Below are 57,671 nucleotides of genomic sequence, written 5' to 3'. Positions count from 1 at the left end.
GTTCGACGGTTGGGTAACGGAACTGGAAGACGAAGCTAAGCGCAAACAGTTGAGCCACGCTGTAGGAATCGATAATTTGCTATATTCAGCAGATGCAGATTTTTCCTGTTTTGCAGATTTGGCACTGACAAGTCCCAAAGATTATTATCAAGAAGGAAAAGGTTCGCTGTTGCAGTTGGTGCTGACACCGGGCGATCCGTTTATTAAACAAAGCAATGAGGCGATCGCCCAACACGTACTTAAGCAAGTTCAGGATTTATTCCCGTCAGCGCGGGAATTAAACATGACTTGGTACAGTGTAGTTAAGCTCGCTCAATCTTTGTATCGCGAAGCACCGGGAATGGATGTTTTCCGCCCTGCTCAAAAAACGCCGATCGCCAATTTCTTTCTAGCAGGAAGTTACACTCAGCAAGACTACATTGATAGCATGGAAGGAGCGACACTTTCAGGCCATCAAGCGGCTAAGGCAATTCTCGAAGCTTACAGTCATTAGTCATTAGTCCTCTCTCGTTTTCTCTCGTTCCCAGGCTCGCCCTGGGAATGCCGATCAGGAGGCTCTGCCTCCAGTATTCTAGAGGAAAAGCGAGGCGGAGCCTCTGGATCTGCGTTACCAGGCAGAGCCTGGTAACAAGAAACAAACAATTCTTCAATCTAAAATCTAAAATCTAAAATCTAAAATCCCATGACTGATTGGTTAGAACACAGCGTCCAAGTAGAAGTGGCAATTCCCATCGAATTAGCGTGGCAACTCTGGTCAGATTTAGAGCAAATGCCGCGCTGGATGAAGTGGATAGAATCTGTTCATGTTCTCGAAGAAGATCCAGAGTTGTCTCGCTGGAAACTCGCAACTGGCGGGTTAGAATTTAGCTGGCTTTCTCGGATTCTCAAATTAGTGCCGAATCAGATAATTCAGTGGGAATCGGTAGACGGTTTGCCAAATCGAGGTGCGGTAAGATTTTACGATCGCAAAGACAGCAGTATCGTCAAGCTGACAGTGGCTTACGGAATTCCCGGCTGGCTGGGAAAATTGATGGATAACCTATTTCTGGGCCGCGTGGTTGAATCGACAATTCAGGCTGATTTGGAAAGGTTTAAAGAGTATGCTCTGAAAGTAAAAGCCACATCTTAAATTCTGAGGACTAAAGTCCTGTGGTTTTTAATTGTAACGCGAGAGTCGATCGCCCCCCGGCCTCAGTATCATAGAGAGGTGCTGCTGATTCCTTCTCGGTTCAGTTATGAGTTACTGCCTAAACCCCGCTTGTCAAAACCCGCAAAATGCCGATCGTACCCAATTCTGCCTGAATTGCGGCTCCAAACTGTTGCTGAGAGAGCGTTACCGCGCCATCAAACCCCTGGGGCGCGGCGGTTTTGGTCGCACTTTTTTAGCAATAGACCAAGACAAACCCTCAAAACCCCGCTGTGCAATTAAACAGTTTTTCCCGCTATCTCAAGGTACCAGCAGCAGCGAAAAAGCAGCAGAATTATTCAACCGAGAAGCGGTGCGGCTGGACGAATTGGGGAAACACCCGCAAATTCCCGAACTGCTAGCGCACTTTCAGCAGGAACGTTATCAGTATTTGGTACAGGAATTTATAGAAGGTCAGAATTTACAGGAAGAGTTGGCGCGGACTGGACCTTTCAGCGAAAGTAAAATTCTCAGTCTGCTGAAGGATTTATTGCCAGTATTGCAGTTCGTGCACGATCGCAGTGTAATTCACCGAGATATTAAACCGCCCAATATTATCCGCCGCCGCATTTCTCAACCTCCCATCATTTATACTTACCCCACATTAACGGGCGAATTAGTTTTAGTTGATTTTGGCGCTGCAAAACTTGTGGAGGGTTTGAGACAAACCGGTACAGTCATCGGTTCTCCCGAATTCGTGGCGCCGGAACAAATTAGAGGTCAAGCGGTTTATGCCAGTGATTTGTACAGTTTGGGAGTAACTTGCATTTATTTGCTAACTCAAATATCTCCTTTTGATTTGTTTGATATTAATCAAGATGTTTGGGTTTGGCGAGACTTTTTGAAGGTTCCAATTGATCCGAAATTAAGTCGCATCCTCGACAAAATGATCGAATCGAGTCTCAGTCGGCGCTACAAATCTGTAGCTGAGGTATTGAAAGATTTGCAGCCTCAGTCGGCGGGGGCGGGCATGGGGACACCGCCCCTACCACCGCCTAAAATTCCCGTGCCGCAGAGAACGCCTGTGGTGCAGAATGCAGTGCCACCAACGGTTGCAGGCACAATCATACCTGTGCCGCCGATGCAGCGGGTTGTACCCGCACGCGCGCCTACTTGGAGGTGTGTTCATACTCTGGTAGGGCATTCTAATGCTGTTACGTCGGTAGCTTTCAGTCCAGATGGCGCGACTTTAGCTAGCGGCAGTGAGGACAAGACGATTGAGATGTGGAAGTTGGAGACTGGTAGGCGGTGGTACACTCTCACTGGTCATTCTGACTGGGTGACTTGTGTGGCTTTTAGTCCTGATGGCGCTACTTTGGCTAGTGGCGGCCGGGACAAAACAATTCAAATTTGGGATTTGAATAAGGGTAAGTGGTGGTACACTCTCACGGGTCATTCTGACAGGGTTTATGCTGTGGCGTTTAGTCGGGATGGTCAGGTTTTGGCTAGCGGCAGTCGGGACAAAACTGTGCAGTTGTGGAATTTGAATAAGGGAAGGCCGATGTCGGCTTTGACTGGTCACGCTGGCGGGGTGGAGGCTGTGGCTTTTAGTCCTGGCGGGGAGTTTTTAGCTAGTGGGAGTCGGGACAAGACTGTGCAGTTGTGGGATTGGCAAAAGGGTCGATCGATTTGTACTCTGGCGGAGCACGGGGATTGGGTGCGGGCGATCGTTTTTGCCCCGAACTCCCCCAGCCCCCCCTTGGTAAGGGGGGGAGTAGGAGAAGGATTGATTCTAGCGACGGGGAGTCGGGATGGTACGGCGAAGCTGTGGCGGGTGGATGCACAGGGGCGAGGGACGCTGTTGCGGAGTATGAGGGACAATTCTGGGGATGTTTTGTGTGTGGCGTTGAGTCCCGATGGTCGGGTTTTGGCGACGGGGAGTCGGGATGGCACGATTTATTTGTGGGATGCGGGTACGGGGGGTTTGCTGGAAATTCTGACGGGCCACGGGGGGGAGGTTTTGTCGGTGGCGTTTAGTCGTGATGGGGGGAGTTTGGCTAGCGGTGCGGGCGATCGAACTGTGAGGATTTGGCGGGGGATTGGGCATTAGGGGCGATGTCAAGAGTGTCCGTCTAAAAAATCTTATATTTATGCTTGACAGGCGATCGAATGTTCTGCTACATTAGGAATTCGTGAGGACGCATAGCTCAGTTGGTTAGAGCACTACGTTGACATCGTAGGGGTCACTGGTTCGAGTCCAGTTGTGTCCATGAATTTCAATCATTTATAAATCAAGAGTTTTAGGTTTGCCCTCCTACCGAGAGTTTTGTCTTTCGCTCGACAATTAACCTATTAGTTAGATCATGAATTTAAAAATCTGACGCACCCTACTGCATCAAAATCAAATGATATTAGAGCATGGGAGACTTTACCATGACTCAAGCGATATCGAAGTTCAGGAGTTTTGATGAATTTCTGGAAGGAAAACCAGAAAACGGACGTTATGAATTGCATAACGGATTTATGGTTTAAATGCCAAATCCAACTGGTAAGCATTCATCCAGCGCGGGTTTTCAAGCGATAGAATTGGGTTTAGAAATCCGGCGATTACAACTTCCTTCGTTTATTCCCAAGGAATCTAAAATTAAATTTAGCGATCACTCTGGCTACGATCCCGATGTGATTGTATTAGATAAACAAGCCGTTGAAGCCAATGAGTCTTGATGGGAAAGAGAATCAGTTATTACTCAGGAAAATTCGGTCAAATTAGTTATTGCAGTAGTCAGCACAAATTGGCGCGATGATTATGCACATAAAATGATTGATTATGAAGCATTAAGCATTCCTGAATATGGGATTGTAGATTATTTGGGCTTAGGGGGTAGCCGTTATATTGGTTATCCCAAACAGCCTACTTTATCGGTTTATCAGTTAGTAGATGGTGAGTATCAAATTAAGCTGTTTCGGGGAGATGAAAGAATTGAATCAGCGGTGTTTCCAGAGTTAAAATTGACCGCTAAGCAAATTTTTAACGGTGGATAAGTGCTGATACCAATTCACTATGAAGATACACTAAATGAGGCTGATGTCTTTTTGGTTGGAACTATATCCTTAGCGTTATATTAAATGCAGCTTCATAGTAAATTGGTATGAGGCGATCGCATAGCTCAGTTGGTTAGAGCACTACAATGCCATTGTAGGGGTCAGCGGTTCGAGTCCATTTCTGTCCATACCTAAAACCCGCCCACAAAGCGGGTTTTGTTGTTTCTACAACCAAACTGGTAGATTTGGCATTCTCAATTAGGAATGACAGAATATGTCTAGGCCAGAGATTTAGTATAGTTGCCACGTTTTGTCGAGGCTGTTGCTGAGTAGTTGCGTAGTTTGCAGGAGTTAGGTGTTAAAGAAACGCTAGCCCGATTCTCGTCGGCACCATCCCCATTCGTGAACAAAGCGCAAGCAAGCAGAACAAGAAAGTGAACCACTGTGAGAACGCGATCGCCTTGCACGCTAACAAGCAGAAGCCGCTAACCGGATTCAAGACGAATTTTTAGCAGTGCTGTCCTATGAGTGGCGATCGCCCCTGTGCTTAAATACTGAATGACTTAGGTTTTGGGCATATTATATCTTGATTCCCTAACAATAGCTGGCATAATAGGTAAATAGGCAGGACTAACCGCAATGAATGTAGAACGTACACACTCCTTGAACGAGCGAGAAGAGCTTACTGTAAATTTTCCTCAAGAGCTATGTACGGACTGCCAAGCACTCGAAGCGCGACGATTTGCGGTGATAGTCGATCACATGGCTGAGGCCTTTATTTCTATTAATTCAGATTGGCACTGCACCTATGTCAACCATAAAGCAGAGGAGCTTTTAAACAGTAAGCAGCAACACCTAATCGGCAAAAATATATGGACTATATTTTCGGTCGATCTTACCTCTGAGCTATATAAGTATTGTCATCGAGCGATCGTAACGCCAACGGCGATCGAGTTTGAAGAACATTACCCCTCAGTCAACAAGTGGTTGAGAATTCGCCTCATCAAGAGTGAAGATGGCTTACTTATTTACTTCCAAGACACAACTCAAACATCTCAACTAGATCGACAATTGAAAGCCGAAATCGCCAAGTGCCAGCAGGTAGAAGCCACTCTTCAGAAAGAACAGGACTTTTTGAAGGCAATTCTACACAACGTTCAAGCTGGCATTGTCGCTTGCGATGCCGATGGCATATTGACGGTATTTAACCAAGCAGCTAAAGATTTTCATGGATTACCTCAGCAGCCGGTTCCACCGCCTCAATGGGCCCAGTATTATAACTTGTATTTGCCCGATGGCAAAACACCCATGAATACAGAGGATATTCCCCTGTTCCAGGCATTGCAAGGACACAACGTTCGTGATGTGGAAATGATGATTGTTCCGCAGCAGGGAACTGCACGAATGCTGTTAGCAACTGGACAGGCAATTATTGCTGCCAACGGCGAAAAACAGGGTGCAGTTGTTGTGATGCACGACATTACACAACGCAAGCAGGCAGAAAATGCTCTGCGTGAGGGTGAAGCGCAATTATCCAGCATCTTCCAAACTATTCCTGATGGCATCACTATTCTAGATTCTACGGGAGAGATTATAGCCGCAAATAGGGCAGCAGAGAGGATTTTAAGATTAACTCGCAGCGACCTTGTGGATCGAGGCTATAACGATCCATCCTGGATCATTACAACCGTGGAGGGTCATCCTTTCCCAGAAGATGAACTGCCGTTTGCACGGGTGATGCAAACAGGTGAGCCTGTTTATGGTATTGAACAGGCCATTAGCCATGCCGATGGAACTCGCACGATTCTCTCGATCAATGCTTCCCCTTTGTTTGACGCAGAGGGACAACTTATCAATATTATTGCTGCTTTCAGCGACATTACGGAACGCAAGCAAACCGAAGACGAACGAGTACAGCTTGTTCAAGAACAGGCAGCCCGTGCTTTAGCAGAGAATTCTCAACAACAATCAGCATTTTTAGCCCAAGTGAGTGCTGTCCTTTCCTCTTCGCTAGAGTATGAACAAACTCTCCAAAGCGTTGCAAAGCTGGCAGTTCCTTATTTTGCAGATTGGTGTAGTGTCGATCTGCTGAATGACGATCGCACAATTGGTCGGGTTGCAGTTGCTCATTCAGATCCCGAAAAAGTGAAATTTGGCTGGGAGTTGGCTCAACGCTTTCCCAGACATCTCGATGATGCGTATGGCATTGCTAAAGTCATGCAAACAGGACAGATTGAAATTGGGATTGAGATTACAGATGAACAGTTAGTTGCCACAGTGCCGAATGCTGAATACCTGGAAATCTTACGTGGAGTTGGGTTAAAGTCCTGCATCATTGCACCGCTACAGGCACGCGGGCGGGTGTTGGGTAGCATTACCTTTGTGTTTACTGAATCCGATCGCCGCTATCGCCTGGAAGACATTCCTTTGGCTGAAGATTTGGCTCAGCGAGCAGCAATCGCCATTGATAATGCTCGTCTCTATAATGAAACACAACAAGCGAAATTAGCCGCCGACCTCGCTGCTAACCGGACGGCTCGACTGCTGGCGGTGATGACAGCTTTGTCTGAATCGCTAACCTCGGCTCAAGTGGCTCAGGTGATTATTGAACAGGGAATGTCCGCACTCGGAGCAAGTTCTGGTTTGGTTGCCGTATTAAACCAGGATGCGAGCGAACTGGAGATTATTCAAGCGATCGGGTATGAGCATATAGGAGAATTTCAGCGCAGTTTTTCAATTCATGCACCCTATCCTCTGGCAGAAGCTGTGCGAAGTGGGCAACCTGTTTGGGTAGAAACTATTGAAAACCGAATTGCCCGTTATCCTCATTTAGCTGAAGCTTATGCCAAGGCTGGTTCAGAAGCCTGGATTTCCGTGCCATTGTTGATTGAAGGACAAGCCGCTGGTGGGCTCTCGCTCGGTTTTTCGACCGTTCCCCAGCTCTCCGAGAGCGATCGGGCTTTCGTTTTGGCATTGGCACAGCAGTCGGCGCAGTCGATCGACCGAGCACGGCTCTACGAGTCAGAATCGCAAGCACGGACACAAGCAGAAGCAGCTAACCGAATTAAAGATGAGTTCTTAGCTGTCTTGTCGCACGAATTGCGAACTCCGTTGAATCCGATTCTGGGTTGGACTCGGCTGCTGCGAAGGGGAACCCTGGATTCTGGCAAGACGGCGGTAGCTCTCGAAACCATTGAACGCAATACCCAGTTGCAAGTTCAACTGATTGAGGATTTGCTGGATATTTCTCGGATTCTGCAAGGGAAGCTGAGTTTGAACTCTACTCCTATTAATTTGAAAACAACTCTTAAAGCCGCGATCGAAACAGTTAGTTTAGCCGCCGAAGCGAAAAACCTTCAAATTCAAACTCAGCTAGAACCCAATGTCGGCGATGTGTTAGGAGATGCTACCCGATTGCAACAGGTTGTCTGGAATTTGCTCACGAATGCCATTAAGTTCACCCCAACTGGAGGTAGAGTTGAAGTTGAGCTAAAAACGATTGATTCCTATGCTCAAATTCAAGTCAGGGATACAGGAAAAGGGATTAAGCCAGAATTTATTCCCTATGTCTTTGACACATTTCGACAAGCTGATAGCAGTATTACGAGAACCTTTGGTGGGTTAGGGCTGGGATTAGCGATCGTGCGTCACGTCGTTGAGCTACATGGTGGAATTGTCAAAGCCGAAAGTTGTGGAGAAGGACAGGGAGCAACATTTACTGTCACACTTCCTTTATTAGCCAGAAGCAATGATGCAAACAGCGATCGCAATGATCATCGAACACTCAATGCTCACACTTCACCCTTGGCTAGATTATGTATCCTGGCCGTCGATGACGAAGTAGACAATTTAGAGTTAGTTCAATGTATTTTGGAGCAAGCGGGAGCGACCGTGATCTCTGTATCTTCAGCAACGGATGCGCTACAAAAGCTCACTAAATTTAAGCCAGATGTTTTGATTGCTGATATTGGAATGCCACAAATCGATGGCTATAAGTTGATTGGTCAAATCCGACAACTATCGACACAGGAAGGAGGAGAGATTCCCGCGATCGCCCTGACAGCGTATGCAGGTGAGACAAATCAACAGCAAGCACTAGCAGCCGGATTTCAAAGGCATCTTCCCAAGCCTGTCGATCCTGAAACGTTAGTGGAGACAATTGAGCTATTGCTTCATCAAATCGAGTAATATTAATTTCGCTTGCACCATCCGTGATTGATATAATTAATCTGCATTAATCTGTGTTTATCTGCTCCTACATCCCCAAATCATATCAAATCCGATCGCCAGTCGATCTAAGGACACGGCACTGCGCCGTGTCCTTAGCCGTAACTTACCTGTGACAGCCTTGGGCGATCGCCTTCAACACCGCTAGCCGCACTTCTGGATGAGATTTCTCAAGCCCGTTCGCCCGAAAAACCCAGTGTCCGCCGCCCGCGTGCTCGATCGCAATTTTCTGTCCGTCAGGCAAAACTATTTGCCACCAATTCAACACACTGGCTTTAATAAGGTGGCACTGAATTTCGTTCAGTTGAGCCTCCATTAATTTCAGTTGACGCATGATTGGATTTTGGGCAGATGACTTCATGATTTTTCTCATTAAATGAATTCGACTGTTTCTCGGCTTGGATTTCAGTTTGCCGATTTTTGAACTTAACTTCACCTTCCGAAGTTTTTGCCTTAACTTCCCTTTCCGAAGTTTTCGCCTTCACTTCCCTTTTACCACCTTTAGGCTCAACTTTGACTCCAAAACCTTTAGACTTAACTTTTTTTGGGGCAGAAGTTGAAGTCTGTTCCGTGGCCGGCTTCTTAAACTCCGCGTCTAATTGGTCTAAAATCTCCTCTTGTTCGGGAGTATGTTCCGCTGGCTGCTCTAAATTGCTGGGATTGTATTCGCCAACCAACCTTGCCAAAAATTCCGAAATTGACAGTCCGGCTGCGGCTGCTTTTTTCGTTAAAAGGGCGTAGGTGTCGGTTTTTATGCGAATTTGTTTGAGCCGGAGGTTGGGATTGTTGTCAACGGTTTCGGCAATAGTTACTGCGGTAATCCTTTCTTTTGGTATGACATCGACAACTTCTTGCCACTTTTCCTGTAAACGACAGTCGCCATATTGGTCGGTAATTGCGTGTTTGAACAAAGGGACAACTTGAGCAACGCAGCTAGGCAAAATCTCAAATCCTGCTTTAATTAAGCGCAGGCAAATACTCGCAGCTTTGATAATTTGTGTGCAGTAAAAATATTGCCGACCTAATGCTTGTTCGCAGTAACTTTTAAAAGTTTTGAACTTGTCTTTGTACAATCGCAGCTTTCGGATCGCGTCCAGCATGATTCCTTGACGCACGTAGTCTAGGAATCCCCTTTTAATTTCGCCTGTCAGATAGTCTAAATCGTGAAAGGGAGATTGATTCTGGATTTCTTCTTCAAAGTCTAGCAGCGGGCCTGCAAAGTGAAAGTTGGAGGCGACATCGCCTAGGTAGAAGTTGTCAATTGATGTGGACATGATCTGGAATGGTTCGAGAAAGGGCACGATAGCACGGAAGTTGTGCGATCGCAAAGGAGAAGTTTTGGTCTATATCTTTGATACAATTTTGAGTTGGGCTGTCTTGTGAGGTCGATCGACCTTTTACATGGCATCACCTCAAGGCGGTTATTCAAAACTGCAGGTTTTGGCTGTTCGGCCTGACCGACCAGCTTTTGTTCTGTCACTTGTGTCTCATTATGAGATGTCGATTTAAATTTGTCAAGTATGACATCTCAATTTGAGATTTATGTTACAATGTCATCAAGAAAAGAACGAAGACAGGAGGGCAATTCACCATTGGAAGCCCTAAGAATCAACAAAACAGACTTATCACAAGATGAGTTTGCTTTTAGATGCGGGATTCCCCGGGCCACGTATCATAGATGGATATCTGGAGCCACAGAACCAAAATTTTCTCTCTTTCAGTTGAAAGCTATTTGCCGAGAACTAAAAATAGAAAAAATCGATGAACTTCCAGAGAGCTTTGGGCCGAATTAGCAATTAAATTAAACCAACAGTTAAAAAATTATTACTGCTGATACAATTTTGAGTTGGGCTGTCTTGTGAGGTCGATCGACCTTTTACATAGCACCACCTCCTCGGCGTTGAGAAAAAAGGGGCTTGAGGTATGCGCCCAACCCCCGAAAATACGCTTGGGTATGCAAGCACAATTGATAGACGCTACAAATAAGGCAGTTCTTCAAACCTGCATTTTGACCTTGGAGGCTCGCCCGGTTGCCTTTGTTTTGCCTATCTACTAGCAGTTTAGTGCCAGATTTCAATTTTGTCAAGCACTATTTTGCTAGCAATTAACTGCTATAATTGATGGAAGCTAAAGATCAAGAAACCATAACCTTGAAAAACCTTAGAGAAAGTGCAAATTTGACCCAACCTGAACTTAGTCGTCGAATGGGGGTAGGAATTCGCATTATTGGCGATTGGGAACGAGGAGAATCCATTCCGCGCTTCGATCGCGTCATTGCTCTGGCGCGCGAGCTAGGCGTACCTCTAAAAACACTTGCTAGATGTATGGGATTAGACGTAGCCAAAATTCCCGATGACCTACAAGCATTAAGTGTACTTCATCTTTCGGCGGAGGTCAAGAAGCTAGAAGCCGTGAAACAAGCTTCATGTATTGTGGCAGAAAATTCGCAAGAAAAGGAAAAGTCTCCATTAAGGCTTCTCAGAGAACAAGCTGGTCTAACCCGCCCTCAAGTCAAACAACATATCGGCGTTTCTGAGCGGATGCAAGCTGACTGGGAATCAGGAAAGTCCCTGCCAACTGTTGAAAACGTAGCTGCACTGGCTAACCTGTACCAGGTTTCTCTAAAAACTATGTTTGAGCTTTTAGGATTAGACGTAACCAAAATTCCCGATGACTTACCAAGTCGTGAGCCCTCGCCGAACGACAACTAACCCGCAGGGGTTCGGAAATGTCTAGGGAAACGGGTTTGAGTCATGCACCCAAGCTCGGAAAATACTAAGGCTATAACTAAAAAGTCAAAAAGCCCGATCGACCTTTCATCGATCAATCCGTGACTTTCCCTCTCAAAGCTTTAATCTGCCCTCGCTTGGTTTTGCTGTCGAGACGCTTGCGCTGGGAACTACGAGTTGCTTTGCTGGGTTTGCGCCTTTTCGGTATGACGATCGCACTTTTAATCAGTTCTTGCAGCCGTCTCAAAGCCTCCTCCCGGTTTTGTTCCTGGCTGCGGTGTTCCTGGGCCTTGATGACAATCACACCTTCGGAGGTGATGCGCTGGTCGTTGATTTGCAACAAACGCTCCTTGTAGCGATCGGGCAATGAGGAAGCTGGGATATCAAAGCGCAAGTGAATCGCACTCGCCACCTTATTTACATTTTGCCCCCCCGCGCCTTGAGAGCGAATCGCACTAATCTCGATTTCGCCATCAGGAATGAACACAGTATTAGAAATTTGTAGCATGATGAATAAGTGAAATTAAAGATACTAAGAAAGCAGTGCATCTTTTATATATAACTTACTTTGGTAGATCAATTATTTACAATTCTTAGCTGTCAGGATGAATTCGATGAGTCTTTTTCTATCCCATAACTCTATGTCGTTAGATTCAGCAAGGTTGTAAGCATTTTCCGTAAATCTGTTGTTGGTGATGACTCTGCCTTTATTCCCTTTGTAATGTCTGACGGCTCCTGCTACTTCTTGAACTGCTTTAATACCAACTGGATTTTTGCTTCTTTTCGCTTGAACCACAGTTTTTGAGCCATCTTTGTATAAAATTAAATCCGCCCCATAATCTTGACTATCTTGAGTTAAATTAACACTATAACCAAAGTTTATAAAATAAAGATATAGAAAATTTTCAAACTCTTTTCCCGTCATTTCATCTACTTCCAGAATACCACTGTCTAATAAACGTTTTCTTGACTCTTCTTCTTTCAATGTATCCAATACCGATGTTGCAATCACACCGAAAACTGCAGCGGCTTTTACTATAAAAGGTTTCATAAAATTACATAGATTACTACAAACGACGCCATCGCTCTTTAACGACGAATATATTAAAAACTATCTCGAAAAAAAACGTCAAAACAATTTGCAACCCCAGAATAATTAGTAAGGTGCGCCGAAACGCACCCTACAAAAATTAATTAGTCCGTACTACCAGTTTGCAGCGACTCTTTAGCAGTCTGCGTCCACTCAGAGTGGAAGAATTCACCGCGCGGTTTGTCGGTGCGTTCGTAGGTGTGAGCCCCGAAATAATCCCGCTGAGCTTGCGTGAGGTTTTGCGGCAATCTTTCGCGCCGATAGCTGTCGAAATAGTCCAGCGAGGCGCTAAAGGCTGGCACTGCAATCCCCAGTTGGCAAGCAGTAGCTAACACGTCTCGCCAAGCTGATTGGCGATCGAGAATGCTCTGTTTGAACTCCGGCGCTAACAGCAAATTCGGCAGCGTGGGGTCGTCCTTGAAAGCTGTTTTAATCTTGTCTAAAAAGCCAGCCCGAATAATACAGCCACCTTTCCAAATTCGGGAAATTTCGCTCAAACTCAAGTCATAGTTGTACGACTTCGAGGCCGCGCTCAAAAGTGCCATACCTTGCGCGTAGGAGCAAATCTTCGAGCAGTAAAGCGCATCCCGAACTTTGTTCACAAACTCTTTAGTATCGCCTTCGTACTTGCCGCTAGGCCCCGTCAGTTCTTGGGAAGCTTTGACGCGCTCTGCTTTATAAGAAGACATGATTCTCGCATTCACAGCAGCGATAATTGTGGGAATGCTCACGCCCAATTCCAAAGCACTCATTACAGTCCAGCGGCCGGTACCTTTTTGCCCGGCTGCGTCCATAATTACCTCAACTAAGGGTTGCTTAGTTTCCGGGTCAATGTACTTGAAAATGTTAGCCGTAATTTCAATCAAAAACGAGTTGAGTTCGTCTGTTGTATTCCATTCGGCAAAAACTTCCTGCAATTGCTGGCCGTTCAATCCACCAACGTTTTTGAGCAAATCGTAGGCTTCAGCAATGAGCTGCATATCCCCGTACTCAATACCGTTGTGAACCATCTTCACGTAGTGGCCAGCGCCACCGGGGCCGATGAATGTGACGCAGGGGCCGTCATCTACTTGAGCGGCAATTTTGGTGAGAATTGGCTCTAGTAGACCGTAAGCAGTGCGGGTGCCACCGGGCATCAAGCTAGCACCATTCAGCGCGCCTTCTTCGCCGCCGCTGATGCCCATGCCGACAAATCCCAGTCCCATCGATTCTAAATCTTTGGTGCGCCGTTCGGTGTCGTCGTAGAGCGAGTTGCCCCCGTCAATAATCATGTCGCCCGGTGACAGCATGGGTTTGAGCTGGTCGATGACCGCATCTACGGGTTTCCCAGCTTGCACCATGACTAAGATTCGGCGTGGGGTTTCTAGGGCATCGACGAATTCTGTCAGAGTCTTGGCGGCTACAATGTTCTTGCCGGGGGCGCGTAGGGCCATGAAGTCGTCGGTTTTGGCTGCGGTGCGGTTGTATACAGCCACGGAGAAGCCTCTGCTTTCGACGTTGAGCGCTAGGTTTTCGCCCATCACTGCTAGACCGATTAAACCAAAATTTTGCTTTGTCATGCTAATAACCCGCTGGTTGTTCCCGCTTGATGATAGGTTTGCGAGAGAGGAAAGCGAGGCGGGGTGTACCGCTTTCCGGTGGACTAAAAGTATTGGACAATAGACCTAGGAGGTTTAGGTTTATTTTTATATTCTCAGAATTGCTGTTTGGTAAATCAGTAGGGTTTTTTTAAGATTTAAGGGATATTAATGACGCGGGCAGGTGATGATAAGGCAGGTATTATGTCGATCGCGGTAACGGTAGATACAAACAAGCGGACATTTTGAGGAAAATTGAGGAGACTGTTTTAACTATGGAAGATTTGCAGTATCTCGCGGCCTGGGTGAAGGAGCAACACGCTCGCGAGTATATTTTGACTTGGCTGCTGAGTCAACAGGGGCTGTGGTGGTCGGATGGGGATATTTATCAGGCCGTTTTGCAAAAGTCGGGAAAGCTTTTGAAAGCTTATGTTCAAAAAAGGCAAGCGGGAGAGTTATTTGAGGGAATTTCTGAGAAGTTGGTGGGAGATGATAATTGGGATGATTTGGTGCTGAGTTTAGGGCGAATTGTTGCTGTTTATCAAGAGGAATTGCTGAAGCTGCAAGAGCGCGATCGCCGGGGGGATGGGGTAAAAAAAAATTTGATTAGCCAACCGGTGACGGGAGATTCTTTGTCGCTTGAAGTGCAGCAAGCTTTGCCCGATCCTTACGGGGATACGTTGACGGGGAGATAATTGCTCATCATTTTTGTGGATGGAGGCTCATCTCAGAAACCGGGTTTCTTCCCTTATTTCTCGCACTCAACCCAAATTGTCGCAGAAACCCGGTTTCTCGCCACTTGGGCGACAGTTCTGGATCTAGATTCAAGGATTGAGAATAGGTGTAATATCTAGAAGAAATCCGGGAAGTACATCTTCACCCGAAAGTGTAGGCGGTTGGTCAAAAGAGAAATGAATAACTTCTGCTACCTCTTCAGACAAGCGATAGATTTCTACTAAAGGCGTTTGGGGGTCAATTAGCCAACCTAAGCGACAGCCGTTAGTTCGATAATACCGCATTTTAGCCCGCAAGGTTTCTAGGGAATCAGTTTGGGAACGCAATTCAATTACAAAGTCCGGGCACAGGGGAGGAAACCTGCGCTTATCTTCTGCAGATAATGCTTCCCAGCGTTCTCGGAGTACCCAAGAAACATCGGGAGAACGCTTCGCACCGTTAGGTAATTGAAAGACGGTGGAAGAGTCAAAGACTTTTCCTAATTGAGTCCGTTCATTCCACAAGCCGACTCGTAGGTTGAGATCGGAATTTCTGATGCCGCTTTCGCCGCCTGTTGGAGGCATAATAATTAGTTCTCCTTCGGGGGTTTGTTCTAATCGCCACTCTTCATTAGCGATGGACAATTGATAAAATTGTTCGTCGGTTAAAGCGACGGCTGCAGGTAGGTTGAGAGTTATAGTTTCCATCGTTGATATTATCGCCAACTAGGTTGGTTTTATTATAACTCGCACTTTCTGACAATTTTCTCAAAAAGATCGCACACTCAGAAACCGGGTTTCTTCCGATATTTCTCGTGCGAGGCGGAAAATTGTGGCAGAAACCCGGTTTCTCGCCACGCAGCTAATCCCAGGAACCGGGTTTCTTGCGATATTTCTCGTACTCAACTGAACATTGTCGCAGAAACTTGGTTTCTCACCACCTAACGAGAGAAATTAGAGCGCAAATCCGCGATAATTGATCACAATCACCCGCGCCAAATTCCCCACCCTAACCCACAAGTCCGCCGGGGGTTGAAAACCCCCGTCTCATAGCAAAAGTCCTCTCAAAGAGGACTGAAAGACACATTTTTGAACAAGCATTGCAATATCTCCCCAGTCGGTTGAAACCGACTTTCGCTATGAGACAGGGGTTTTAACCCCTGGCAGACTGTTTGTTTAACTCTAAATATAGCTGCTAGCTTGACGGGTGAACATTGAGCAGTAAATTCCGTTTGATGCTATCAATTCGTCGTGAGTTCCTATTTCTGCTATTTTACCGTTTTCCATGACGGCGATACGATCAGCAATTTTTGCTAATCCCAATCTGTGACTGATGACTATTGTTGTTTTCCCGGCGGCTATTTGGCGGAAGATGCTGTAAATTTCGTGTTCTGTCTTGGGGTCGAGGGCGGCGGTTGGTTCGTCAAAAATTAGCACTTCGGCTGTAGAAAGCCGCATTAAGGCGCGGGCGATCGCAATTCTTTGCCACTGTCCCCCCGATAAGTCTATGCCGTCTTCTAATTGTTTCCCCAACGGTGTCTCTAAACCTGCGGAAAGACTATTGACTTTTTCGCGAATTCCTGCTTCGGAAATAGCTTCGTTAATTGCGCTGTCATCTGAGAGTGAAAGCAAGTCGCCGAAACCGACGTTTTCGCGGACTGTGGAGGGGAAACGGGCGTAATCTTGCATGACGACTGCGATGCGCGATCGCACGTATGCTAGAGAGTACGATCGCAAATCTTTGCCGTTCCAGTCGATCGTACCACTTGTCGGGTCGTACAGGCGGCCGAGGAGTTTGCCAAGGGTTGTTTTACCCGCGCCATTTTCACCAACAAGCACTAGCATTTCACCCGGATTAATCGTTAAGTTGATATCTTCAACGGTGCTTTTATTGCTACCGGGATAGCAGAAAGATAGATGCTTAATCTCGATGCCAATTTTATCTTTTGTGGGGCGGGCATCTTGCTCGCCATCTGGTAAACTAGGCAGGCGAGATGCTACATCTCCAAGCGGAGACTGCAATTCTGGTTTGAGTTCCAAAAGTTGAAAAATCGGACTAACGCTGAGTGAGATATCGTACAAATTAGTAGAAGTGCTAATCAGCATCTGCAAACTTTGCTTTACTTGGACAATCAAACCAGAATAGAGCGCTAAATCGCCCAAAGTATAGCGACCACCCAAAGCTCCCATTACTACATAAATAAATGGCAAAGCCACTCCGATTCTACTAAACATCGACCAGAAAAGTACAACAAAAGCTCCTTTTTTTCGGATTTGCTGCATCTCGCTAAAAAATTGCAAAAACTGCTCCTGCCAGCGTTTGAGCCAAAGTTCCTGCAAGCCAAACAAACGCAATTCTTTAGCATATTCTTCGGCAGTCAATACTCTAGCGGATAAGTTCATTTCGCGGCTGATTTTAGCTTGCTTTCTTTGAACTCTCCAGATGATTCTGCTATATTTTCTTTGGGTATAAATTGAGGGAGATGAGGAGATTAACATCAGCAATGGCACCCACCAAGCTATTGCAGCAGCAAGGCCTATCGATGGAATAAATATAAAAATTCCCGTGATGGTCATGCTGATGGTAAATGCTAGTTGCTGTATTTTGGATACTCCGCTTTTTGCTAGTTCTACTATATTTAATAGTTCCGGGTTTTCAAAGAGGGCAATATCGTCGAAATTCGCGACTTTTTCGAGGACTTTTCCTTCGACAAAGCCTTGAACGCGATCGCGCAAAGATGTCGCGACAAAAGAGTTCATTGTGTCTAGGGCATCGCCGACTAACTTGAGACTTAAGACTCCGCCAATACTCCACAGCAAGATTGGCCGGGAAAGCATCAAAGCAAAGGGCTGTGCTGTTTGGGTTTGCGACAGCAACCGAGATACTTCATCAATGATTAATTTATCTAAAAATAGGACGGCAGAGGGGGCAGCACCGCTGATAATGTTGAGTATTATTAAATTGCGGAGTTCTATTGGTGCGGCTTTGATTATCAGGCCCAGGCTGCGCCACAAAGCTTGGAATGTGGTAATTTGGATCGGTTGCATTATTTGTGGGTAGGTGTCGGGTCTAGTCATCCCCGGACGGTATATTGTAACAAAGAAAATCCTACGTTGTCAGTAGTAACTTTTCTCTTCACTTCTGTCAGGAATACCAAGGCGCTGATATAGTTCTTTTTGCTTAGGATAGAGGAAACAATCTTTAAAAGTTTTGCGAGTTTGTGAAGCCAACTCCTTTAACACACTATTAAAAGTTTTGTGTTTTAAATCTTGAAGCACTTGAGATAAGTGAATGCCCGCTGCTAGATGAGGCTGCAAACGTTCTAGCTCACCAATTGAGAGTATTTGCCAATCTAGATTGACGATTTGTTGCTTTTTCAATAACTCATTTATGTGAGCGCGAAAATCATCACTATTAATTAAATACATCTCTTCATGAGTAACTAACACTGGCATAAATCTGCTGCATTCATGAAATTCATCTAGATTACTTGCTCGGGCTTGGCAGGCTTTGATAAAGGTATCAATTTGTATTAAACCTTTTATGACTTGTTTCAAACTATCATTGATCGCCTCTTCAGATGAGATAGTTTGAGCAGCTAATGTAAATTTGGTTGCTTTACACTCCAAAACTATCGCTACGCTACCATCAATAATTGCATAATCAGGAGATTTTGATTGATTACCAAGGTCTAAGTCGCGTATGTCAATATTTTTTTGTGAAGTAATAGAGTTATTTAATATAAGTTTTAAATACTCTTCTAAAACATATCCAAAATAATCAGAAAACTTGTTTTTCAATTTATTAAATAGTTGATAATATATACCGATAGACATTTTATCATCAATTAAACCAGGCAGTGGAGCGCACATAAAGTCTTGTCCCACATTTCCAAAACCGCAAGGAAATACTAGGGGATATGTCCGCAGAGGATTAAAATCATACATTCTAAATCTACGATCGGTGTTTTTACGCTTGTCATACAAGGTTTTAATTTTAACTTGATCGCCTGCTAACTGGTAAACTGCCTGAGAGATAGCTTTATCATCAAGAAGACTAATACCTTGTGAGCGCAGTTTTTCAAACCAGTTTAAGGAGAACGAAAAATTATTTCTTGCAACTGCAGATGCTGCGAATCCAATATTGATAAATTCAGGTATAGAAATTCCATTAATAATTAAAAATTCTTTGTGTATATCGAATTTTGGAATACCTGCCTTACCTACTAAACTATTGGGAATCTCATGGTAAAGTAAGATAGGTCTTGAAAATTGACTGAATTCACTAACCTCAAATGGAAATTGGCTACAGGCTAATCTCAACATCACAAAAGCGGGATTAGAACCCATAAAATTATTCTCTAACTCTTGGTCAAAGGTTATAGGATCGGCTAGTAAGTAATCAGAAACAAGTCTTCTAATTGTATTAAGGTTTAGTAAGTTATAGTTTTGGCTTACTATGCTAGGCTCGGAAAATCTAATAGCAAATAGGGCAACTCCCGCAGCTATAAAGGGACGCAAGCTATCTTTTATTTCATAGAGAGAGTACAAAACATCACCTAGCCTGTATTTGCTAATTTCCTGACGAATCTTGAGTTCAAGTTTATCTAAATCATCCAAGGTGTTAATTTCCATTTTTTTAGTTTTGCTGTACTTGCTGATGAATTCGATCGCACCAAACCGGAATCACAGGCTGACCAGATTTTCAGGATACGATCGCCCTTTCCATCTCAAACTCTGCCAGATCGAGCGATCGCCCTGAATCCATCCCACCACAGCATAAACCGCTTTATGCCAAAGTTATCCAAATGTCAAACGCCGCACCGTACCGTCATCTGTAAATCGCTGTTCGCCAACGCCAACAACTTCCACAATAACTTCGCGTTCTGATATCAAAAATTGACCCTCGCGCGCGGCAATTTCAACGATGATTTTTTCCCCTTCCAAATACACTTTGTAATTACTCGTTGCCCACGCACCTTTTTCATGTTCAAAACTGTGTCCGTCGTCCTCATAAAGCGTCCATTCACCGCTTCCGGGCCAAATTCGCATTTTCAATGAATCAAGCGGTTCTTCGCTGACAAATTGCCTCACAGGTGCGATCGCAATTATGCCCCCACTCCGCACGTAGAGCGGCATTCTCTCCAAAGGTGCATAAGCTAAAATGTGCGTCGGGCCCTGATAGCATTCGCCCGTCCACCAATCGTACCAAGTACCCGTCGGCAAATACACAGCCCGATGCTCAACTCCCGGCCGGTAAACAGGTGCAGCCATCAGCGACGGGCCGAGTAATACTTGATCGTAAAGGTGATAAGTTGCCCGATCGCGCGGAAAGTGATACAGTAGCGGTCGCAAAATCGGTGTTCCCGTCCTCGCAGCTTCCCAAAACAACGTATAAATATAAGGCAACAACTGATAGCGCAAGTTGATGTATTCGCGGCAAATCTTCTCAGTGCGATCGCCAAAAACCCACGGTTCGTGCTGCGCCGTACTCATCGCCGAATGACCGCGCATCAAGGGATACAGCATCCCCACCTGCATCCACCGCGCGAACAGTTCAGCCGTTGCATTCCCCGCAAAGCCGCCGATGTCGCAACCGACAAACGCCACGCCGGAAAGCCCCATATTGCAAAGCATTGGTAGCGACATTTCTAAGTGTTCCCACTGCGATTGATTGTCGCCCATCCACACCGACGAGTAACGCTGAACGCCCGCAAAACCCGATCGCGTCAGCACAAAAGATCGATCGCCCGATCGCAATTTTTGCAACCCCTCAGCACAAGCTTTCGCCATCATTAAACCGTACAAATTGTGCGTTTGGGCGTGGGTAGCGCGATCGGATTCCGGGCCTTGCGGTGCATCCAGGGGAAAGCTGATGTGTTCGCCGCCGTCACCAAAAGGCCGTTCGGCGATCGCAGGTTCGTTCATATCGTTCCAAATCCCCGCAATCCCAACATCTGTCAGAGTTTTGTGCAATTCGCCCCACCACTGGCGCACCTCCGGCCGCAGGAAGTCGGGAAACACCGCTTTGTCCGGCCAAACGTAACCGTGGAATAGCTTTCCCTCTGCGGTGCGGACGAAATAGTCATTCTCCACACCGCGATCGAATATTTCATAATCTGCTTCCGGTTCGTACTTGACACCGGGATCGACAATCGTGACAACCTTAAAACCCGCTGCTTTCAAGTCTGCGATCAGTTTCGCGGGATCGGGGAAACGCTTTGGGCTCCAGGTAAAAACGCGGTAGCCGCGCATATAGTCGATGTCGAGGTGGATGACATCGCAGGGAATCGCCCGATCGCGAAATTCCTTGGCCAACTCGCGCACAATGTCCTCTGATTCGTAGCTCCAGCGGCATTGGTGGTATCCCAGCGCCCATTTTGGCGGAAGCGGCATCCGGCCGGTTAACTGCGTGTAGGTGGCGATAATTTGGGCGGGTTCCGGGCCGTAAATGATGTAGTAGTCGAGTTCCGGGCCTCTGGTTTCCATCCGCAAAACCCCCGGTTGTTCGGCGCCGATATCGAATTGACTCCAAAATGTAGTGTTGAAAAAAATGCCGTAAGCGCGATCGGGATTCAGGGCGATGTAAAATGCGATCGCCTGGTACATTTCATCGGTGAGGGAATTGTAGTCGAGGGAGTCGGTTGTCCAGTTTGTCTTGACTTCGGAGAGTTTGTCGAGAAAGCCGGTGCGTTCGCCGAAACCGTAGAAGTGCTCGTCTGCTTCGATGCGCTTCCAGCCTGCGGTTGCGCCGGTGCGCCATCCCATACTGGGATCGCAGTCGCTAGCAAAGGGTTTTCCCGATTTGTCAAAGCATTCGATGGAAGTGCGATCGCGCTTTACGGAAATCAATATTTGTGCGGTTTCAATTTCTATTTTTTCGTCTGTTTCTCGCACTTCAAATGGTGTAATTTCCCACTCTTCGTCAGGGACTGTTATTGAGTGCGATCGGCTTTTGAATTCACCCGTCGGGGACATTCGCACTCGGATTAAATTCGGGGCGAGGATGCTGATGTTTAGGGAAGTTTCGCCGCAATTAAAGTGAAAGGTGCGTGAAGCGCAGTTATCCCGTAGGGAATCGGTTTTATTTATGGATTCTACCGAACCGATTGTTGACCAAGGCTGTTCGGTTTTTTGAAGTTTTCCGAAGTATTGCGGCATATACGATTTGGTAATTGGTAATTTGCAATTGGTAAACCGATCGTGCAATCCGCACTTAACTACCGTCATCTAGCTAAAGGATGAATATAACTTCTCAGCATTTCCAGAAAATTAACAAATGCGATAAAATATACTTCAGCAATACCGTGGCTAGCCGAATAAGCTACTATAAAAAATGAAACAGGTATCCATAAACCAAGTCAAAAATAACTGACACATTGCACCTTATCAATCCGGCTTTATGAACAGGCAAGATCCCTGTTCTACAAGAAAGTTTAGTCTTTGTGGAACAGGCATCTTGCCTGTTCTTGATAACGGTGCAAGATGTCAGAAATAACTTAAATCCGCGACTATATCTATCGCGCGATTGCTTCCCAAAACTCCTACGGGATACTGATTAAATAACTCTAGCAATGCTCGCATTAATTGTGAACTCTTCTCTTCCTTCGCCTCGAAAGCGGTTCATTATATCCGGCAAAAAACAAAGTGGAGCTTTCGCTGCACAATTACGAAATCTCCACTTTTATCACTATTCTAGTGGCTGCAAAAACCCTCTTGACTTCACTCTATCTTACTTGTACAAAATAGCATCTTTCAAAGTCGCGACCTTAGCTAGCGCTGCTTCGAGATCCTCTTGGGATGCGCCGTGGGCAACTATTGCATCGGTCAAATGCTTCACAATTGCATCAAAGTGTTCAGGCTGTAAATTCAAACCTGCGTGTGCTTTTTCCATTGAACGGCCTGAGTATTGCTCGGTGCCGCCGAGGGCATAAGAGATAAAAGCAGTTTGATGGTGGCGCTGCTTTTCCATATCTGTATGATCGAAGAAGTGGCTCACTATCTCGTCAGCCAAAACATCGCGGTAAAAATCATCTACCATGTCTTTAATGGCTGGTTCTCCACCCATTTTTTCGTACAATGTTGTTGGCATATCGTTTCAGCGACTTGTTTTTTTTTCACTTACTCTTTAATTATAGCTGGCAGCTTGGCTTTTTTCACCCGGTGAAATATTAATTTAATCTAAAATAATTACTTAGTAACTGTTGCGACTGCTGGTATTTTTTAGACCACCCTCTATGTGTAAACTTTTTTATTAACGTTCGATCGCCAGTTAGATATTGTCGATCGCCCTCCCAGCATTTTGACCTAATGCACGGATTGCTTGTTTTAGCAAGATGTTTCCTATACAACACCAACAGCCATCGGTTTTAAAGCTAGCAAACTCAATAAATCGGTGAGAAAACAGCGGCCGGATGCGATCGCCAAAATTAGGCTCGCCCCTGCAATTGGACAAGTTAAAATAAATGGGCGATCGGCTGCCCAGCGGCATCATGTATAATGGAATTGCAAATATAATCGAATCACCACAACGCTCGCCTGTATACTGATATTCTGCCGTTTCTCGTCGGTTTTGACACTTCCGGGCGATCGCCCGCAGCTAAGAAAAACCTTTAACTTAAGTACGCGGACACAAATAAACATTATTATGTCATTGCGCGGAACCAAGCAATCCCAAGTAGGAGCGATTGCTGCATTTCTATCTGCTGTTTCCTTAAACTTTGATGATTTTTGAGTGCCTTGAAATACTATAGCCAACATCCTAACGCTTTCTCGATCGACTACCTCAACGACTTGCGAGGAGGAATTCTAGCCTCCCCTTATCTAGCAATCAACAACCTCAATCGCGATTTCATTGGCACAAAAGGGTTTTCCGTGGTGTTTCAACGTTCGGAAATCGCCGAAGTAGAACGGCGCTTCCCTTTGTTCAAACCCTATCTAGACCAAGCATTACTGCCTGAATGCAATGCTTTTTACCTCAACCCTTTGTTGCTGGGTGAAGGTTCCCGCGTCGATCCGCATATCGATCGATCTTTGCGATCGTACTGCAAAACTGTTGAACCTCCCGCAGCCGTCAGCGTTTTATACGTACAAGTGCCGCCGAACTTGCAAGGGGGAGAGTTGATACTGCGGCGCAACAAACAGCAAGTCGGGCAGATTAAGCCACAAGCCAACTCGCTGATCTATTTTCAAGGAGATTTGACTCACTCTGTCAACGCTGTTAAAAGTAGCGGAACTCGTTTGAGTTTGGTTTGCGAACAGTACAGTTTGAGCGAAACAGAACTGCAAGATATTCCAGGATTCACAGTGGAATCTAGGGCCGTAAAAGCAAAAAGCAAGTAAGGTTTATTCGCTCCTGGGCGGGTGATAAATTCAGAACACGCTTAACCAGCCGCTTGCATCAAGGGGTTCAATCACCGCCAACTTATGTGCTAGGAGATTATCCATAATCCGATGATCCACAAGAAGAAACGCAAAAAGTTACTTTTATTGGCAGCATTCTTAGTCTCGCCATTTATTTCTTGGTTCCTGAGTGCGATCGCCCTATTTCTCAGCCTGTGGGTCATCATACCAGCACCCACGATGTTCCTGTACCCTTTGGCGGTGGGAGCACCAGAAATCAGTCCTTGGTTGGTTGGTATCAATACGATCGCCCTTCTGCTGAACCTGCTCAGACGGCATCAAGGCAAAGTCTACATTATTTTACTCATTTGTAACCTGTTCGCCCTCATCCTGGGCCTGCTACCCCTGATTCAGTTCCCCGCAGCCAATGCAGCCATAGCTACCCAAATGCAAGCAGTTTTAGGGGAAAACTATTTAGCAGCCGTTCCTCAAGCCGATCGCGCGCAGCTACGCCCTCAACCGTTTATCCTAGCAGATGCGTTCCGAGGAATTCCCATCAGAGACGTTAGGATCGATCGGGCTATTGTATTTGCCAACCCTGACGGAGTTTCACTGCAACTAAACCTTTACCGGCCGATGCAAATTGGCAAATATCCGGCGATTATCACGCTCTACGGGGGAGCTTGGCAGAGAGGCAATGCCGATGCCAATGAGGAATTCAGCCGCTATATGGCCGCTCAAGGCTATTGTGTGGTTGCAATTGATTACCGCCACGCTCCCAAGTATCGATTTCCTGCTCAGCTTGACGACGTACAAGCCGCTCTTTCCTATATCAAAACTCATGCTGGTGATTGGTCCATCGATCGAGATCGAATTGCTCTGATGGGAAGATCAGCAGGTGCCCATTTAGCAATGCTAACTGCTTATGATTCTAGTGTGCTTCCAGTTCGAGCAGTGGTGAACTATTACGGGCCAAATGACCTGATTCGGGGATACAATGACCCACCTTTTCCTGATGCCATAAATGTTCGAGCCGTCTTGCGTGCCTTTCTGGGAGGAACCCCAGACGAACTCAACGAGCTTTACCGTCGGGCTTCTCCCATCAATTATATTAAACCGAATCTTCCCCCTTCTCTCCTGGTTTATGCAGGTCGCGACCATATCGTTCAGCCCAAGTTTGGTCGATCGCTCTACCAACGATTGCGAGCCACGGGCGATTCCCTACGGGATAGCTTCGCTTCACGGGCTATTTTGCTCGAAATTCCTTGGGCTGAACACGCCTTTGATGCAGTTTTTAATGGGCCGAGCAATCAATTAGCTTTGTACTACACAGAACGCTTTTTGGCTCATGCTCTGAAGTCTTCGGATTACCAAGGAGTTAAATAAAACTTGAAAATTTACTCATTTCTGCTCCACAAACGGCGTCTCAAACTGTCTGAAGTCTTGCTCTAAATCTCTTCATTTTAAATTCATAGAAATTCCCCTTCCTGCGCCGAGAAAGTTGTGTGGCGCTGCTGAATCAAAGCTTACCCCGCCAGAGGTGTGGTCATCACGGGGGGATTGCCCCTACAAATTTCATACCCGAATTCAGCAAGGTCAAAGCGAGATCCTTTTCTTGCCACACTATATAGCAATCCTCGCATCATTTGTGAATCTCTTACTCCCTCCCCTTGATAAGGGGAGGGTTGGGGTGGGGTAAAAAGTTTACGACTCGTGCAAGGATTGCTATAGTATCCCTAGGTAAGTCCTGTAAATGTACGATCGCCCTTAGTTTGAGCGCCCCGCGTCCTGTTACACTGAAACCCTGCGGTTGTGTGCGCTTGGTGCGATCGACCTTTCTGAAAAAAACATAAAATTCTGTAGCCTACAATACATTTATTTGGTTAATGATTGTTTAAACTCTCCAAGTGTAGATTGTGTACTCTCCATAATTCTCCAAAACTCCTAAACGAGTGCGTTGTTTGCTGGACTGCGATTTATCGATCGTCGAACCGTTAAAAACCATAAGTAGTTTTGACCTGAATTCATCGGAATTGATTCGCACAAAATTTTTGAGCTGACCAGGGTGAAGATTAATTACTAAATTTGTGCAGTGCAGACATCTATAATGTTGACTCAAGTTTGTACAGGCTCTTGCCATCTATCTTCTTGCTAATAACCGAAATCCAACCGCATCTCACACTGGATTGTCACACCCGATGGACGGCGAAGTGATTGAGCCTCGCTCCTCCAATCTTTTCGAGCCTGCCAAAAAAGGCATTCTCCCAAAAGTTAGCTTTGACTAAAAACGTTGGGTAAATCTCAGATGTTGCACCATGATCAAGAACAGGCTTTCATGCCTATTCCACAAAGAGTGATTTTTCTTGTGGGGAGTAGGGGTTGGGCAGGAGAACCCGCCCATCCCAGACTTATTGAGAATAGTGCAAAATGTGAGGTAAATTCAACATATTCGTCAATCGTTAGACTTTTGCTAACATCTATTTTTTCTCAACTACTCGTCCCGCAATACCAATAATAATAACCATGAGTGGAAACGAATCGCGCGTTCAAGCAATTTCTCAAATCGTCAACCGCAAACTGATGCCTGGTCGGCCTCCCAAGCGGCTCGAAGATATGTGGGCAACAGACGTTTTTACTCTGAGCAAGATGCAAGAAAGTCTGCCCAAAAGCATTTTCAAATCAGTAAAAAACACCGTTCAAACCGGCCAAAAACTCGATCCTTCCGTAGCTGATGTAGTTGCAGTAGCAATGAAAGATTGGGCTATTTCCAAAGGAGCCCTCTACTACGCCCACGTATTCTACCCGCTAACCAACGGTACCGCCGAAAAGCACGACGGTTTCATCTCAGTGCAAGGCGACGGCTCCGTCATCTCAGAATTTGCAGGGAAAGTTCTCGTACAAGGCGAACCCGATGGCTCCTCCTTCCCCAACGGCGGCATCCGTTCCACCGCCGCCGCTCGCGGATATACAGCCTGGGATGTCACCAGCCCTGCTTATGTCATGGAAACAGACAACGGCATGACATTGTGCATTCCCACTGTTTTCATCTCCTGGACAGGTGAAGCCTTAGACAAGAAAACGCCGCTGTTGCGTTCCATTGCCGCCATGAACAAAGCAGCAACCCGAGTGTTAAAGCTATTAGGCAATACCGAAGTTGCTCCGGTAAATTCCAGTTGCGGTTCCGAACAAGAATACTTCCTGGTAGATGCCAATTTCACCAACAACCGCCCCGATTTACTGCTAGCAGGTCGCACCCTGTTTGGCAAACCTCCTGCGAAAGGTCAGCAATTTGACGACCACTATTTTGGAGCGATTCCAGAGCGCGTTCAAGTCTTCATGCAGGAAGTAGAAGAAAGAATGTACCGGCTGGGAATTCCTGCCAAAACTCGCCACAACGAAGTAGCTCCCGGTCAGTTTGAAATTGCACCAGTTTTTGAAGCAGCTAACGTCGCCAGCGACCACCAACAATTAACCATGACAATTCTCCGCAACACTGCGAAGAAACACGGTTTTATGTGTTTGCTGCACGAGAAGCCTTTCGCCGGCATTAACGGTTCTGGCAAACACGTCAACTGGTCGGTCGGCAATGCCACCCAAGGAAACTTATTAGACCCCGGCGATACACCGCACTCGAACATACAATTTTTAGTTTTCTGCGGCGCTGTGATTCGCGGAGTTCACAAATACGGGCCGCTACTGCGCGCGGTAGTTGCTACTGCCAGCAACGACCACCGATTGGGTGCAAATGAGGCTCCCCCAGCAATTATCTCTGTCTATTTGGGTTCGCAATTAGAAGATATCTTCGGGCAAATTAGCCGAGGAGAAGTTAAGGACTCTAAAGGTCGGGGAATTATGAACTTAGGTGTAGAAACACTGCCTACTTTCATGAAGGATGCTGGAGACAGAAACCGGACTTCGCCCTTTGCTTTTACTGGAAACCGATTTGAATTCCGGGCAGTAGGTTCCGGTCAGTCTGTTTCCGGGCCGCTGGTGGCGATGAATACAATTCTTGCAGATTCTTTGGACTGGATTGCTAACAAATTAGAAAGCGATTTGGCTAACGGAACTGAACTGAATGCTGCCATCCAAACCATTCTCAAAGAAGTGATGGACGAGCACGGTGCGGTTGTATTTGGTGGCGACGGCTATTCCGAAGAATGGCACAAAATGGCCGTTGAGGAACGGGGTTTAGCTAACTTGCGGACTACGGCAGATGCTTTACCCGTGTTGAAGGAAGGATACATTGAAGACTTGTTTGAAAAGACAGGTGTTCTGACTCCAGTTGAATTGGAAAGCCGTTACGATGTTTATGCTGAGCAGTATTTGCTGGCAATTGAAGTCGAAGCAAAACTGGTAATAAGCATGGCAAAAACCATTATTTACCCCGCAGCTTTGAGGTATTTAGCTGAAGTTTCTGGAACGATTTCTAAATTGAAAGAGATTGGGATTGAACTGGAAAAGGAAAGTGCCGAAAAAGTAGCGGTGCTGGTTAAGTCCATGATTGATACTGCCAGCAAATTGAGTGCTGCTTTGAGCAAGCACGATTTTGCTTCGACAGAAGACCATATGCAATATGCTTCGCAAACAATTCGTCCTTTGATGGATGAGGTTCGCAAGTATGCGGATGCTCTGGAAGGTGAAGTGGCTGATGATTTGTGGCCGCTGCCTACTTATCAAGAAATGCTGTTTGTTAAGTAAGAGCAAACAAATTCGGTTAATTGCAGGTTAGAGTTGTAAGGACACGGCAGTGCCGTGTCCTTACTTGTTTTTGAGGTTAAATGAGTCGTACGCTGAATCGGCCAGAGTCATTAAATCCCAGCTACAGTAAGAGTTGTGAAGATTGTTGAGATACGGTTCAACAAATTTTATGGGGGTAGAAAAAGTAACCTTGCTGCGAAAAGCTATTATGCGGATTCAATCTCTCTTGAAACAAATGACTCTGGCGGCTCTAGCTCTATTTTTTGCGATCAGTTGCAGTCGATCGACTCCGAACGTAGACTCTGCCCCTGAAGCCAGCACCTCTAGCAGCTTTAGAGTGGCAATGCTCACCACAGGCGCCAAAGACAACCAAAGTTGGGATCAAGCTTGCTTTGAAGGATTGAATCTAATCAAAAATAAATTTAATGCTGAGGTAGACATTACTGACAGTATTGACGGTGAAAATAGTGAAGCTACCATTCGCAAATATGCCCAGTCCGGCTATGACCTGATAATTGCCGCCAGTGGTGCCTATTCCACAACTGCCGAAAAGCTCGCTAAAGAATTTCCACGCACGAAATTTGCCCTGATTACAACGCATCCAGGGAATAACAGAAATTTAGGGGCTGTTGCCTTTCGATCGGGTGAAGTGGGGTACCTCACAGGCGCTTTGGCTGCCATGAAGACCAAAAGCAATAAAGTTGGCTATATTGTGGGTGAACCTTATCCCGTTTACCAAGAAGAAGAAGCCTTGTTTAGGCGGGGAGTCAAGGCAACGAATCCCTCTGTTCAAGCCTCCACTGCTTTTCTAGATTCTTGGGTTGATACGGAAAAAGCCACCAAAATTGCAACGGATATGGTTGCCTCTGGAGTAGATGTTTTGACTTTCAACGCGGGTGAGGCAGGGTTAGCCGCGCTAATAGCCGTTTCGCAAAAGCCAGGAGTCTTTGTGATTGGTAGGACAAAGGATCAGTATGAAGTGGCTCCCGGCAAAGTCCTCACTAGCGTTCTGCAGGACATTCCCAATCTTGTGCTAAATGTGGCAGTGTTAACCCAGCAAGGTCGCTGGGAAGGAAAACTTTACAAGTTTGGGCTCAAGGAAAAGATCTACGACTTTGCCCCTTTCCGTGGTAGTCTCACGTCTCAGGAAGAGGACACTTTCAAGACCATCCGAGAAGCTGTGACGACTGGCCAAATTGATGTGTCTCCTTAGTGCGCGCATTAATTTATTTACCAATATTGATCCTTAAGTCCGATGCAAAATCAACGCAACGATCGCGCTGTGCCGATCGCCAGAAGTTCTCGTTCTCATCCTTGGCAACGCTTCTTTTCTATTGCAAATCAGCTCCGCTATGGTTTGATATTTTTGGTTCTTCTGAGCTTACTGCCCACAGGTGGCTTGCTGATCTACCTCAGCTTTCAGGCGCAGATCCAGCAATCGCGATCGCTCCAACAAGCGCGTAGCCAGACAGCAGGAGGGCAGATTGATAATTATCTAGATGACTTGAAACGAAAACTGAGCTATTTAGCTAGGGTCAAAGGACTCACCAACTTTCAACCTCAAGTGCAGCAGAGCCTGTTGGAAGGGTTGATTCGTCATAATGATGCTTATGAAGCAGTTGCCATTTTGAACAGGAAGGGAAAAGTTGTTGCGTCAGTTTCACCCTATAAACCGCTTAAATTAGAAAATCCAGCCAATTCGCCACTGTTTATTCGTGCTTTTAAACAACAGGAAGATTATGTCAGTCCTGTAGAAATTAATCCTACAAATCACCAACCAACCACCCTTCTGGCGGTTCCGATTCGGAATGAGCGAGATGAGGTGGATGGGGTGCTATTAGCAGAGGTAAATCTCAACTTTCTCTGGTTTATTGTTTCCCAAACAGATGTTGGTAAGACGGGTTATGTCTATGTAGTTGATGAGCGTAATTTTCTGATTGCTCAAAAGGGTAGTAAGCCAGAAACTTTTCAAGTTCAAGATATTTCTAAGCGCCCCTTTTTTCAATTCTTGAAAGCATCCGAAAATACTAAGCACCTTAATGTTTATCAGGGTCTAAAGCAGGTAGAAGTATTGGGAGCCAGTGCCTTAGTTCGGAGCGTGAATTGGAATGTGGTTGTAGAACTGCCAACGGCTGAGGCCTATGCTCCCGTTTACCAAATGCTCTCAATTATGGGAGGCTCATTGACGCTGGTGACGATCGTCGCTGTTGGCATTGGGTATCTATTTATTCGGCAAATTGTGGTGCCGCTACAGCGCTTAACCACGGCAGCTACTGAACTCAGTGCGGGGCAATTAGAGACGCGGGTCAACATCGACAGCCAAAACGAATTGGGGACATTGGCGATCGCCTTTAACAATATGGCAATCCAGTTAGAGGAACTGATTAAAGCATTTGAAGTGGAACGCAATTTTGTTTCAGCAATTCTTGAAATTGCAGGTGCCCTGGTAGTTGTGCTCGACCCGCAGGGACAAATCGTTCGCTTTAACCGAGCTTGCGAACAAATGACTCATTACTCATTTAGTGAAGTGAAAGGGCGCTACATTTGGGAATTGTTCCCGACCTCAGACTTAGCAGGACTTGCCAAAACTGCTTTTGAGTCTTTACAATCTGGTAATTTTCCCCAGCAGTATGAAGGCAGTTGGGTGAGCAAAGATCAACAACTCAGACTCATTGCCTGGTCAGATACTGCTTTACTGGATAATGAAGGGGAAATTGAGTACATCATCAAAACAGGGATTGACATTACTCAACGGAAACAGACAGAAGAGGAACTCAAAACGTCGGAACAGCGACTATCTTATCTATTCCGCCAAAGTTCACTGGCAGTTGTGGAATGGGATTTAAACTTTAAAGTCACTGCTTGGAATCCAGCGGCAGAGCAGATTTTTGGTTACACGGCGAAAGAGGCGATCGGACACCATCCCGCAGAATTAATTGTGCCTGCGCCTACCAGAAAGATAGTCAATCAAGTTATGAACGAGCTGTTGATTGAGGCCGGAGGACGCTACAGCGTCAATGAAAATTTTACGAAAGACGGCAAAATCATTATTTGCGAATGGTTCAATACGCCTTTAGTAGGGGATGGTGGAAATATTGTTGGAGTCGCATCCTTGGCACTGGATATTACTGAGCGCAAGCAAGCCGAATCTGCGTTAAGGCAAGCAAAAGAGGAAGCTGAGGTTGCACTCAAAACCTTACAGCAAACTCAGGCACAGCTTATTCAGGCAGAGAAAATGTCAGGTTTGGGGCAACTGGTTGCTGGTGTTGCTCACGAAATTAATAATCCAGTCAACTTTATCTATGGCAACCTGAGCCATACTGCCGACTACACGCAAAATTTACTACAGTTGATTCAGCTTTACCAGCAAACCTATCCAACTAATACCGAAATTCAGGAAAAAATTGAAGAGTTCGAGCTGGACTTCATTAGTGAAGATTTACCCAAAATCCTGACTTCAATGAAGGTAGGAGCCGATCGCATTCGTCAAATTGTCCTGTCGCTACGAAACTTCTCGCGGCTAGATGAGGCAGAAATGAAGCCAGTTGATATCCACGAGGGAATTGACAGCACATTGATGATTTTGCAAAATCGACTCAAGGCAAATCCGGCTCATCCTGCTATTGAAATTGTCAAAGAGTACGGCGACTTACCGCGAGTAGAGTGCTATGCGGGACAGTTGAACCAAGTCTTTATGAATCTTCTGGCAAATGCGATTGATGCTTTAGAAAACTACGACAATCAGCGTTCTAGAAAAGACATCCAAACAAATCCCAGTCGCATCACTATTCGGACTAAGCTAGTCACAAACGAAACTGGGCCCGGTTGTTCTAAAAACGTGGTGATTCAAGTTCAAGACAATGGACCAGGGATGACGGAAACTGTTAGACAACAGGTGTTCAATCCCTTCTTCACCACCCAACCAATTGGTAAAGGAACTGGATTAGGACTATCCATCAGCTATCAAATTGTAGTTGATAAGCATGGTGGCTTACTCCAGTGCTTCTCTCAACCCCATCAAGGAGCAGAGTTCCGCATTGAAATTCCTGTGTTACAAAGCGGTGATGTAGCACCCGTCGGTAAATAACTGCGATCGCATTCCTCTATAAAACCCATTTGATATCTTTTAGGCGATCGAGTCAAATGCACAGATAATAGGTGGATTCAAGCAGGTAAAAGTGATATCGTTTCCGGTTGCATCGAAATAATAAAATCCAGTCAACAGTTAACACTCAACCATTGAGTTTTTCCACCCCTCCTTCAACAGTCAACAGTCAACAGTCAACAGTCAACAATCACCTGACGGTACAACCGGAAGTGATATGAAACATTTGGTATTCCAGCGATGTGAGTGATAAAGAGTGGGAAATTATCGAGCCATTACTGCCTCAGAAGAAGAAAACTTGAGCTCCACTCTAGACAAAGTGACAAATTTTATGCGGGCATATTTTATCAACTCAAGAATGGTTGCGATGGGGAGCCTCTCATATTTGTAACCACACTTCTTCTGGCTCCTGCCTTCTTCCTCGTGCCTTCTGCCTCACAACTTAAATGTCTAGCTTGCTGGACTACACAAGTCAGATGCTCCCCCACGATGTAATCTGCCGCCTGCTGACGATTCTATGAAGAAACGAAAAGCTATGGGTACTAAAGTGAGAAAAAGTGCTATTGTTAATCATATACACGTAATCAACACAAAAGCACAGATTCCTCAAGTGTCGCAGGGAGGATAATTGTGCGCTTATGTAACTCCTATCAAAAAGGGATTTTTAATCTGTTATGGAAAAAAATCAAGAGTTACAATTATCCAAATGCCCAACGGGAATTCAGGGACTCGATGAAATCACCGATGGAGGCTTGCCCCAAGGCCGACCAACTTTAATCTGTGGTTCTGCTGGTTGCGGTAAGACCTTATTTGGTGTGGAGTTTCTCGTGCGCGGAGCAACGCGGTACGGAGAACCAGGCGTTTTAGTCACCTTTGAAGAAACTGCGTCAGAAATCACCCAAAACGTCGCCTCTTTAGGGTGGAATTTAAATCAGTTAATTGCCGAAGGGAGAATATTAATTGATCATGTTTATATTGATCCCAGCGAAATTGAGGAAACAGGAGAATATGACCTTGAAGCCCTATTTCTTCGTCTAGGGTATGCGATCAAAAAAATTGGTGCTAAACGGGTACTTTTAGACACGATTGAAGTCTTGTTTGCGGGTTTAGCCAATGCCAACATTGTCCGACTAGAAATACGCCGTTTATTTCATTGGTTAAAAGACCAAGGTGTGACAGCCGTGATCACAGGGGAGCGAGGAGATCAAACCTTAACCCGTCAAGGTTTAGAAGAATACGTTTCGGATTGTGTGATCAAATTAGATCAAAAAACCTTTGAAGATATCGCCACAAGAACCCTTCAAGTTGTCAAGTATCGCGGCTCTCGTCATAGTAATAATGAATATCCTTTTTTAATTGAAGAAAATGGCATTTCGGTCTTACCCGTTACTTCATTAAAATTAGACCATCTGGTTTCTAATGAGCGAGTCTCAACGGGCATCGCCGAACTTGATGAAATGTTTGGTGGCCAAGGCTACTATCGGGGTAGCAGCATTCTTGTCACAGGCAGGGCTGGAACGGGGAAAACAACGCTTGCAAATTATTTTGCCCACGCAAGCTGTTTGAGGGGCGAACGGTGTTTATACCTCGCCACGGAAGAATCGCCCCAACAAATTCTCCGCAATTTAAACTCGATTGGTCTGGACTTAGCCCCTTATGTAGAGCAGGGATTACTCCAATTTGATGCGGTTCGTCCCACCAATTACAATTTAGAAATGCGTTTGTTTAAAATCCATCGCTGGGTCCAAGAATTTCAACCAAGGACAATCATCATTGATCCGATGAGTAATCTCGTCTTGAGTGGGAGTTTGATCCAAACAAAAAACTTTTTCATGCGTTTAATTGACTATTTAAAGAGTAAGCAAATAACCGTTTTTCTGACCAACTTAACGGGTGGTGATGCTGACCATGACCACGAACAGACAGAAGTGGGTGTTTCCTCTCTGATGGATACTTGGTTAGAGCTCCAAACGATCAAGGTGAATGGGGAGCGCAATCGCATTATCTATGCCCTCAAATCTCGTGGTATGATGCACTCTAATCAAGTACGGGAATTTATCGTCACCAATCAAGGTGTAAAATTAGTCGAAGTTTACTTGGGAGATGGCAAGGTATTAACAGGAACGGAAAGACTCAATCAAGAAATAAAAGAAGAATCTGCCGCTAAAAAACGCAGACAGAATTTTGAACAAAAAAAACGGGAGTATGAGCAAGAGAAAAAAATCGTACAAGCTCAGATAAATGCTCTACAAATGCAATTGCTCAATCGAGATGCAGAGTTAGATTTGCTGCTTGAAGAAGAACAAGAGGAAGAAAAAGCGGCGCTGGAAACTCGAACGTTTATGGCAAGATTACGTCATATTAATCCCTAAAACCTATCTCTAAGGATAAAAAACATGACAGATTATTTAACAGATAATTTATCACAGCCCACTAACACACAAGGGTCACAGCTTTGGCAAATGCGGTTATATGTGGCGGGACAGACACCTAAATCTCTCGTTGCGTTTGCCAATTTGAAGAAGATATGTGAGGAACATCTTCACGGTCAATATACCATTGAAATTATTGACTTAAGTCAACAACCCCATCTCGCCATAGAAGATAGCATCGTTGCTCTACCGACTCTCGTTAGAAAATTACCAGAACCGATTAAAAAAATTATTGGTGATTTATCCAATACTGAAAAAGTTCTGGTAGGACTGCAAATTCTTCGTCTAGTCGATGAAAAATAACTCACGATAGAGGTACTACCAATGATTGACTCCGAAGATGTTAAACCAACAACCACAGAACTTTTTGAACAGTCCCTGTCCCAATCGCAGGAAGAGAATTATACCCTACGTCTGTATATTTCGGGTACAACGATTCAATCGGTGACGGCGTTACAAAACATCAAAAAGATTTGTGAGGAACATCTCCAAGGGCGTTATGAGTTAGAAGTTATTGATATTTATCAACAGACAGAAGCTGTTATTTCGGATAACATTGTGGCTGTTCCCACCTTGATCAAAAAGTTACCTCTGCCTTTACAAAAGATGATTGGCAATTTATCGAATACAGAAAAAGTCTTAATTGGTCTTGATCTTAGGCCTAAAAAAAATATAATTGGAGACCAAAAGAATGAATGATTCTCTGACCCCTCTTGAAAAAATGAGCCCAGAAGTCGAAACCCTACATCGGGAATTGGTCGAGGTGCAGGAACGCCTAAATGTAGCGGAAGAAACGTTGCAGGCCATTCGTTCTGGGGAAGTTGATGCTGTTGTTGTTTCTATGCAGGGAGGAGAGCGAGTTTTTACGCTTCAGGGGGCAGATTATGTTTATCAGTGTTTAGTGGAACAAATGGGCGAGGGAGCCGCTACCGTATCTTCTGAAGGTTTAATTTTGTACTGTAATAAGCGACTCTCTGAACTCTTAAATTGTCCTTTAAAAAATCTGATAGGCTCTCAATTAGAAACATTTATTGACCACCACAATAAAAAATCATTTTTACTACTTTTGCAGCAGGTTCAGCCTGGAAAAAGTATCAATAGAGAATTATCTTTGCTCCCAGCAACGGGAAATAAGGAAGTACCTGTTAAATTATCAGTGAAACAAGTTCAGATAGATGAGATTTTAGTTAATAGTATTATTGTGACTGATATTACAGAATCTAAAATCAAAGAAGCTGCGAAACTCAGTCACATTCTCAACAGCGCGATCGCCGTTATTAAAAATTTTCGTCTTTTGACTGATGGTACTTTAGAGATTGATTCTTGGACAGGGGGAACTCAACAGATTTTTGGTTATAGCTTAGAAGCACTGCAAGCAGATTCTGCCTTAGTCATAGCGAATATATTGCCCGAAGATCGAGAAAAAACCCTCGCCTCATTGATCGAAAATATTCAAGCGGGGCGCTCTGGTGTTATCGAGTATCGGTTTTTGCATGGCGATCGCACTCTTCGATGGCTTGCCTCAAACTATGTTGCTGAATGGGATCAAGAACAAGATTGTTGGGTGGGCATAGAAATTATTACGGATATTACCCAACGTAAAGAAACAGAGCAAAAAATTGCGGAACAAGCAGCCTTAATTGATATTGCTAGTGATGCCATTTTTGTACAGGGTTTAGACGATCATATTTTATTTTGGAGTAAAGGAGCTGAACGTTTATATGGTTGGGCAGAAGCCGAAGTTATAGGGCAGAAAACTCAAACCTTATTTAATCAACGGTGTAAACTAACTGAGCTGATCCAAATCACTACCGAGCAAGGCAGTTGGCAAGGGGAAATAGATCAAATTACTAAAACAGGTAAGAATATAATCGTAGAAAGTCGTAAAACACTGATACACAATCTATTTTGCCAATCCATAGCTATCCTCGTTGTTAATAGTGATATCACTGAAAACAAACAACTTGAAAAACAGTTTTACCATGCCCAGCGATTAGAGAGTTTAGGAACGTTAGCAAGTGGAATTTCACATGATTTCAATAACATTCTCACGCCGATTTTGGGAGCTAGTCAACTGCTTCCTCTCAAAATTACCAAAATGAATGAACCGACAGAAAGACTGTTAAAACTCCTTTCGGGTAGTGCTAAACGTGGGGTTGAGTTGGTCAAGCAAATTCTTCTTTTTAGTCGAGCAACGGATGGGGAATCTGTAATATTACAACTAGGCTATTTGCTCCTAGAAGTGATCGGTATTGCTCAACACACATTTCCCAAATCAATAACTATTTCCACTCAAGTTCCGGCAATGGAACTATGGACAATATCGGGTGATGCTACCCAACTACACCAAGTATTTATGAATCTGATGATTAACGCTAGGGATGCCATGCCATCAGGAGGGAGTTTGACTATCTCTGCCGAAAATCGCCCATTGGATGAAGATGATGCGCTGATTAATTTGGAAGCAAAAGCAGGCTGTTATGTGGCTGTGACGGTGGCTGATACAGGAATTGGTATTCCGCCAGAATTGTTAAACCAAATTTTTGACCCCTTTTTCACTACCAAGGAAGTTGGCAAAGGAACAGGGCTAGGATTATCAACAGTAAGGGGGATTGTCAAAAATCATGGCGGTTTTGTCAAGGTTTATAGCGAGTTGGGTAAGGGTACGGAATTTCAGGTTTTCTTACCAGCTATAGAGGGAGAAGTGAGCCTCACAACCGTAGAGCAAGCAATGCCTAGAGGTAAGGGCGAGTTGATTTTAATTGTTGATGATGAAGCCTCTATTCGAGAGATAGCACAGACTTCTCTAGAAAACTATAACTACAGAACAATACTCGCTAGTGATGGGCTTGAAGCCCTCGCTGTCTATAGGGAAAATCAACAGGAAATTAGTGTGGTTTTAATGGATATGATGATGCCTAACCTAGATGGTGTTTCCGCAATGCGGGCGTTGCAAGAAATTAATCCTCGGGTGAAGATCATTGCGACTAGCGGACTCGTTGCTAACAGAAAGCTGGCATTAGATGCTAATGTCAAAACATTTTTGGTAAAACCTTACACGATCGCACAGTTATTACAAATGTTAACGGAGATACTGCCGCCAGACGAGAATAAAGCAAATCGCATCCCGCCCCTTACCTCTCAAGAGTCTTCTTCACTGCCGAGGGTTAAATTGTCGAGAGATGATTTAGCAATGATGCCCGCCGAATGGTTACAGCAAATGTATGATGCGGCGTACTATTGTGATGGGGATCTCCTGGTGCAATTAATTGAACAAATACCTAGTTCTCAAGTGGCGATCGCCAATGCCCTCAAAGATTTAACGCTGAGTTTTAAAATGGATATCATTATGGAATTAACGGATTTATCTAAATTAGGAGTTACGAAAGATCCCCAGGAAGAGAAAGATATTGAAGTTGCTGAATAAAAAGTATTTCAACCATTGGCATCCGTAGAGGCGATCGATTGACCATAATATCCCGGCCGGGGCGGGTTTTTGAGATTGTCAATTATTGGTAGATATGGTTGGTGAACCCGCCCCTAACTGATTTCGGGCGAAGCGAAGCGGAGGGAATCGAGGGGACATGGTATTAGGGGTAAGACAATTTGGACGATCGACCTTTGTGTCTAAATTAGTCGATCGCCCAGACTCAAATTCCCTCAATCAAACTATTTTCTCGCTAGAAAGTTCCCCACTAGCAGGAGGCTCTACCGTATCGCCAAAGGCAACCCGCAGAAAAGGCGGAGCCAAAAAAGTCGTCAGAATCACCATGATAATAATCGAGACTTCTAACGGTTTATCCAAAACCCCACTCGCCGAACCGATGCCGGCAAACACTAACCCGACTTCGCCCCGAGGAATCATCCCCACTCCGATCGCCAATCGATTGATTCCAGGCTGACCAAACACCACCCAACCAGTCACCAACTTGCCCGCAATCGCCACCGCAATCAAAAATACCGCAATCAAAAGCCCCGCCCGATTATCCGGCACTGTTGGGTTCAAAACTCCCAAATCCGCCCGAGCCCCCACCGTCACAAAAAAGATGGGTACAAATAAATCGGCGATGGGTTTCACCAATTCATCCAACTCGTTGCGGGCATCGCTTTCATCCAAAACCAAGCCCGCAGCAAAGGCACCCAAAATCGCTTCGAGATGAATTGCATTGCCCAGAAAAGCCATGAAGTAAGCAAAAATAAATGCCGGGATGAGAATATTGCCGCGAGTTTTGAGTTGACCCACCACCGCCGAGAAGGTTTTGTCGAAGATGCCCCCCAACAGAATCGAACCTAGCAGAAACGCAGTTGCACTAACAATCAAATAGATGACATTAACAACATCAATCTCACCGGTTTTCGCTAAACTGGCGACAACAGCCAGGACAATAATTCCTAGCACATCATCAATCACCGCCGCACCGACAATAATTTGACCTTCTTTAGAGCTCAGTTGTCCTAAATCAGACAACACTTTGGAGGTAATTCCGATGCTGGTTGCCGTCAAAGCAGCCCCTGCAAAAATCGCCGGAATCGCCGCCGTGTGGAAAATTATCATCAAGCCCGCAGTACCAGCGGCAAAGGGAACTGCCACACCTACGCAAGCGACAACGGTGGCTTGAATTCCCACTGCTTTCAGTTGTTTGAGATCCGACTCTAAGCCAATTTCAAACAGCAGAATAATCACGCCTAATTCAGCTAGCACTGCAATGACTTCACTCTGCGATTCAAACACACTGGTAAGCGCGGCAGGAGACAGATGATTAATCGATTGCAGAACTGTCATAATCCCTGAGTTGGATGCTGACAGCCCGCTTCCGGGAAAAACGACTAGGTGTAAAGCAGATACGCCAACAATTACCCCTGCTACAAGTTCACCCAAAACCGGCGGAAAATCAAACTTTAGAGCCACTTCTGCGCCGATTTTACTGGCGATATAAATCACTACCAAAGTGAGCAAAACTCCGCTGAGGACGATCGGCGAATTTTCTGCCTCGACTGTTGCTAATAAAGGTATGGGGGCAACTAGAGAAGCCATCCCAGAACTTAAAGCTGTAATTGTATGGTTCAAAAACATGGGTACGATGATGGTAAGAAAGACGATTCTACGCTAACTGTTGACTGTTGACTGTTGACTGTTGACGGTTGACTAATGACTGATGACTAATGACTAATGACTAATGACTAATGACTAATAACTAATGACTAATGACTAATGACTGATGACTAATGACTATCAAGCAAAACTTGAAGAACCCAAATCTGGCGGTACATCCTGCCACCGCCCTTGTCCGACTGCTTGAATTGCTTCTTTTAGCAAGATATCGCCGGTATAAATTGCCCTACCGACGATCGCACTTTTGACACCACTTGGTTCCAAAGCCAGCAAACTCAACAAATCTGCGATCGAACTAACGCCACCGGAAGCAATCACCGGAATCGAAATAGCATTAGCAATTTCCCGCAAAGATTCCAAATTCGGCCCTTCCATAGTACCGTCGCGGTGAATGTCGGTGTAAATAATTTCAGCGGCCCCTAACTCTGCCATTTTTTGCGCCAATTCTGTTGCTAAAACTTCCGAAGTTTCTAGCCAGCCTCTAGTCGCAACTTTACCATTTCTGGCATCGATGCCGACCAGAATTCGATCAGGAAATTCGGCGCACAATTCGCCGACTAATTGCGGTTGTTCGACGGCGACAGTGCCGAGAATGACGCGCCGGACGCCTAAATTGAGGATAGCAGCAACAGAAGCGCGATCGCGCATTCCGCCACCTACTTGACAGGGAACGTCTACTGATCGGACGATCGCTTCAATGGCGGCTTGGTTGACTGGATGACCAGCTTTAGCGCCGTCGAGGTCTACTAAGTGCAGCATTGTCGCGCCTTCATTTACCCACTGTCTGGCGACTTCGACGGGGTTGTCGTTAAAAGTTTGAGACTTCGCGTAGTCTCCCTGATACAATCGGACGCATTTTCCATCCAATAAGTCGATCGCTGGAATTACATTCATGATTTTTCCTCAAATTGCTAATTATACCAGTTAAAAAAAAGAATGCAACTTTAGGGAAGATTCCCACCCATACATAATCATTCATTATAATTTTTATAACCTAAAGTAAAGAGAGTCTTACGATTGCCTAGTACCATTTATTTGTGACATTCGCAACCGCTATTAAGATGAAACATAATCCCCGAAGAAAGCGTTGACCAGAAAGGAGTATTGACCTCGGCTTTTTGCAAAGCTTCTGCCGTCCAGTCGTTGCAAGTTCTCAAAATAGAGTAACTGCCTTTTGCTTCATAAAAACTGTCGCTGTTGTCGTAGCCGTAGCTAATTTTCATCTTCTTACCTGCTGCGTCTAATTGGAATGAATTATTAATAAAATTTACCAGCATCAGATAATTTTTCCCACTAATTTTTACACATTTGGTTTCTATATTCTGGGATAAAACCCGATAACCTTGAACGTGTAGGGTAGACGGAGTAAGGAGAAATAGCGCCTTAAAAGCTGTAACTGGGTTGATACTTCCTGATGTGGGAGTTTCCAACATAAAAGCTCGATCTCCCCAGCCAAAAGACAAATATTTATAATCAGAAGTGGCATCCCGCCCTATTTCTGTTAGCGGTAAAAATTGATTCCAGTCAAAATATTCATTTTTAACTGGAACAATAATTTCGGTGTGGATGCCTTGGTTGGAAATGTATAGAGAGATTGTGCAATCTGCTTGCGAGTAATTTCCCCACTTTCTGGGAGTGAGATAGCCAATTGTTAGGAAAGCGCTTAAAGATAAGATGACAATTCCTAAGCGCTGTATGCTTTTTTTCATTTTAACCGTGGGTTTCAAATTCGGCCTTCGGATGGCGGGCGCTGCATCTTTGTGGGAAAGAATTCTTGCAGGGCATAATTGCGCTGTTCGGGGGTTTCGTTAGCCCAATTAGACAAACTTTCGTAGAAAAAGAACGACACGCCAGCGAAATCTCTTTTTCGCACTTCTTGCACTTGTTCTTGAATTTGTTTTAGGGGCACAGAATTATTTTTAAGACCAGTTAAAATGCCGATCGCAGTTGGAATGTTAAGTTTAGCCAATTTAACTTCTTCCCGTTCCAGTTCTGCACTAAAACGCTTGATATCGCTGCGATAAACCTGCAACACAATTTCTTGGATGTAGCCGCGTCTTTCCCAGGTAAACCAGTCCTGCAAGTGGGCGGGTAAAGAAAAGTGAAAAGGGTTCGGAGATAAGCTGACAATACATTTTTCTTTGCGGGATTTGATGGCGCGGGAAACTCGGCCCACGAAGTCGTTGATTTTGTCAGCGCGCCAGCGCACCCAGAAGGTTTCGCGGGGGTCGTCGGAGGGAGGGCTTTTGATTTGTTGCTGATACATTGACACTGTTAACGGCTCGTAGCCAAATTCTACGGGCAAGCCGAAATGGTCGTCAAATTGAATACCATCTATATCATAATTAGCGACAATTTCTAGGATTAAATCTGAGATAAATTGCTGGACTTCGGGATGAAAGGGATTCAGCCAAACTCGATCGTGTTGGCCTTCTTTCCAAATAGTTGAACCGTCGCGCCGCTGCGCCAGCCACTCTGGGTGAAGTGTGGCTAATTCCGATTCGGCGGGAGCCATGAAACCAAACTCAAACCAGGGGATTACTGCTATACCTTTTTGGTGGGATTGTGCTATAATTTCTTTGAGGATGTCTCGGTCTTTCAATCCGGGCGAGGGGTCGATCGACTGTCCGAATACTCGTTGGGCTGCAGCACTCGGATAAAGCGTATAGCCTCCTTGCCAAACCGTGGGATAGATGGTATTAAAATTGAGTTTATCGAGTCGATTTACAGCGTCAATGATGTTGTTGCGGGAGAACATAACCTCGCTGTCAATGTTCGTCAGCCAGACGCCGCGCACTTCTGTTGTTGGGGTGGTGGGCGGGGTTTGAGCCAAGAGACGGGGGGATAAAATCGCGGAGGAGGTAAGGGCGATCGTAAAAACAACTATTAAACCCAGTATCCGCTGCCATTTGTGCAATTTAATCATCAATTTGTCGCAAATAGGATTATTTTTAGACTGATATTTTACCGTATAATTAGCTTGTTAGGGTGCGCCAGCTAGGGTTATTTTATTAAAAGTCGATCGAGCATTTCCTGACGCACCTACTATTTTTGATATTATTAGGGGTCAACGATGATACCCATAAATAATATTGTTCCTGTAGTATTGTCTCGAATAGCACAAAAGAATGGACGGTTTACATTCATTTCAAAAGCCGGCATAGATCTCGTCATCTCAATTACAGTCACGGCTGCTGCTTCTGTACCTTCTTCGTTAACTTCGACAAATGTTTTGTGTTTTACCGATTCTACTGCTACTGGGCTATCAGTCATCGGGGAAAAGTCGGTTTTCAATCCACCGAAAATTTCTGCTATTCCCAAAGCTATAAGTGTGTCGTTCAGTTTAACTTCATACTTTATTTTGAAGCGCGGTATTTCAATCATTCCACTTTTAGCTCTAAATTCTTGCATCCATTTATTCCAGTTTTCGGGTGTTAATTGCTGCGAGAAAGTTGCCAAATTGGTATTGGAGTTTGGCAAGAAAATATACATACTCAGAGCGCCTTTTTTGCCGTAAGGTAAACTGACTGCTTGAAAAGTTTCTGTTTCGTAGCACCGATAAGAGCCCATCTGGGACATCATTGGATGCTGTTTGGAACTGCTGTCTGTTAAATAAAAAGTTTTGTTGGCAGTTTTAGATTGATCAAATGGCGTTTCCCAGTTTCCTTTGAAATAGATGGCATTAATCAAAAATAAAAGTGTATTAGGGTTGATTTTAGTGACTATTTTATCAATTTTTCCGTGAGTTTTTTCGCTCACCCAGTTGTTAATGAGGCTGAGAGCTTCTTGCGGACTATCAAAGTCTATGTCGGCAATATTGGCTTGGTAGTATTGTTGATTTATTTGCAAAAATTCGGGTTTTAATGAGAAGCCTTGTCTGACCAAAAGCGCGTTGGCAATTGATACTTGAACCTTGGGGTCATCTTTTTGCAAATTCTTTTGCAAATTGTGATTGGCTGCGTTGATTGCTTTTAAACTCATTTTCGTTAATTCGAGAGCTTTTGTCATTTCTTGTTTGGTTTCTCCGCTGACTCCGTTGTATGTCATTGACAGTGCGAGGGCGACAGAAGTAGGGGAAATAAAAATATTTTTATTCGGCTGTTGTTTGCTGAGGGTGTTGAACAAGTTAAAACCAAATTTGGTATTAGCTGCAACAAGTCTGGCGTCTACATTTATCTGATTGTTAGGGGGTGTCATGGCTAGAGCTTCTGAGTGATTGGGATTTGCGAGGTTGATTGCGTTAATTTTTAGTGGCGGGGCTAATTATGTGATTCAACCGGACATGATATCCTATTCTCTTGGTTAATTTTTTAAGAATAACCTTGCAGGTTCATGACTTTTCGATAGTGGGCTTCTATTTCACTGACTGTTTGAGATTGACGCTTGCTCGTCCACTCGCTGCGATCGAATAATTCCCGCCTCAAAGCATCAACATCGATCGTTTTCACCTTACCTTCGGCGACAATTTGCTTGCCGTTTACCCAAACGCTGTCTACCGCATTAGTCGGGCGTCCCCATATTAGTAACCCAATCGGATCGGTGCGCGGCAGCAAGGATAAACTGGTTAAATCATACAGCACAAAATCTGCTTTTTTTCCGACTGTCAGCGAACCCATTTCATCGGCGAGATTCAAGCCTTTTGCTCCTCCCAGGGATGCCATTTCTACAGACTGGCGCGGTGTAATCCATTGGCGGTAATCTAAATCCGTGATATTGTGCAAAATTGAACCAATTTTAATCGCTTCCAGCAAATCTTGAGAGTCATTGCTAGCAGCGCCATCGCAGCCAAAAGATACGTTGACTCCCGCCTGACGGTATTTCAAAATCGGCGCAATCCCGCTTCCTAGCCGCAAGTTGCTGAGGGGATTGTGTACAACAGTCGCTCCAGTTTCTGCCATAATCGCAATGTCGGAATCGTCCAGCCAAACGCAGTGGGCTAAGGAAGTTCGTGGACTCAAATAACCAATTCTTTGCAGGTGTTCGACAGCGCTACAGCCGTATTTTTCGTGAGCTAACTGTTTTTGAGCGGGGGTTTCCAAGAGGTGGGCGTGACGGCAAAGGTTGTAGCGATCGCTCAATTCGATGCAGCCTTCAAACAAAGCATCGGAACACAGTTGAATTCCCGTCGGCGCCAACAACATATTAACACCTTTTTCGGGATTGTGAAACTGTTTTATGGCTGTTTCCATTAATTCCAAAGTTGCCTTAGTCGATCGAATGTAAGCCGCGTGTTCGATGCCACTATCGCCAGAAGGCATTCCCGCTGTCAGGGATTCATCTTGAATTAACGGCCCGATAAAAGCGCGGATGCCGATTTCTTGATAAGCGCGAACTGCTGCGGCGATTGTTTCTAATTCTTGCCCCGGAATCAAAACTAAATGATCGACTACGCTGGTACCGCCCGACAGCAATGTTTCTACCGCAGTTCCCAAGGCACTCAAATAAACTTGTTCGGAATCGAGAGGTGTAAAATCGTACAATTCGGCAATCCACAACTCCAGCGGTAAAGGGGGAATGATGCCTCGTTGCCACATTTCTGAAGAGTGAGTGTGCGCGTTGACAAAACCTGGCAGCAGCAGCTTATTTTTGCCATCGATAACTGTTCCCGCAGGCTCTAAATTGGGCGCGATCGCACTTATGCAATTATGCACCACTTGCACATCTGCAGTTTCATAACCACTATCAACCGGAATTAAAGCATTTTGAATTGTAAAGCTCATAGATTTACCCTTTTGGTAAATTTATATTAATTTTTATTGTATGATTCCACGGCGCTAACATTGGCGGTCGCCTGTAATAAAGTTAATAAATCATAAAAACTCTCAAATAGTTGCCGCTGATACTTAATTATAACCAAGATTTAAGATATGACAAGTTAGTGACAATCAAATAGTTATAAGATTGAAATTGTTTTTGAGTCAAAATCAATATGAATCCTGATTCTCTCCGCACCTTGGGCGTACCGCCGAATGCTTGGAAAGTTGATGCCAAAATTGCCGATATCACCCGATCGCCGATCGCGCCTCAACCTGTTACCCTGGAAACAGAAACTAAAACCCTGCGTTTGGACTTAGCAAAAGCAGCAATGTTGGTGATAGATATGCAAAACGATTTCTGTCATCCCGACGGTTGGCTAGCACATATTGGCGTAGATGTAACGCCTGCAAGAACTCCAATTAATCCTTTAACAAATTTACTGCCAAAATTGCGATCGCACGCAGTACCAATTATTTGGATAAACTGGGGAAACCGCCCCGATTTACTCAATATTAGTGCAGCTTCCCGTCACGTTTACAATCCCACAGGCGACGGCGTAGGTTTGGGAGATCCGCTGCCAAAAAACAACGCACCTGTACTGATGGCAGGGAGTTGGGCGGCGCAGGTTGTCGATGAATTAAAACCCAAACCGGAGGATATTTGTGTTGATAAATATCGAATGAGCGGCTTTTGGGATACTCCTTTAGATAGTATCTTGCGGAACCTCGGCCGAACTACACTTTTCTTCGGAGGAGTAAACGCCGATCAGTGCGTCATGGCTACGCTGCAAGATGCTAATTTCCTCGGTTACGACTGTATTTTAGTCAAAGATTGTACAGCGACGACATCTCCGGAGTATTGCTGGCAAGCTACTCTTTATAACGTTAAACAATGTTTTGGTTTTTTGTCGGATTCTCAGGCTATGTTAGAAGCAATTAAATAGCAGTCATCAGGGGAGTATCCCTCTGGAGTATAAAAAGCGTTTTTTAGGAGTGCGAGAGTCTCGCACAGCAAAGCCTATATCTCGCTTCCTGCTCTGACAGCGAACTCTCCTGTGAAATCAATAAACTTTGGAGGTTGAGCGGCGGACTAATGACTCTGGATTCTCACTAATGACAGCAGAAACATAACCACTGACAACTAACAATAAAAAAATGACAAATCAGTGCGTGATTCCTATTATAAAGTCTCCGAAAGACTACCAAGCATTTCGCATCAGTCCGGGCGATACTAATAGATTAGCTATCGTCTTCGATCCGGTAATAGCGAATGTTTCATTAACAGTTTGCGTGGAGATTTTCGATGTGGGGGGCAAAACTCCTCCCAACCGCCATCAATTCGCAGTAGAAATGTTTTTTGTACTCAAAGGAAAAGGGCAAGCAACCTGCGACGGCAAAACAGTTAGTATTCAACCTGGAGATAGTTTGTTAGTGCCTCCAACAGGCACTCACGTAATTGAGAATACGGGTAGTGAACGTTTGTACACTTTGTGCATCATGGTGCCGAATGAGGATTTTGTGGAACTAATTCGCAGCGGTACACCAGTCGAACTCGATGAGGAGGATATGAGAGTTCTGGGGCGATCGGATGTACTCGTACCGTGCTAGGTTTGTAGTAAGAACTTGATTCCTAGGTTTGTAGTAAGGACTGGATTCTTTAGAAAAACCACTAAAGCCCTTACTACGAACTTTTTTAGTTGATGTTTTTTAGGATTTATGCTGAAACTTTGTCCGAAAGAAACAGCGTCAATGCTAACTAAAGATGGGGTTCGTTTAGATGCTGACATCTACCGCCCCGATGCGGAGGGCGAATTTCCAGTATTGTTAATGCGGCAACCTTACGGAAGGGATCTCGCCTCTACAGTCGTATATTCCCATCCCGCATGGTACGCCAAACACGGCTACATTGTTGTCATCCAAGACGTGCGGGGACGCGGCACTTCCGAAGGCGAATTTAACCTATTTGTTAGCGAAACACAAGACGGTTTTGATAGCGTCAATTGGGCAGCTAATTTGCCGGGAAGTAACGGCAAAGTCGGAATGTATGGTTTTTCCTACCAAGGCATGACTCAACTCTACACTGCTGCTGCTAAACCCAGCGCATTAATAACAATTTGTCCGGCAATGGTAGGCTGCAATTTATACACAGATTGGGCCTATGAAGGCGGCGCGTTTTGTCTGCAATCAAATCTCGGCTGGGCAATTCAGCTAGCCGCAGAAACCGCTCGCTTAAAAGCCGATATTTCTGCCTATCAAGCCTTGTATGCAGCTTCGATAAATCTCCCGCTATACGATACCGTGCCGGCGCGTCCTGAGATTGTTAAAAATCTGGCACCCGACTCACATTATCACGATTGGTTGGATAATTATCGACCGAGCGAGTATTGGGAAAAGTTATCGCCAAACATCAAAGATTTAGACTTGCCAATGCTGCACGTTGGCGGTTGGTTTGATACTTATTTGCGGGGAACAATTCATCTTTACAAGGAAATGGCCAGCCGGAGTTCCTGTCCGCAGCATTTGATAATTGGCCCTTGGGCGCATTTACCTTGGGGGCGAAAAGTGGGAACGTTGGATTATGGTGTTGCAGCTTCCAATCCTGTGGATGAGTTGCAAATTCGCTGGTTCGATCAATTCCTGAAAGGAGTTGATACAGGAATATTAAACGAGCGACAGATTTCGCTATTTGAGATGGGGAGGAATGATTGGCGGAAATTTGATAAATGGCCTAATAATAATCATAAATCTTATTTTTTAGCAAGTACCGGACTTGCTGCGATGAGAGAAGATGCGGGTATTTTAACAGAGAGTTGCGCGGATGTTTGCACTGATGATATATTCGTGCATGACCCTTGGCGGCCGGTGCCATCCTTGGGAGGTCACGCTGCATTTCCTGCAGGTGCGATCGAGCGATCGACTATTGACTGCCGCACCGACATTTTAACATACACTTCGGCACCGCTAACAGCAGATTTGGACTTAGCTGGAGATATAATTGTCGAAGTATTTTGTACCGCAGATACGCCTACTTTTGATTTGTGTGCGATACTTTCTGAGGTCAAAGATAGCGGCAGCGTCTACAATTTTACTCAAGGTTACGTCCGGGTAAATTCAGGTGAAACACCTGTAAGAATTGTGCTGCAAGCAACTTGTATGCAAATTGCCAAAGGTAATGCCTTGCGTCTGAGTTTGAGTGCGGCTTGTTTTCCTGCTTACGACGTGAATCCGGGAACGGGTGCGCCGGGCGGTGAAGCGCGGGCGATCGATGCTAAAATTATCACGCTGACAGTAAGTTGTGGCGGGAATTGTCCCTCTCAAATTTTGCTGCCAATTGTCAATTAAACCTAAAATCTATCTAACTATGAGCGTTATCTTTCACATCACCCGCAGCCAACAGTGGGAAGAAGCAAAACAAGTTCAATCCTATCGCGGAGATACGCTAGATACTGAAGGATTTATCCACTGTTCGACACTGCCGCAAGTTCTTAAATCTGCTAATAAATTTTTTGTGGGACAAACAGGATTGCTGCTGCTTTGGATTGACTCGGACAAAGTGCAAGCTGAACTTAAGTATGAATTGGCTGCGGGTGAAAATTACCCGCACATTTACGGGCCGCTGAATGTTGATGCTGTGTTGAAAGTTGTTGAGTTTGAACCGGGTGCAGATGGCAAGTTTGAATTGCCGGAAGAACTAACAGCAAGTATAAATGAACAGGCTTAGTACGCTGTGAAGATAGTTCAAGAAGTATCACTTATTAGTCGCGGTAACTTTGAGGAGTCAGAAGAATGGGGAGTTATTAAAAATGAAATACGGATTGCTATTGACGCGATCGCCTGGCCTGTAGGTGCATCAAACTTTACGATCAATCCAACCAGGCACGGAAACGGTGTCAAACCTATCAAAAATGCTTGTATGGCTGCTCTACATGACAGTTTTGGATGGCAGCTTGAAACTAAAATCAGATTTGCAACTAGAGCGCCTGGACGAGTAGATGCTACCAAAATATTAGACAATCATTTATTTGCCTTTGAATGGGAAACAGGAAATATCTCATCAAGTCACCGTGCTGTTAATAAACTGGTTCTCGGTATTTTACGAGGGATTTTTTTGGGGACAGCATTAGTTCTGCCCAGCCGCAAACTGTACCCTTATTTGACTGATAGAATTGGCAATTATGAGGAACTAGAGCCTTACTTTGATGTCTGGCGCGCTGTTAATATACAAGAAGGTTTTTTAGCCATATTTGTCATTGAACATGATGCCCTAGATAGCAGCGTACCTACAATTACTAAAGGCACAGATGGTCGCGCTTTAATATAAAATGTTAGTTTTTAAGAAAACAATTCAAGTTGGATTGACTCGTTTTGTTTAACTTTATTTTTTGTTTTTCCCCTTGCTGATTCCCAATTTTCAACTTTTCCATTTGCCAAGTCTTGTAACCGCTTCACTGCTGGTTCAATATCGCCGATTTCTGTACCCAGCCAATACCTACCCAACTTCTCTGCTGCATAAAATGTAGTGCCAGAACCTCCAAAAGGATCGATTACAACTTGTCCCGGATTCGATGCCATAGCAATGATACGTTCCAGCATGATAGGAGCTAATTCGTTGGCTCCCCTTTTCTTGTGCTGTCGGTGTCTTACTGGCGGAATATCTGTCCACATTTCCTCAATTAAAGTCCACAGATTTTCTTCTCGAATATCTTCAGAAGCATTTTCCCAGACATCTTCGGGAGCATCCCAAACATCCATTAAGTTAATACCTTGAGGATTTAATTTTTTGCGGTGTCCGCCGTAATCTTTAATCTCTCCTCCGCAATGCCGACAGACTTGAATCGGCGTATAAACTTTATTGAAAACTGCTGGTTCGCCTTTTGTGTAGTAAAGCAATCCGTAGTGTGCGGGAGACATTTTCTTGCCGCGAGGAAAGGCTTTAGGCATTCTACAAGCTATCCAGTGACGAAAGTTCATTCCCTCTTGGTTTAAATATGCACCGTAATCAATGCACCATTTAGGTAAGTTGAAAGTAAATAGACTTCCGCCCGGTTTAAGCACTCGAATACTTTCTTTAAGCCACTGTTTTGACCAAGCAAGATAATCGCTGGAATTCAGCAGATCGGTCGTACCATTACCGTAATCTTTGCCGAGATTAAAGGGCGGATCTGCAAACACAATATCAGCGCTGTAATCGGGAATTGCACCTAAAAAATTGAGACAGTCTTCCTGGTATAGAATGCCGTATTTGCTTTGATAAACCTCTCGCAATCCCCGTTCGGCGGAAATCACAGGTGATATCAGACTCAAAGGTTGCATTTAAATATTTTTAGTGAATTAAGCATCACTTCAATAATAGTAATTGTAGCGACGATTGTCAAGAGATTATGGGAGCGATCGCACTTGAACCCTTGTATCTTAAAAAAGATAGATTGCGATTTACCGTGGGTTGGGGGCGGGTTTACGAGATTATCGGTTTTAGGCAAATATTGTTGGCGAACCCGCCCCTACAAATATTGGGGTTTAAACTTCTGGCGGGCTGTTGCCACAGTTGCAAAATATCAATGAACCTCAACCAACTCTGCCGCCAATTTCAGCGCATCTTCGCGAGTCGCAACTCTCCCTTCCACCCGCGCTAATTGAATCTCCATTAACACTTGACCGATGCGCGGACTTCGGGGCAATTTCAAATATTCCATTAAATCATTACCGCTAACTAATTGTGTGGCATGAGCAATAATATCATCAGCATCCAGATAGCGATTAATTAACAGTGAAATATCCTCAACCGCAACTCCCGCAGCCACGGCCACAACCGCTAAAACTGGAAATACTATTCCCACATCCCGAAACAAAAAATACTGTTCCCGCAAAGACATTTCCGCGATTGGTTTTGCTTGCAATTGTGGCAAGTATTTCAAAAGCCCGATCGCACTTTTAATCTCCGCATTGCTGTACTTCAACCGCAGCAACTGCGTTTCAGCAATGGTCGGGTCAGAATCTGCCAAAATAGCCAGCTTCGCGACAGCCAACAAAGGCGTTTTAATTGTATCTCGAATCTGATGCCCGAATTCCTTCCCTAATTCCGGGTAAATTGTCGCTAATTTGTCAGCAGATGCGTCAATTTTTGTCAAAATATCGAAACGGTTGATCGCACTTTCAAACCAAATCGAAAACAAACCGTCTTCGCAACCACGACAAATCCAAGGAACACCGTCAGGATTACTCAACAAATAACCCAATTCCGTCCGCACCCGTTCCACCGCTACCCGACTCAACAGCGGCGCTAATTCCCGAATCGCCGATTGAGTTTCAGGTTCGATCGCAAAACCCAACTGCGCCGCTTGGCGGTAAGCTCTTAATAACCTCAGCGGATCGTCCTCCAAATTTGACCGCGAAACCATCCGCAGCACACCCAACCGCAAATCAGTTTGACCCTCCAAAGGATCGATGATTTCTCCTGTAAAAGGATTGTAGGCGATCGCATTGATCCGAAAATCCCGGCGCAGCAAATCCCCCTCCAGACTCCCCCCTTCCGCTTGCGCCAAATCCACCGTACCGCCCGCAAACACCACCCGCGCAATTTGGCGTTCCGCATCCAACAAGACAAATCCACCTTTCGTGCGATCGGCAATTTTTCGAGCAGTCTTCACCGCCCGTGTTAGCATGACAAAATCCAAATCAAAATAGTGCGATCGGCGGCCCAGCAACGCATCCCGCACCGCACCCCCTACCAGATAAGCAGGCGGTGTCAGCAGTTCCAAATCAAACGGCCAACTATCAGGAGATAATGAAGAGGGCAAATTAATCGGCATCGCAACAAAAATCTACTTTCCTTACAAACAATTAAACTCTTGCTACGCTAGATTAACAGAAAGCTCAAATTTCACCAATCTTTTTGAAATGCACAGAGGATATCAAGAATGTGTATTTGTATTAACTGCCACTATGTAGACCGCTGCTTCACCTACCACGCCGTAGAAGAACAGCACGAACAGCTTCACCTCACCGAAACACCCGATTTCGACCCCGTAGAACCCACCATCAACGTAAACATTCGCCCCCGCCAAGACGAAATTGAAATGGAATGGGATGTAGTCGGGTGTCAGAGTTTCAAGCAAGAGACCGGCAAATGGGCAAAATTGCGGCCAGGCGAACTCGTCCCGACTTAAGGCAGAAGTCATTAGTCAGTAGTCAGTAGTCATTAGTTATTTGTTGGTTGTTGGTTGCTATTTGTTGTTTTTTATAGTTTTTTTTTGAGTTGTTAACGATAACAACCAATAACCAATTCCCAATTTCCAATTCCCGATGCCCGATGCCCAATTCCCCCTTCCCAATTAAAAATCTAAAATCTAAAATCTAAAATCTAAAATCAAATGTGCTATTGCTTAAACCCAACTTGTCAGAATCCGCAAAACCCAGGGGATGCAGAATTGTGCCAAAGTTGCGGCTCAAAATTGTTGTTGACTATTGACCCAGAAACGCCATCTGCATCTCGCTACCGAACCATAAAGCCGATCGGGCAAGGAGGCTTTGGCCGAACCTTTCTAGCAGTTGATGAAACCAAACCCCTGATTTTTTCGCAGTGCGTAATCAAGCAATTTTTGCAGCAAAATACCGCAGCCGAAAAAGCCGCTCAACTATTTCACCAAGAAGCAGCCCAGCTAGAAACCTTGGGAAAACATCCCCAGATTCCAGAATTAATCGCGCATTTTGAACAAGACGGGAGACAGTATTTAGTACAAGAATTTATAGACGGCAAAAACCTAGCCAGAGAATTAGAACAAAAAGGAGCATTCACCGAAACTCAAATTCGGCAAATTCTCAACGATTTATTGCCAGTGCTCCACTTCGTCCACAAATCCAAAGTTATTCACCGCGATATCAAACCCGAAAATATCATTCGCCGCCGCCTATCTCCAACTCCTTTACCCGCCTTAGAAAGTTCCTATCAACCCTCTCCTTTCCAAAAAGATATTGTTTTAGTAGACTTTGGTGCAGCTAAGAAAGTAACAGCAACCGGGTTGCCACAAACAGGTACAATCATCGGCAGTGCTGCTTATACAGCCCCAGAACAATTGATGGGGAAAGCAGTTTTTGCCAGCGATATCTACAGTTTGGGCGTTACCTGCATTCACTTGCTGACTGAAATTCCTCCCTTCGATTTGTTCGACAGTACAGAGGATTCTTGGGCTTGGCGAAATTATTTGAAGACTGCTGTTAGCGATGATTTCGGCCGCATCCTCGACACCATGCTTCAAAGTGCCACCAATCGGCGCTACAGTTCAGCATCAGCAGTCATCCGGCACTTGAACCCCAAACCGGTGTATTTAGACGCAGCGCCTGTGCTAGACGCGCCGGAAACGCCTGCAGAACGGGTGGTTACACCCGCGCCCGGTGTGTCGCTTTTCACTCGCCAAGAGCAAGCCGAAATTCAGCAAGCTTTACAAGAGGATCTCGCCCCGTACAATGTTACAATCCAAGTCAGTCAAGCCAAGCAACAGCTCAATATCGTCATCAACAGAACCGAAGACAACCCCGTTTACTATCCGCACTTATCTCAAATAATTGCCACCAGACTCACCGATTTGCAGTTAAATAAAGTCGCAGCCGTGAAGCTGTTGGGAAGAGTCAACAATTCTCGCCGCCCGGAGTGGAAGCAAATATTGCAAATCGATCCCAAGATTCAATTGAGAAACAAACTCGTGCGGCTGCAACACAATCAATTAGTCAAGAAAATCGCACCTGTTGCTACCCAAGAATTTTGGCTGCCGAAGTTGAAAACTCAGGATTTTTGGATAGATGCACTAATGTTTGCCTTAGTTTGGTTTATTTTTGGCTCTCAAATAGTCATTTTTAATTCGTGGTTCGCGCTAATAGTTTCTTCGGGTTTTATGGCTGTAAAACATCAAGTTTCCCAAAACAAAGAATTTGCCAATAAAAATTTATTTGCAAGTTTAGTTGTGCTGTTTTTGATGACTGGGGGCATGGGTAATTCCAGGATTTTAAATACGGGAATATTTGGCATTCTTTTGGGTTGCTTAGTTGTGGCTTTGCCGCTGTTTTTTGTTAAGGAAAATTATCAGTAATCGTGAATAGCAATCCCCCAGACGGAACATCAGTTAAAAAATACGGCTTAGCCCTGCACACAGCTAGTCGCGAACTCGGTTTAGCCATCAGCAATTTTGCCGGGGATTCTCGCTGCCAAACTTGGAATTTGGATCGCGATTTAGCCACTCATTTGCATCAGTATTTAGTCGAGTTTATTGGGCCGCAAACTTGGGCTGATTTGGGTTTTATTGCAGTGGCGAAGGGGCCCGGAGGTTTCACGGGGACTCGGATGGGTATGGTGACGGCGCGCACTTTGGCCCAACAGTTGGATATTCCGGTTTTTGCGATTTCAACTTTGGCGGCTGTCGCTTGCAGCAGCAGTAAAAAATCTATCTCAAATCAGGATATGGCGCTGCAAATGCCTGCACAGCGGGGACAATTGTTTGGGGCGGTTTATTCAGTTAACAAAGATTCTGGTTTAACTGAGTTGTTTCCTGATACGGTGATGACTCCTGAATCTTGGCAGGAAAAGTTGGATAATTGGGGGAGTTCTTATCAGTTGATTGAAGTTGGTAGCGAGTTGGGTTGGTCGGTTTCTAGTGTGTTGGAATTGGCTTATTTGGAGTGGCAAATGGGAAGTCGCCCTGATTGGTCGGAGGCTTTGCCTTTTTACGGGCAACATCCGGTTAAAGGACACTGAATATTGGGAATAGGGCATTGGGAATAGGGAATTGGGCATGATTTCGTTTCAGTTAAATCAACTTGTAGAGTGCGTTTTTTTTCCGACCATGCCCGATGCCCGATGCCCGTAAATGATTTATAAGCAATTAAGCAGACTTGATATCCTTGTTTATTTAAGGGCGATACAAACTTCGAGGCAAAAAGTTAATGTTAGCGGGTCTGGGCTTTCGGTTCGCAATTGATCGATCTCAGCTCGATCGCAGCCGCGAGATTCCATGAAATCGAGCATCCAGTTCGTTATTGTACCGAGATCGATGTATTTTGCTCCGAGACAAACAGGGCAAATTTCTGGGCTGAGGGTACCGGTGCCGCCGCATTCGGGGCAATCCCAGTGGCTGGTTACGGGATCGGGGGTAGTTGGGATGTTGTTCATGCTGGGAAAAAGTACGCGCGGTGTAGCTATCGCGCAGGGAATCGCACTACTCGTTAACTCTAGCAAAAATGCCGATCGCCCTTACTTCTTCCTGCCTTTACACTAAGCGAGCTAGTGAGTAAAATTGACAAAAATACAAAAAGGGTGGCTATGTTCGATCGCACTCAATGGTTTTTGGCTGGTATGTCGATCGCACTTTCGCTTCAGCTAAGTCAGCCAGTTGCAGCAGCCGCGCCCGTTGGCAAAGTCTTACAAACAGCACAAACTAACAGTAGCGAGGCTGCTGCAAAAGCATTAAAAGAAGGAATACAACTCTACAATCAAGGAACAGCGGAAGCTTTAAGAGGTGCGATCGTCAAATATGAAGAAGCATTAAAACTGTATCGGGAAGCGGGCGACAATAGAGGGCAAGCACTTAGCCTCTATGGTCTTGGCAGAGTCTACTCAGCATTGGGAGAAAAACAGAAAGCGCTAGAGTATTACAACCAGTCCCTTCCCCTGAGTCGGATAACCGATGCTCTTGCTTTGGATGCTAACATCCTCAACAACATCGGCGGTGTCTACTCACAATTGGGAGAACAACAGAAAGCGCTAGAGTATTACAACCAGTCGCTTCCCCTGTATCGCGCAGTAGGCTATCGCCTTGGGGAAGCTACCACCCTCAACAACATCGGCTTAGTTTACTCAGAATTGGGAGAACAACAGAAAGCGCTAGAGTATTACAACCAGTCGCTTCCCCTCAGTCGGGCAGTGGGCAATCGCCGTGGGGAAGCTACCACCCTCACCAACATTGGCTTAGTCTACTCAGATTTGGGAGAAAAACAGAAAGCGCTAGATTATTACAACCAGTCGCTTCCCCTGAGTCGGGCAATCGGCGATCGCCGTGGGGAAGCTACCACCCTCACCAGCATCGGCGGTGTCTACTCAGATTTGGGAGAAAAACAGAAAGCGCTAGAGTATTACAACCAGTCGCTTCCCCTGAGGCGAGAAACGGGCGATCGCGGTGGGGAAGCTACCACCCTCACCAACCTCGGCGATGTCTACTCAGATTTGGGAGAACAACAGAAAGCGCTAGAGTATTACAGCCAGTCGCTTCCCCTATTTCGGGCTCTCGGCGATCGCGGTGGGGAAGCTACCACCCTCACCAACATCGGCGGTGTCTACTCAGATTTGGGAGAAAAACAGAAGGCGCTAGAGTATTACAGCCAGTCGCTTTCCCTGAGTAGGGCAATCGGCGATCGCCGCGGGGAAGCTACCACCCTCAACAACATCGGCAATGTCTACTCAGCATTGGGAGAAAAACAGAAAGCGCTAGAGTATTTGGGCCAGTCGCTTCCCCTGAGACGGGCAACCGGCGATCGCCGTGGGGAAGCTGCCACCCTCAACAACATCGGCGGTGTCTACTCAGAATTGGGAGAAAAACAGAAAGCGCTAGAGTATTACAGCCAGTCGCTTCCCCTATTTCGGGCCGTGGGCGATCGCTCGGGGGAAGCTGCCACCCTCAACAACATCGGCGGTGTCTACTCAGAATTGGGAGAAAAACAGAAAGCGCTAGAGTATTA

General features: G+C 45.2%; 45 protein-coding genes, 2 tRNA genes and 1 pseudogene (1 of these 48 cut by a window edge). 28 read left to right on the top strand and 20 right to left on the bottom strand.

Annotated elements, in window-relative coordinates; translation table 11 throughout:
• The 7 genes and pseudogenes from zds to QUA90_RS01340 form a co-directional block, all read left to right on the top strand.
• Positions 1–493 carry the final stretch of a 9,9'-di-cis-zeta-carotene desaturase gene (gene zds, locus QUA90_RS01370; RefSeq protein WP_333443494.1) on the top strand. Its footprint begins 944 nt before the window's first position, so only the last 493 of its 1,437 coding nucleotides appear in the window; the start codon falls outside the window, past its left edge; its stop codon occupies positions 491–493.
• A gap of 189 nt (positions 494–682) precedes the next feature.
• On the top strand, positions 683–1,129 hold the full coding sequence (locus QUA90_RS01365) for an SRPBCC family protein (RefSeq protein ID WP_015175311.1): 447 nt from the start codon (positions 683–685) through the stop codon (positions 1,127–1,129).
• 106 nt (positions 1,130–1,235) lie between these two features.
• A complete protein-coding gene (locus QUA90_RS01360) occupies positions 1,236–3,236 on the top strand; it encodes a serine/threonine-protein kinase (RefSeq protein WP_333443492.1) in 2,001 nt (666 codons plus the stop codon).
• 86 nt (positions 3,237–3,322) lie between these two features.
• A tRNA-Val gene (locus tag QUA90_RS01355) sits at positions 3,323–3,396 on the top strand.
• Positions 3,397–3,559: 163 nt separating this feature from the next.
• Positions 3,560–4,168: pseudogene (locus QUA90_RS01350) on the top strand (Uma2 family endonuclease).
• A gap of 120 nt (positions 4,169–4,288) precedes the next feature.
• Positions 4,289–4,356, top strand: a tRNA-Gly gene (locus tag QUA90_RS01345).
• Positions 4,357–4,807: 451 nt separating this feature from the next.
• A complete protein-coding gene (locus QUA90_RS01340; protein ID WP_333443489.1) occupies positions 4,808–8,356 on the top strand; it encodes a PAS domain S-box protein in 3,549 nt (1,182 codons plus the stop codon).
• 145 nt (positions 8,357–8,501) lie between these two features.
• On the opposite strand, the gene QUA90_RS01335 is transcribed toward QUA90_RS01340, so the two are convergent.
• Positions 8,502–8,729, bottom strand: a complete 228-nt coding sequence (locus QUA90_RS01335; RefSeq protein WP_333443487.1) for a hypothetical protein — start codon at positions 8,727–8,729, stop codon at positions 8,502–8,504.
• Complete coding sequence (locus tag QUA90_RS01330) at positions 8,671–9,669, bottom strand: hypothetical protein (protein ID WP_333443484.1); 999 nt, start codon at positions 9,667–9,669, stop codon at positions 8,671–8,673. Before QUA90_RS01330 ends, QUA90_RS01335 begins: the two co-directional genes overlap by 59 nt.
• A gap of 246 nt (positions 9,670–9,915) precedes the next feature.
• Between QUA90_RS01330 and QUA90_RS01325 the strand changes: the two genes are divergently transcribed.
• Both QUA90_RS01325 and QUA90_RS01320 read left to right on the top strand, forming a co-directional pair.
• Complete coding sequence (locus QUA90_RS01325; protein ID WP_333038831.1) at positions 9,916–10,188, top strand: helix-turn-helix transcriptional regulator; 273 nt, start codon at positions 9,916–9,918, stop codon at positions 10,186–10,188.
• A 327-nt stretch (positions 10,189–10,515) separates the two neighbouring features.
• Entirely contained in the window at positions 10,516–11,106 is a 591-nt protein-coding gene (locus tag QUA90_RS01320; RefSeq protein WP_333084219.1) for a helix-turn-helix transcriptional regulator, read from the top strand.
• Positions 11,107–11,218: 112 nt separating this feature from the next.
• Here QUA90_RS01320 and arfB read toward each other — a convergent pair whose 3' ends face one another.
• The 3 genes from arfB to gnd all read right to left on the bottom strand — a co-directional run bounded on the left by arfB (position 11,219) and on the right by gnd (position 13,773).
• The gene (arfB, locus tag QUA90_RS01315) at positions 11,219–11,632 is read right to left on the bottom strand and encodes an alternative ribosome rescue aminoacyl-tRNA hydrolase ArfB (RefSeq protein ID WP_333102661.1); all 414 of its coding nucleotides are present in this window, start codon (positions 11,630–11,632) and stop codon (positions 11,219–11,221) included.
• 72 nt (positions 11,633–11,704) lie between these two features.
• A complete protein-coding gene (locus tag QUA90_RS01310) occupies positions 11,705–12,175 on the bottom strand; it encodes a restriction endonuclease (protein WP_333443482.1) in 471 nt (156 codons plus the stop codon).
• 143 nt (positions 12,176–12,318) lie between these two features.
• A complete protein-coding gene (gnd, locus tag QUA90_RS01305; RefSeq protein WP_333443480.1) occupies positions 12,319–13,773 on the bottom strand; it encodes a decarboxylating NADP(+)-dependent phosphogluconate dehydrogenase in 1,455 nt (484 codons plus the stop codon).
• A 293-nt stretch (positions 13,774–14,066) separates the two neighbouring features.
• On the opposite strand from gnd, the gene QUA90_RS01300 reads away from it, so the two are divergent.
• Complete coding sequence (locus QUA90_RS01300) at positions 14,067–14,486, top strand: hypothetical protein (RefSeq protein ID WP_333443478.1); 420 nt, start codon at positions 14,067–14,069, stop codon at positions 14,484–14,486.
• Between the two features lie 129 nt (positions 14,487–14,615).
• On the opposite strand, the gene QUA90_RS01295 is transcribed toward QUA90_RS01300, so the two are convergent.
• The 6 genes from QUA90_RS01295 to QUA90_RS01270 all read right to left on the bottom strand — a co-directional run bounded on the left by QUA90_RS01295 (position 14,616) and on the right by QUA90_RS01270 (position 22,998).
• A complete protein-coding gene (locus QUA90_RS01295) occupies positions 14,616–15,212 on the bottom strand; it encodes a Uma2 family endonuclease (protein WP_333443476.1) in 597 nt (198 codons plus the stop codon).
• Between the two features lie 474 nt (positions 15,213–15,686).
• On the bottom strand, positions 15,687–17,552 hold the full coding sequence (locus tag QUA90_RS01290; protein ID WP_333443474.1) for an ABC transporter ATP-binding protein: 1,866 nt from the start codon (positions 17,550–17,552) through the stop codon (positions 15,687–15,689).
• Between the two features lie 69 nt (positions 17,553–17,621).
• Positions 17,622–19,139: a hypothetical protein gene (locus QUA90_RS01285; protein ID WP_333443472.1), complete on the bottom strand. Its 1,518-nt coding sequence runs from the start codon at positions 19,137–19,139 to the stop codon at positions 17,622–17,624.
• Positions 19,140–19,304: 165 nt separating this feature from the next.
• Positions 19,305–21,665 carry a glycoside hydrolase family 31 protein gene (locus tag QUA90_RS01280; protein WP_333443470.1) on the bottom strand — a complete coding sequence of 787 codons (2,361 nt, stop codon included), beginning with the start codon at positions 21,663–21,665 and terminating at the stop codon, positions 19,305–19,307.
• Positions 21,666–22,236: 571 nt separating this feature from the next.
• Positions 22,237–22,596 (bottom strand): group 1 truncated hemoglobin, encoded by a 360-nt coding sequence (locus tag QUA90_RS01275; RefSeq protein ID WP_333443468.1) that lies wholly within the window; start codon positions 22,594–22,596, stop codon positions 22,237–22,239.
• 180 nt (positions 22,597–22,776) lie between these two features.
• On the bottom strand, positions 22,777–22,998 hold the full coding sequence (locus QUA90_RS01270) for a hypothetical protein (protein WP_333443466.1): 222 nt from the start codon (positions 22,996–22,998) through the stop codon (positions 22,777–22,779).
• A gap of 245 nt (positions 22,999–23,243) precedes the next feature.
• On the opposite strand from QUA90_RS01270, the gene QUA90_RS01265 reads away from it, so the two are divergent.
• The 9 genes from QUA90_RS01265 to QUA90_RS01225 all read left to right on the top strand — a co-directional run bounded on the left by QUA90_RS01265 (position 23,244) and on the right by QUA90_RS01225 (position 38,508).
• Positions 23,244–23,846 carry a 2OG-Fe(II) oxygenase gene (locus tag QUA90_RS01265; protein ID WP_333384492.1) on the top strand — a complete coding sequence of 201 codons (603 nt, stop codon included), beginning with the start codon at positions 23,244–23,246 and terminating at the stop codon, positions 23,844–23,846.
• 111 nt (positions 23,847–23,957) lie between these two features.
• On the top strand, positions 23,958–25,232 hold the full coding sequence (locus tag QUA90_RS01260; protein WP_333443464.1) for an alpha/beta hydrolase: 1,275 nt from the start codon (positions 23,958–23,960) through the stop codon (positions 25,230–25,232).
• A gap of 1,137 nt (positions 25,233–26,369) precedes the next feature.
• The gene (locus QUA90_RS01255) at positions 26,370–28,544 is read left to right on the top strand and encodes a glutamine synthetase III (protein ID WP_333332213.1); all 2,175 of its coding nucleotides are present in this window, start codon (positions 26,370–26,372) and stop codon (positions 28,542–28,544) included.
• 208 nt (positions 28,545–28,752) lie between these two features.
• The gene (locus QUA90_RS01250) at positions 28,753–29,757 is read left to right on the top strand and encodes a BMP family protein (protein WP_333443462.1); all 1,005 of its coding nucleotides are present in this window, start codon (positions 28,753–28,755) and stop codon (positions 29,755–29,757) included.
• 42 nt (positions 29,758–29,799) lie between these two features.
• Positions 29,800–32,631 (top strand): PAS domain S-box protein, encoded by a 2,832-nt coding sequence (locus QUA90_RS01245; protein ID WP_333443460.1) that lies wholly within the window; start codon positions 29,800–29,802, stop codon positions 32,629–32,631.
• Between the two features lie 692 nt (positions 32,632–33,323).
• Positions 33,324–35,021 (top strand): circadian clock protein KaiC, encoded by a 1,698-nt coding sequence (gene kaiC, locus QUA90_RS01240; protein ID WP_333443458.1) that lies wholly within the window; start codon positions 33,324–33,326, stop codon positions 35,019–35,021.
• A 24-nt stretch (positions 35,022–35,045) separates the two neighbouring features.
• Entirely contained in the window at positions 35,046–35,384 is a 339-nt protein-coding gene (locus tag QUA90_RS01235) for a circadian clock KaiB family protein (RefSeq protein WP_333443456.1), read from the top strand.
• A gap of 21 nt (positions 35,385–35,405) precedes the next feature.
• Entirely contained in the window at positions 35,406–35,780 is a 375-nt protein-coding gene (locus tag QUA90_RS01230) for a circadian clock KaiB family protein (protein ID WP_333443454.1), read from the top strand.
• 22 nt (positions 35,781–35,802) lie between these two features.
• Positions 35,803–38,508, top strand: a complete 2,706-nt coding sequence (locus tag QUA90_RS01225) for a PAS domain S-box protein (RefSeq protein ID WP_333443452.1) — start codon at positions 35,803–35,805, stop codon at positions 38,506–38,508.
• A 237-nt stretch (positions 38,509–38,745) separates the two neighbouring features.
• Here the strand turns inward: QUA90_RS01225 and QUA90_RS01220 are convergent, their stop codons facing one another.
• The 6 genes from QUA90_RS01220 to QUA90_RS01195 all read right to left on the bottom strand — a co-directional run bounded on the left by QUA90_RS01220 (position 38,746) and on the right by QUA90_RS01195 (position 45,914).
• On the bottom strand, positions 38,746–40,116 hold the full coding sequence (locus QUA90_RS01220; RefSeq protein WP_333443450.1) for a cation:proton antiporter: 1,371 nt from the start codon (positions 40,114–40,116) through the stop codon (positions 38,746–38,748).
• 198 nt (positions 40,117–40,314) lie between these two features.
• Positions 40,315–41,088, bottom strand: a complete 774-nt coding sequence (gene hisA / locus QUA90_RS01215) for a 1-(5-phosphoribosyl)-5-[(5-phosphoribosylamino)methylideneamino]imidazole-4-carboxamide isomerase (RefSeq protein WP_333443447.1) — start codon at positions 41,086–41,088, stop codon at positions 40,315–40,317.
• 137 nt (positions 41,089–41,225) lie between these two features.
• Entirely contained in the window at positions 41,226–41,903 is a 678-nt protein-coding gene (locus QUA90_RS01210; protein WP_333443445.1) for a TIGR02117 family protein, read from the bottom strand.
• A gap of 14 nt (positions 41,904–41,917) precedes the next feature.
• Positions 41,918–43,120, bottom strand: coding sequence for a glycoside hydrolase family 10 protein (locus QUA90_RS01205; protein WP_333443443.1), 1,203 nt, complete (start codon positions 43,118–43,120; stop codon positions 41,918–41,920).
• Positions 43,121–43,254: 134 nt separating this feature from the next.
• Positions 43,255–44,391: a serpin family protein gene (locus tag QUA90_RS01200; RefSeq protein ID WP_333443441.1), complete on the bottom strand. Its 1,137-nt coding sequence runs from the start codon at positions 44,389–44,391 to the stop codon at positions 43,255–43,257.
• 113 nt (positions 44,392–44,504) lie between these two features.
• Entirely contained in the window at positions 44,505–45,914 is a 1,410-nt protein-coding gene (locus QUA90_RS01195; RefSeq protein ID WP_333330178.1) for an amidohydrolase, read from the bottom strand.
• A 209-nt stretch (positions 45,915–46,123) separates the two neighbouring features.
• Here QUA90_RS01195 and QUA90_RS01190 point away from each other — a divergent pair, with 209 nt between their 5' ends.
• The 5 genes from QUA90_RS01190 (at position 46,124) to QUA90_RS01170 (ending at position 50,271) form a co-directional block, all read left to right on the top strand.
• Positions 46,124–46,894, top strand: coding sequence for a cysteine hydrolase family protein (locus QUA90_RS01190; protein ID WP_333084250.1), 771 nt, complete (start codon positions 46,124–46,126; stop codon positions 46,892–46,894).
• Positions 46,895–47,105: 211 nt separating this feature from the next.
• Positions 47,106–47,558, top strand: coding sequence for a cupin domain-containing protein (locus QUA90_RS01185; RefSeq protein ID WP_333443439.1), 453 nt, complete (start codon positions 47,106–47,108; stop codon positions 47,556–47,558).
• Between the two features lie 141 nt (positions 47,559–47,699).
• Positions 47,700–49,292, top strand: a complete 1,593-nt coding sequence (locus QUA90_RS01180) for a CocE/NonD family hydrolase (protein ID WP_333443437.1) — start codon at positions 47,700–47,702, stop codon at positions 49,290–49,292.
• Positions 49,293–49,311: 19 nt separating this feature from the next.
• Positions 49,312–49,671 (top strand): DUF952 domain-containing protein, encoded by a 360-nt coding sequence (locus tag QUA90_RS01175; protein ID WP_333443435.1) that lies wholly within the window; start codon positions 49,312–49,314, stop codon positions 49,669–49,671.
• Positions 49,672–49,677: 6 nt separating this feature from the next.
• Positions 49,678–50,271 (top strand): restriction endonuclease, encoded by a 594-nt coding sequence (locus QUA90_RS01170; protein ID WP_333443434.1) that lies wholly within the window; start codon positions 49,678–49,680, stop codon positions 50,269–50,271.
• Between the two features lie 11 nt (positions 50,272–50,282).
• Here QUA90_RS01170 and QUA90_RS01165 read toward each other — a convergent pair whose 3' ends face one another.
• Both QUA90_RS01165 and QUA90_RS01160 read right to left on the bottom strand, forming a co-directional pair.
• Entirely contained in the window at positions 50,283–51,263 is a 981-nt protein-coding gene (locus QUA90_RS01165; protein WP_333443431.1) for a site-specific DNA-methyltransferase, read from the bottom strand.
• Between the two features lie 242 nt (positions 51,264–51,505).
• Complete coding sequence (locus QUA90_RS01160) at positions 51,506–52,759, bottom strand: CCA tRNA nucleotidyltransferase (protein WP_333443429.1); 1,254 nt, start codon at positions 52,757–52,759, stop codon at positions 51,506–51,508.
• A gap of 108 nt (positions 52,760–52,867) precedes the next feature.
• On the opposite strand from QUA90_RS01160, the gene QUA90_RS01155 reads away from it, so the two are divergent.
• The 3 genes from QUA90_RS01155 to tsaB all read left to right on the top strand — a co-directional run bounded on the left by QUA90_RS01155 (position 52,868) and on the right by tsaB (position 55,695).
• Positions 52,868–53,116, top strand: a complete 249-nt coding sequence (locus QUA90_RS01155; RefSeq protein WP_006632635.1) for a Ycf34 family protein — start codon at positions 52,868–52,870, stop codon at positions 53,114–53,116.
• Positions 53,117–53,320: 204 nt separating this feature from the next.
• Positions 53,321–55,033, top strand: a complete 1,713-nt coding sequence (locus QUA90_RS01150) for a serine/threonine-protein kinase (RefSeq protein ID WP_333330193.1) — start codon at positions 53,321–53,323, stop codon at positions 55,031–55,033.
• Positions 55,034–55,035: 2 nt separating this feature from the next.
• A complete protein-coding gene (gene tsaB / locus QUA90_RS01145; protein WP_333443427.1) occupies positions 55,036–55,695 on the top strand; it encodes a tRNA (adenosine(37)-N6)-threonylcarbamoyltransferase complex dimerization subunit type 1 TsaB in 660 nt (219 codons plus the stop codon).
• Positions 55,696–55,845: 150 nt separating this feature from the next.
• Here the strand turns inward: tsaB and QUA90_RS01140 are convergent, their stop codons facing one another.
• The gene (locus QUA90_RS01140; protein ID WP_333443424.1) at positions 55,846–56,175 is read right to left on the bottom strand and encodes a hypothetical protein; all 330 of its coding nucleotides are present in this window, start codon (positions 56,173–56,175) and stop codon (positions 55,846–55,848) included.
• 84 nt (positions 56,176–56,259) lie between these two features.
• Between QUA90_RS01140 and QUA90_RS01135 the strand changes: the two genes are divergently transcribed.
• Positions 56,260–57,671 (top strand): tetratricopeptide repeat protein (locus QUA90_RS01135; protein WP_333084264.1); only part of this gene is annotated, 1,412 nt, incomplete at its 3' end.

The sequence above is a fragment of the Microcoleus sp. D3_18_C4 genome (assembly GCF_036702355.1).
GTDB lineage: Bacteria > Cyanobacteriota > Cyanobacteriia > Cyanobacteriales > Microcoleaceae > Microcoleus.
Note: the sequence above shows the minus strand (reverse complement) of the source record. Positions and strands in the feature narration are given on the sequence as shown.

Excerpts from the sequence above, each read along its gene's own strand:
- QUA90_RS01365 (WP_015175311.1), top strand. The coding sequence starts at position 683 with ATGACTGATTGGTTAGAACACAGCGTCCAAGTAGAAGTGGCAATTCCC.
- QUA90_RS01360 (WP_333443492.1), top strand. The coding sequence starts at position 1,236 with ATGAGTTACTGCCTAAACCCCGCTTGTCAAAACCCGCAAAATGCCGAT.
- QUA90_RS01340 (WP_333443489.1), top strand. The coding sequence starts at position 4,808 with ATGAATGTAGAACGTACACACTCCTTGAACGAGCGAGAAGAGCTTACT.
- QUA90_RS01335 (WP_333443487.1), bottom strand. The coding sequence starts at position 8,729 with ATGCGTCAACTGAAATTAATGGAGGCTCAACTGAACGAAATTCAGTGC.
- QUA90_RS01330 (WP_333443484.1), bottom strand. The coding sequence starts at position 9,669 with ATGTCCACATCAATTGACAACTTCTACCTAGGCGATGTCGCCTCCAAC.
- QUA90_RS01325 (WP_333038831.1), top strand. The coding sequence starts at position 9,916 with ATGACATCTCAATTTGAGATTTATGTTACAATGTCATCAAGAAAAGAA.
- QUA90_RS01320 (WP_333084219.1), top strand. The coding sequence starts at position 10,516 with ATGGAAGCTAAAGATCAAGAAACCATAACCTTGAAAAACCTTAGAGAA.
- arfB (WP_333102661.1), bottom strand. The coding sequence starts at position 11,632 with ATGCTACAAATTTCTAATACTGTGTTCATTCCTGATGGCGAAATCGAG.
- QUA90_RS01310 (WP_333443482.1), bottom strand. The coding sequence starts at position 12,175 with ATGAAACCTTTTATAGTAAAAGCCGCTGCAGTTTTCGGTGTGATTGCA.
- gnd (WP_333443480.1), bottom strand. The coding sequence starts at position 13,773 with ATGACAAAGCAAAATTTTGGTTTAATCGGTCTAGCAGTGATGGGCGAA.
- QUA90_RS01300 (WP_333443478.1), top strand. The coding sequence starts at position 14,067 with ATGGAAGATTTGCAGTATCTCGCGGCCTGGGTGAAGGAGCAACACGCT.
- QUA90_RS01295 (WP_333443476.1), bottom strand. The coding sequence starts at position 15,212 with ATGGAAACTATAACTCTCAACCTACCTGCAGCCGTCGCTTTAACCGAC.
- QUA90_RS01290 (WP_333443474.1), bottom strand. The coding sequence starts at position 17,552 with ATGCAACCGATCCAAATTACCACATTCCAAGCTTTGTGGCGCAGCCTG.
- QUA90_RS01285 (WP_333443472.1), bottom strand. The coding sequence starts at position 19,139 with ATGGAAATTAACACCTTGGATGATTTAGATAAACTTGAACTCAAGATT.
- QUA90_RS01280 (WP_333443470.1), bottom strand. The coding sequence starts at position 21,665 with ATGCCGCAATACTTCGGAAAACTTCAAAAAACCGAACAGCCTTGGTCA.
- QUA90_RS01275 (WP_333443468.1), bottom strand. The coding sequence starts at position 22,596 with ATGCCAACAACATTGTACGAAAAAATGGGTGGAGAACCAGCCATTAAA.
- QUA90_RS01270 (WP_333443466.1), bottom strand. The coding sequence starts at position 22,998 with ATGATGCCGCTGGGCAGCCGATCGCCCATTTATTTTAACTTGTCCAAT.
- QUA90_RS01260 (WP_333443464.1), top strand. The coding sequence starts at position 23,958 with ATGATCCACAAGAAGAAACGCAAAAAGTTACTTTTATTGGCAGCATTC.
- QUA90_RS01255 (WP_333332213.1), top strand. The coding sequence starts at position 26,370 with ATGAGTGGAAACGAATCGCGCGTTCAAGCAATTTCTCAAATCGTCAAC.
- QUA90_RS01250 (WP_333443462.1), top strand. The coding sequence starts at position 28,753 with ATGCGGATTCAATCTCTCTTGAAACAAATGACTCTGGCGGCTCTAGCT.
- QUA90_RS01245 (WP_333443460.1), top strand. The coding sequence starts at position 29,800 with ATGCAAAATCAACGCAACGATCGCGCTGTGCCGATCGCCAGAAGTTCT.
- kaiC (WP_333443458.1), top strand. The coding sequence starts at position 33,324 with ATGGAAAAAAATCAAGAGTTACAATTATCCAAATGCCCAACGGGAATT.
- QUA90_RS01235 (WP_333443456.1), top strand. The coding sequence starts at position 35,046 with ATGACAGATTATTTAACAGATAATTTATCACAGCCCACTAACACACAA.
- QUA90_RS01230 (WP_333443454.1), top strand. The coding sequence starts at position 35,406 with ATGATTGACTCCGAAGATGTTAAACCAACAACCACAGAACTTTTTGAA.
- QUA90_RS01225 (WP_333443452.1), top strand. The coding sequence starts at position 35,803 with ATGAGCCCAGAAGTCGAAACCCTACATCGGGAATTGGTCGAGGTGCAG.
- QUA90_RS01220 (WP_333443450.1), bottom strand. The coding sequence starts at position 40,116 with ATGGCTTCTCTAGTTGCCCCCATACCTTTATTAGCAACAGTCGAGGCA.
- hisA (WP_333443447.1), bottom strand. The coding sequence starts at position 41,088 with ATGAATGTAATTCCAGCGATCGACTTATTGGATGGAAAATGCGTCCGA.
- QUA90_RS01210 (WP_333443445.1), bottom strand. The coding sequence starts at position 41,903 with ATGAAAAAAAGCATACAGCGCTTAGGAATTGTCATCTTATCTTTAAGC.
- QUA90_RS01205 (WP_333443443.1), bottom strand. The coding sequence starts at position 43,120 with ATGATTAAATTGCACAAATGGCAGCGGATACTGGGTTTAATAGTTGTT.
- QUA90_RS01200 (WP_333443441.1), bottom strand. The coding sequence starts at position 44,391 with ATGACACCCCCTAACAATCAGATAAATGTAGACGCCAGACTTGTTGCA.
- QUA90_RS01195 (WP_333330178.1), bottom strand. The coding sequence starts at position 45,914 with ATGAGCTTTACAATTCAAAATGCTTTAATTCCGGTTGATAGTGGTTAT.
- QUA90_RS01190 (WP_333084250.1), top strand. The coding sequence starts at position 46,124 with ATGAATCCTGATTCTCTCCGCACCTTGGGCGTACCGCCGAATGCTTGG.
- QUA90_RS01185 (WP_333443439.1), top strand. The coding sequence starts at position 47,106 with ATGACAAATCAGTGCGTGATTCCTATTATAAAGTCTCCGAAAGACTAC.
- QUA90_RS01180 (WP_333443437.1), top strand. The coding sequence starts at position 47,700 with ATGCTAACTAAAGATGGGGTTCGTTTAGATGCTGACATCTACCGCCCC.
- QUA90_RS01175 (WP_333443435.1), top strand. The coding sequence starts at position 49,312 with ATGAGCGTTATCTTTCACATCACCCGCAGCCAACAGTGGGAAGAAGCA.
- QUA90_RS01165 (WP_333443431.1), bottom strand. The coding sequence starts at position 51,263 with ATGCAACCTTTGAGTCTGATATCACCTGTGATTTCCGCCGAACGGGGA.
- QUA90_RS01160 (WP_333443429.1), bottom strand. The coding sequence starts at position 52,759 with ATGCCGATTAATTTGCCCTCTTCATTATCTCCTGATAGTTGGCCGTTT.
- QUA90_RS01155 (WP_006632635.1), top strand. The coding sequence starts at position 52,868 with ATGTGTATTTGTATTAACTGCCACTATGTAGACCGCTGCTTCACCTAC.
- QUA90_RS01150 (WP_333330193.1), top strand. The coding sequence starts at position 53,321 with ATGTGCTATTGCTTAAACCCAACTTGTCAGAATCCGCAAAACCCAGGG.